The 57,671-nt window shown below is 36.6% G+C and carries 54 protein-coding genes (1 of these 54 cut by a window edge); 33 read left to right on the plus strand and 21 right to left on the minus strand.

The window, feature by feature from the left end; translation table 11 throughout:
- Nucleotides 1–88: 88 nt before the first annotated feature.
- Nucleotides 89–1,189, minus strand: a complete 1,101-nt coding sequence (locus tag EG849_RS05100) for a Glu/Leu/Phe/Val family dehydrogenase (protein WP_125012009.1) — start codon at nt 1,187–1,189, stop codon at nt 89–91.
- A gap of 201 nt (nt 1,190–1,390) precedes the next feature.
- On the opposite strand from EG849_RS05100, the gene EG849_RS05105 reads away from it, so the two are divergent.
- Both EG849_RS05105 and EG849_RS05110 read left to right on the plus strand, forming a co-directional pair.
- Nucleotides 1,391–3,139: an ABC transporter ATP-binding protein gene (locus EG849_RS05105; RefSeq protein ID WP_125012010.1), complete on the plus strand. Its 1,749-nt coding sequence runs from the start codon at nt 1,391–1,393 to the stop codon at nt 3,137–3,139.
- 75 nt (nt 3,140–3,214) lie between these two features.
- The gene (locus tag EG849_RS05110) at nt 3,215–3,604 is read left to right on the plus strand and encodes a PUR family DNA/RNA-binding protein (protein WP_125012011.1); all 390 of its coding nucleotides are present in this window, start codon (nt 3,215–3,217) and stop codon (nt 3,602–3,604) included.
- Between the two features lie 64 nt (nt 3,605–3,668).
- Here the strand turns inward: EG849_RS05110 and EG849_RS05115 are convergent, their stop codons facing one another.
- A complete protein-coding gene (locus EG849_RS05115) occupies nt 3,669–4,022 on the minus strand; it encodes a tRNA-binding protein (protein WP_125012012.1) in 354 nt (117 codons plus the stop codon).
- Nucleotides 4,023–4,104: 82 nt separating this feature from the next.
- On the opposite strand from EG849_RS05115, the gene EG849_RS05120 reads away from it, so the two are divergent.
- Entirely contained in the window at nt 4,105–4,659 is a 555-nt protein-coding gene (locus EG849_RS05120) for a thioredoxin family protein (protein ID WP_125012013.1), read from the plus strand.
- 2 nt (nt 4,660–4,661) lie between these two features.
- Here the strand turns inward: EG849_RS05120 and EG849_RS05125 are convergent, their stop codons facing one another.
- Together EG849_RS05125 and EG849_RS05130 are read right to left on the minus strand one after the other, a co-directional pair.
- Nucleotides 4,662–5,198 (minus strand): hypothetical protein, encoded by a 537-nt coding sequence (locus tag EG849_RS05125; RefSeq protein WP_125012014.1) that lies wholly within the window; start codon nt 5,196–5,198, stop codon nt 4,662–4,664.
- A 97-nt stretch (nt 5,199–5,295) separates the two neighbouring features.
- Nucleotides 5,296–6,228 (minus strand): peptidylprolyl isomerase, encoded by a 933-nt coding sequence (locus EG849_RS05130; protein ID WP_125012015.1) that lies wholly within the window; start codon nt 6,226–6,228, stop codon nt 5,296–5,298.
- Between the two features lie 158 nt (nt 6,229–6,386).
- On the opposite strand from EG849_RS05130, the gene EG849_RS05135 reads away from it, so the two are divergent.
- The 11 genes from EG849_RS05135 to uvrB all read left to right on the plus strand — a co-directional run bounded on the left by EG849_RS05135 (nt 6,387) and on the right by uvrB (nt 16,717).
- Entirely contained in the window at nt 6,387–6,836 is a 450-nt protein-coding gene (locus EG849_RS05135) for a DUF1569 domain-containing protein (RefSeq protein WP_125012016.1), read from the plus strand.
- A gap of 75 nt (nt 6,837–6,911) precedes the next feature.
- Nucleotides 6,912–7,589, plus strand: a complete 678-nt coding sequence (gene trmD / locus EG849_RS05140; RefSeq protein WP_125012017.1) for a tRNA (guanosine(37)-N1)-methyltransferase TrmD — start codon at nt 6,912–6,914, stop codon at nt 7,587–7,589.
- Between the two features lie 234 nt (nt 7,590–7,823).
- Entirely contained in the window at nt 7,824–8,105 is a 282-nt protein-coding gene (locus tag EG849_RS15700) for a hypothetical protein (protein WP_125012018.1), read from the plus strand.
- Nucleotides 8,106–8,290: 185 nt separating this feature from the next.
- Nucleotides 8,291–8,641 carry a 50S ribosomal protein L19 gene (gene rplS, locus EG849_RS05150; RefSeq protein ID WP_125012019.1) on the plus strand — a complete coding sequence of 117 codons (351 nt, stop codon included), beginning with the start codon at nt 8,291–8,293 and terminating at the stop codon, nt 8,639–8,641.
- Nucleotides 8,642–9,108: 467 nt separating this feature from the next.
- Complete coding sequence (locus EG849_RS05155; protein WP_125012020.1) at nt 9,109–11,331, plus strand: NADP-dependent isocitrate dehydrogenase; 2,223 nt, start codon at nt 9,109–9,111, stop codon at nt 11,329–11,331.
- A gap of 120 nt (nt 11,332–11,451) precedes the next feature.
- On the plus strand, nt 11,452–12,114 hold the full coding sequence (locus EG849_RS05160) for a thiamine diphosphokinase (RefSeq protein ID WP_125012021.1): 663 nt from the start codon (nt 11,452–11,454) through the stop codon (nt 12,112–12,114).
- A 36-nt stretch (nt 12,115–12,150) separates the two neighbouring features.
- Entirely contained in the window at nt 12,151–12,378 is a 228-nt protein-coding gene (locus EG849_RS05165) for a hypothetical protein (protein WP_125012022.1), read from the plus strand.
- On the plus strand, nt 12,363–12,665 hold the full coding sequence (locus EG849_RS05170) for a type II toxin-antitoxin system RelE/ParE family toxin (protein WP_125012023.1): 303 nt from the start codon (nt 12,363–12,365) through the stop codon (nt 12,663–12,665). The genes EG849_RS05165 and EG849_RS05170 overlap by 16 nt, the downstream gene beginning before the upstream one ends.
- Nucleotides 12,666–12,712: 47 nt before the next feature.
- Nucleotides 12,713–13,657, plus strand: a complete 945-nt coding sequence (gene rlmF, locus EG849_RS05175; protein ID WP_125012024.1) for a 23S rRNA (adenine(1618)-N(6))-methyltransferase RlmF — start codon at nt 12,713–12,715, stop codon at nt 13,655–13,657.
- 384 nt (nt 13,658–14,041) lie between these two features.
- Nucleotides 14,042–14,623 carry a GDP-mannose pyrophosphatase NudK gene (nudK, locus tag EG849_RS05180; RefSeq protein ID WP_125012025.1) on the plus strand — a complete coding sequence of 194 codons (582 nt, stop codon included), beginning with the start codon at nt 14,042–14,044 and terminating at the stop codon, nt 14,621–14,623.
- Between the two features lie 105 nt (nt 14,624–14,728).
- A complete protein-coding gene (uvrB, locus tag EG849_RS05185; RefSeq protein WP_125012026.1) occupies nt 14,729–16,717 on the plus strand; it encodes an excinuclease ABC subunit UvrB in 1,989 nt (662 codons plus the stop codon).
- 138 nt (nt 16,718–16,855) lie between these two features.
- On the opposite strand, the gene EG849_RS05190 is transcribed toward uvrB, so the two are convergent.
- Both EG849_RS05190 and EG849_RS05195 read right to left on the minus strand, forming a co-directional pair.
- Nucleotides 16,856–17,257: an excinuclease ABC subunit B gene (locus EG849_RS05190; RefSeq protein ID WP_125012027.1), complete on the minus strand. Its 402-nt coding sequence runs from the start codon at nt 17,255–17,257 to the stop codon at nt 16,856–16,858.
- 175 nt (nt 17,258–17,432) lie between these two features.
- Entirely contained in the window at nt 17,433–18,971 is a 1,539-nt protein-coding gene (locus EG849_RS05195) for a T9SS type A sorting domain-containing protein (protein WP_125012028.1), read from the minus strand.
- A 304-nt stretch (nt 18,972–19,275) separates the two neighbouring features.
- On the opposite strand from EG849_RS05195, the gene EG849_RS16030 reads away from it, so the two are divergent.
- The 5 genes from EG849_RS16030 to EG849_RS05215 all read left to right on the plus strand — a co-directional run bounded on the left by EG849_RS16030 (nt 19,276) and on the right by EG849_RS05215 (nt 21,996).
- Nucleotides 19,276–19,443, plus strand: coding sequence for a hypothetical protein (locus EG849_RS16030; RefSeq protein WP_317125185.1), 168 nt, complete (start codon nt 19,276–19,278; stop codon nt 19,441–19,443).
- A 19-nt stretch (nt 19,444–19,462) separates the two neighbouring features.
- Nucleotides 19,463–19,972 (plus strand): alpha/beta hydrolase, encoded by a 510-nt coding sequence (locus EG849_RS05200; protein ID WP_317125186.1) that lies wholly within the window; start codon nt 19,463–19,465, stop codon nt 19,970–19,972.
- Nucleotides 19,973–20,170: 198 nt separating this feature from the next.
- Nucleotides 20,171–20,596: a DUF1456 family protein gene (locus EG849_RS05205; protein ID WP_125012029.1), complete on the plus strand. Its 426-nt coding sequence runs from the start codon at nt 20,171–20,173 to the stop codon at nt 20,594–20,596.
- Nucleotides 20,597–20,599: 3 nt separating this feature from the next.
- Entirely contained in the window at nt 20,600–21,127 is a 528-nt protein-coding gene (locus EG849_RS05210; protein WP_125012030.1) for a DUF4269 domain-containing protein, read from the plus strand.
- Between the two features lie 56 nt (nt 21,128–21,183).
- Nucleotides 21,184–21,996 carry an alpha/beta hydrolase gene (locus tag EG849_RS05215; RefSeq protein ID WP_125012031.1) on the plus strand — a complete coding sequence of 271 codons (813 nt, stop codon included), beginning with the start codon at nt 21,184–21,186 and terminating at the stop codon, nt 21,994–21,996.
- A 59-nt stretch (nt 21,997–22,055) separates the two neighbouring features.
- On the opposite strand, the gene sucC is transcribed toward EG849_RS05215, so the two are convergent.
- Nucleotides 22,056–23,249, minus strand: coding sequence for an ADP-forming succinate--CoA ligase subunit beta (sucC, locus tag EG849_RS05220; RefSeq protein WP_125012032.1), 1,194 nt, complete (start codon nt 23,247–23,249; stop codon nt 22,056–22,058).
- Nucleotides 23,250–23,542: 293 nt separating this feature from the next.
- Here sucC and EG849_RS05225 point away from each other — a divergent pair, with 293 nt between their 5' ends.
- The 5 genes from EG849_RS05225 to EG849_RS05245 all read left to right on the plus strand — a co-directional run bounded on the left by EG849_RS05225 (nt 23,543) and on the right by EG849_RS05245 (nt 29,945).
- Complete coding sequence (locus tag EG849_RS05225) at nt 23,543–23,971, plus strand: hypothetical protein (RefSeq protein WP_125012033.1); 429 nt, start codon at nt 23,543–23,545, stop codon at nt 23,969–23,971.
- Between the two features lie 125 nt (nt 23,972–24,096).
- On the plus strand, nt 24,097–25,317 hold the full coding sequence (gene lysA, locus EG849_RS05230; RefSeq protein ID WP_125012034.1) for a diaminopimelate decarboxylase: 1,221 nt from the start codon (nt 24,097–24,099) through the stop codon (nt 25,315–25,317).
- A 706-nt stretch (nt 25,318–26,023) separates the two neighbouring features.
- Entirely contained in the window at nt 26,024–27,442 is a 1,419-nt protein-coding gene (locus EG849_RS05235; RefSeq protein WP_125012035.1) for an alkaline phosphatase, read from the plus strand.
- Nucleotides 27,443–27,556: 114 nt separating this feature from the next.
- A complete protein-coding gene (locus EG849_RS05240) occupies nt 27,557–29,164 on the plus strand; it encodes a Na+/H+ antiporter (protein WP_125012036.1) in 1,608 nt (535 codons plus the stop codon).
- A gap of 151 nt (nt 29,165–29,315) precedes the next feature.
- On the plus strand, nt 29,316–29,945 hold the full coding sequence (locus EG849_RS05245) for a carbonic anhydrase (RefSeq protein ID WP_125012037.1): 630 nt from the start codon (nt 29,316–29,318) through the stop codon (nt 29,943–29,945).
- A 115-nt stretch (nt 29,946–30,060) separates the two neighbouring features.
- Here EG849_RS05245 and EG849_RS05250 read toward each other — a convergent pair whose 3' ends face one another.
- On the minus strand, nt 30,061–30,999 hold the full coding sequence (locus EG849_RS05250) for an NAD(P)H-dependent flavin oxidoreductase (RefSeq protein ID WP_125012038.1): 939 nt from the start codon (nt 30,997–30,999) through the stop codon (nt 30,061–30,063).
- A 245-nt stretch (nt 31,000–31,244) separates the two neighbouring features.
- Nucleotides 31,245–32,852 carry a S8 family serine peptidase gene (locus EG849_RS05255; RefSeq protein ID WP_125012039.1) on the minus strand — a complete coding sequence of 536 codons (1,608 nt, stop codon included), beginning with the start codon at nt 32,850–32,852 and terminating at the stop codon, nt 31,245–31,247.
- Nucleotides 32,853–33,054: 202 nt separating this feature from the next.
- Here EG849_RS05255 and EG849_RS05260 point away from each other — a divergent pair, with 202 nt between their 5' ends.
- From EG849_RS05260 to EG849_RS05275, 4 genes are all read left to right on the plus strand, one after another.
- Nucleotides 33,055–33,933, plus strand: a complete 879-nt coding sequence (locus EG849_RS05260; protein WP_125012040.1) for a helix-turn-helix domain-containing protein — start codon at nt 33,055–33,057, stop codon at nt 33,931–33,933.
- 269 nt (nt 33,934–34,202) lie between these two features.
- Nucleotides 34,203–35,597 carry a TolC family protein gene (locus tag EG849_RS05265; RefSeq protein ID WP_148096053.1) on the plus strand — a complete coding sequence of 465 codons (1,395 nt, stop codon included), beginning with the start codon at nt 34,203–34,205 and terminating at the stop codon, nt 35,595–35,597.
- A 1-nt stretch (nt 35,598) separates the two neighbouring features.
- Entirely contained in the window at nt 35,599–36,630 is a 1,032-nt protein-coding gene (locus EG849_RS05270; protein ID WP_125012042.1) for an HlyD family secretion protein, read from the plus strand.
- Nucleotides 36,631–38,214 (plus strand): MFS transporter, encoded by a 1,584-nt coding sequence (locus EG849_RS05275; protein WP_125012043.1) that lies wholly within the window; start codon nt 36,631–36,633, stop codon nt 38,212–38,214. It abuts the gene before it with no gap.
- A gap of 354 nt (nt 38,215–38,568) precedes the next feature.
- Here EG849_RS05275 and mnmA read toward each other — a convergent pair whose 3' ends face one another.
- The 8 genes from mnmA to guaA form a co-directional block, all read right to left on the minus strand.
- Nucleotides 38,569–39,756, minus strand: a complete 1,188-nt coding sequence (gene mnmA / locus EG849_RS05280; RefSeq protein ID WP_125012044.1) for a tRNA 2-thiouridine(34) synthase MnmA — start codon at nt 39,754–39,756, stop codon at nt 38,569–38,571.
- A gap of 127 nt (nt 39,757–39,883) precedes the next feature.
- Nucleotides 39,884–40,624: a toxin-antitoxin system YwqK family antitoxin gene (locus EG849_RS05285; RefSeq protein ID WP_125012045.1), complete on the minus strand. Its 741-nt coding sequence runs from the start codon at nt 40,622–40,624 to the stop codon at nt 39,884–39,886.
- A gap of 295 nt (nt 40,625–40,919) precedes the next feature.
- Nucleotides 40,920–42,842: a membrane protein insertase YidC gene (gene yidC, locus EG849_RS05290; RefSeq protein ID WP_125012046.1), complete on the minus strand. Its 1,923-nt coding sequence runs from the start codon at nt 42,840–42,842 to the stop codon at nt 40,920–40,922.
- A 72-nt stretch (nt 42,843–42,914) separates the two neighbouring features.
- Nucleotides 42,915–44,528: a CTP synthase gene (locus EG849_RS05295; RefSeq protein ID WP_125012047.1), complete on the minus strand. Its 1,614-nt coding sequence runs from the start codon at nt 44,526–44,528 to the stop codon at nt 42,915–42,917.
- A 188-nt stretch (nt 44,529–44,716) separates the two neighbouring features.
- Complete coding sequence (locus tag EG849_RS05300; RefSeq protein ID WP_125012048.1) at nt 44,717–44,950, minus strand: DUF3820 family protein; 234 nt, start codon at nt 44,948–44,950, stop codon at nt 44,717–44,719.
- A gap of 85 nt (nt 44,951–45,035) precedes the next feature.
- Nucleotides 45,036–45,437: an OsmC family protein gene (locus EG849_RS05305; protein WP_125012049.1), complete on the minus strand. Its 402-nt coding sequence runs from the start codon at nt 45,435–45,437 to the stop codon at nt 45,036–45,038.
- Nucleotides 45,437–47,455, minus strand: a complete 2,019-nt coding sequence (locus EG849_RS05310) for an amino acid ABC transporter substrate-binding protein (RefSeq protein WP_125012050.1) — start codon at nt 47,453–47,455, stop codon at nt 45,437–45,439. The genes EG849_RS05305 and EG849_RS05310 overlap by 1 nt, the downstream gene beginning before the upstream one ends.
- A gap of 104 nt (nt 47,456–47,559) precedes the next feature.
- The gene (gene guaA, locus EG849_RS05315; RefSeq protein WP_125012051.1) at nt 47,560–49,089 is read right to left on the minus strand and encodes a glutamine-hydrolyzing GMP synthase; all 1,530 of its coding nucleotides are present in this window, start codon (nt 49,087–49,089) and stop codon (nt 47,560–47,562) included.
- Nucleotides 49,090–49,237: 148 nt separating this feature from the next.
- On the opposite strand from guaA, the gene crcB reads away from it, so the two are divergent.
- The 5 genes from crcB to EG849_RS05340 are packed head-to-tail and all read left to right on the plus strand — an operon-like array spanning nt 49,238 to nt 53,615.
- Nucleotides 49,238–49,609, plus strand: a complete 372-nt coding sequence (gene crcB, locus EG849_RS05320; RefSeq protein WP_125012052.1) for a fluoride efflux transporter CrcB — start codon at nt 49,238–49,240, stop codon at nt 49,607–49,609.
- Nucleotides 49,610–49,647: 38 nt separating this feature from the next.
- Nucleotides 49,648–50,658 (plus strand): DHH family phosphoesterase, encoded by a 1,011-nt coding sequence (locus EG849_RS05325; RefSeq protein ID WP_125012053.1) that lies wholly within the window; start codon nt 49,648–49,650, stop codon nt 50,656–50,658.
- Between the two features lie 4 nt (nt 50,659–50,662).
- Complete coding sequence (gldI, locus tag EG849_RS05330) at nt 50,663–51,298, plus strand: gliding motility-associated peptidyl-prolyl isomerase GldI (RefSeq protein ID WP_125012054.1); 636 nt, start codon at nt 50,663–50,665, stop codon at nt 51,296–51,298.
- Nucleotides 51,299–51,310: 12 nt separating this feature from the next.
- A complete protein-coding gene (locus EG849_RS05335; RefSeq protein WP_125012055.1) occupies nt 51,311–52,426 on the plus strand; it encodes a peptidylprolyl isomerase in 1,116 nt (371 codons plus the stop codon).
- Between the two features lie 22 nt (nt 52,427–52,448).
- Nucleotides 52,449–53,615, plus strand: coding sequence for a peptidylprolyl isomerase (locus EG849_RS05340; protein WP_125012056.1), 1,167 nt, complete (start codon nt 52,449–52,451; stop codon nt 53,613–53,615).
- Nucleotides 53,616–53,742: 127 nt separating this feature from the next.
- On the opposite strand, the gene EG849_RS05345 is transcribed toward EG849_RS05340, so the two are convergent.
- The 4 genes from EG849_RS05345 to EG849_RS05360 form a co-directional block, all read right to left on the minus strand.
- Entirely contained in the window at nt 53,743–54,180 is a 438-nt protein-coding gene (locus EG849_RS05345) for a hypothetical protein (RefSeq protein ID WP_125012057.1), read from the minus strand.
- Nucleotides 54,181–54,500: 320 nt separating this feature from the next.
- Entirely contained in the window at nt 54,501–55,679 is a 1,179-nt protein-coding gene (locus EG849_RS05350) for an AIR synthase related protein (RefSeq protein ID WP_125012058.1), read from the minus strand.
- A 141-nt stretch (nt 55,680–55,820) separates the two neighbouring features.
- Nucleotides 55,821–56,708: an OmpA family protein gene (locus EG849_RS05355; protein ID WP_125012059.1), complete on the minus strand. Its 888-nt coding sequence runs from the start codon at nt 56,706–56,708 to the stop codon at nt 55,821–55,823.
- A gap of 285 nt (nt 56,709–56,993) precedes the next feature.
- Nucleotides 56,994–57,671 carry the 3' portion of a carboxypeptidase regulatory-like domain-containing protein gene (locus tag EG849_RS05360; RefSeq protein ID WP_125012060.1) on the minus strand. Its footprint extends 807 nt past the window's final position, so only the last 678 of its 1,485 coding nucleotides appear in the window; the start codon falls outside the window, past its right edge; its stop codon occupies nt 56,994–56,996.

The raw sequence follows: 57,671 nt of genomic DNA on the forward strand, positions 1-57,671 counted from the left end.
CACCTGTAAGAACTTTTAAAAATTAACAAAGCGAAAGAGATTTTCTTTCGCTTTGCAAAAATAAGAATAATATTGAAACTCTAAATTATTATTTAGAGTTTTCTTTTTTTCTATCGTCAATACGTTTTTGCGCAATTGACAGCGCCGCTTGGTGCGTAGTAATATTGTTTTGTTCTGCAAAAGAGAAAATTTCTAAAGTAGTGTTGTAGATATTTTCAGTTCTTCTTAATGCTTCAGCACTGTCATAACCAACGATTTCAGCATAAACATTGATGATTCCACCCGCGTTGATCAAGAAGTCAGGCGCATAAGCAATACCTCTGTCTTTCAATATTTTTCCGTGGATTTCTTCAACAGCCAATTGGTTATTAGCCGCTCCAGCAATTACTTTTGCTTGAATTTTATTTACAGTCTCATCATTGATAGTCGCTCCAAGCGCACAAGGCGCATAAATATCAACATCAGCAGAATAAATGTCTCCTGTAAAAATTTGAGCGCCATATTTTGCATGAATTTCTTGCAGTCTTGCTTCGTTGATGTCAGTCATCTGGACCAAAGCACCTTCAGCAGTCAAATGTTTGATCAACGTTTCACCTACATTTCCAGTTCCTTGAACAAGCACTTTTTTACCGCTTAAATTATCTGTCCCGAATTGGTATTTTGCAGCAGCTTTCATTCCCATATAAACTCCATAAGCAGTCACAGGAGAAGGATTTCCAGAACCACCTCTTGACTGAGAAATTCCAGTTACATGAGGAGTAACATCTCTAATGAGGTCCATATCTGCAGTTGTCGTACCGACATCTTCAGCTGTAATATATTTTCCGCTTAATGAATTGATGAATTCACCAAACTTGATAATCATCTCTGGAGTTTTATCCGCTTTCGAATCACCGATGATTACTGCTTTTCCACCACCAAGGTTTAATCCAGAAATCGCTGATTTAAAAGTCATTCCGCGGGAAAGTCTTAAAACATCGTTTAAAGCTTCCCATTCGTTATTATATTTCCACATTCTTGTTCCACCCAAAGCTGGTCCCAAAACTGTGTTATGAATACCAATTATTGCTTTCAAACCAGTATCTTTGTCATTACAAAATACGATTTGCTCGTGGTTGTCAAATGATAATTGACCAAAAACAGGGTCAATTTTGTGAAGCTCATTTGAATTTACTACTTCTGTTATCATAGTATATTTGATTAGTGGTTATTTATGATTTTATCAAAAAGATAGCGCAAATTTAAGATATAAATCAAAACTTTGCAATCAAATTAACTTTAATTAATAATCCTATAATCAAAAGAGGTTTTTTAAAAATAAAACAAAAAAGCACTTTACGAAAAGAATTAACATTTTTACAGAATTATTTTCTAAATTTTCAAACATATAATGAAAGAACTTAAATATTTAAACAAATATTTCACAAAATATAAATATCATTTTTTATTAGGAATCGTTGCCACAATTATTGCCCAGATATTTTCTTTATATACGCCAAAATTAATTGGAGATTCTATAAACGCCTTGACAAATAAAAGTCTAGACAGCGAAAGTATTAAAGAGTTATTGCTTGAAAACATCATTTGGGTTTTAATCACCACGGTAATTGCGGGGATTTTGACTTTTGTAATGCGCCAGACTTTAATCGTCATGTCGCGTTATGTGGAGTTTGACCTAAAAAATGAAGTCTTCCGACAATATGAAAATTTATCCCAGAATTTTTACAAACGAAACCGGACCGGAGATTTGATGAACAGAATCAGCGAAGACGTGGGTCGCGTGAGAATGTATGTGGGTCCCGCCGTGATGTATTCTTTAAATACGTTCATCCGTTTTGCTGTCGTGATTGTTCAAATGTCAATTATATCGCCAGAACTTACCTTATATACCGTTCTTCCATTGCCGATTTTATCTTACCTTATCTTTAAATTAAGCACTGAAATCAACGTGAGAAGCGGTATTTTCCAAGCAAATCTTTCGCAACTTTCAAGTTATACCCAAGAAGTTTTTTCTGGAATCAGAGTCATAAAAGCCTATAGCCTAGAAAATAAATCGCAAAAAGAATTTTCAGAACTATCTGAAGAAAGCCGTGATAAAAGTATGGATTTGGCAAAAACCAACGCTTTATTTGGACCTCTGATGATTTTGCTGATCGGATTGAGCAACTTGGTTGTGATCTATGTGGGAGGAATGATGTACATCAACGGCTCTATTGCCAGCATTGGTGTCATTGCAGAATTTATTTTATATGTAAACATGCTGACTTGGCCGGTTGCTTCTTTAGGATGGGTTTCTTCCATGATCCAAGAGGCCGAAGCTTCTCAAAAAAGAATCAACGAATTCTTGAAAATCCAACCTGAGATCAAGAACAAGACTGAAGAGAGCTCTTTCATCGACGGAAAAATCACGTTCAATCATGTCAGCTTTACGTACGAAGACACCAACATTACAGCTTTAAATAATGTCAGTTTCACTATCAATAAAGGAGAAACACTGGCAATTTTAGGAAAGACTGGTTCTGGAAAATCCACCATCTTAAGCCTGATTTCAAGATTATATGATATTAAGGACGGCGTTATCACCATTGACGACCATAATATCAAGGATGTAAATCTGCACGATGTTCGAAACAGCATTGCATTTGTACCGCAGGACGCTTTCTTGTTTTCCGATTCCATTATGAACAATATCAAATTCGGGAAAGAAGACGCTACCAAAGAAGAAGTGATGGAAGCTGCCAAAAAAGCCGTGGTCCATAACAATATTATGGGCTTCAATAACCAATATGAAACGGTTATCGGCGAACGCGGCATCACGCTTTCTGGCGGACAAAAACAGCGCGTTTCCATTGCAAGGGCAATTATCAAGGATTCAAAGATTTTGCTCTTAGATGACTGCCTGTCTGCGGTGGATACCGAAACAGAAGAAGCGATCTTGAACAACCTTTTAGAGTTCTGCAAAGACAAAACCACAATTCTTGTCAGCCACAGGGTTTCTTCAGCGAAAAACGCCGATAAAATCATCATTCTTGACGATGGAAAAATAATACAACAAGGTTCTCATAATCAATTGGTAAACCAAGAAGGCTACTATAAAGAGCTTTATCTGAAACAACTTTCTGAAAAAGAAATACAGTAAATGTTGTTTAATTCAGCTATTTTTTAGATTTTTGGTTTCACAATAACACACACACTTAAAATTGAAAGAAGGATTATGAGAGAAAATGACCTATTAGAAAAAGAAGAAATTTTTTCTAAAGTATTAAGAGCGGGAAGAAGAACTTATTTCTTCGATGTTAGAGCTACCAAGGCAGATGATTATTATATCACCATCACCGAAAGCAAAAAATTCACGGAAGAAGACGGATCATTTCACTTCAAAAAACATAAAATTTATCTTTATAAAGAAGATTTCAGCGCATTTTCAGAAATTTTAGACGAAATGACTTCGTATGTCTTAAACCACAAAGGCGAGGAAGTAATCTCTGAAAGACACCAAAAAGATTTCAAAAAAGAATTTTACTCAGAAAAACCAGAAGTTGAACTAGCAACTGCAACAGCAACTACTGCAAGTTTTACTGATATTGATTTTGACGATATTTAATATTTTTTGCTTTAAGCAATACTTACGGAAGCCTGAAAGTCTTATGATTTTCAGGCTTTTTTTATTACCCAATCCTTAAACCATTTTCCACCTTAAAATCTGGCGCCAATAAAATCACGTCTCCTTCCTCACCTACTGCACCTAAAATCAAACATTCGCTCATAAATTTGCCAATTTGTTTTTTAGGAAAATTAACAACCGAAACAATTTGTCTTCCCACCAAATCGGACTTTTCATAACGTTTCGTGATTTGTGCAGACGTTTTCCTGATTCCAACTTCAGAACCAAAATCAATTGTCAATTGAAACGCCGGCTTTCTAGCTTCGGGAAAATCATTGGCTTCCAAGATAGTTCCCACTCGCATTTCTACTTTTTCAAATGCTTCCCAAGTCAAATTATTTTCAGTTTCTGGATTCATGGTAGAGTTTGATTAATGATAAATCCAAAGTTCGAGAATTTCTCTTTATATTTAAGACTTAAAAGCTATAATTCAGAAAAATATGTCAAAAACGCCTTCTAATAGGTTGCCCCTTAAAACAAAAGCGCCACAGTTTCGCCTGAAAGACACGAATTCAAATTTTCATTATTCGTTTGAAGATTTAAAAGGCAAAAAGGGAACTTTGGTTATTTTTACCAGCAATGATTGTCCGTATGTGATCCATGCGTTGCCCGAAATTTTGATGATTTCTGGAGATTACAAAGTGCAAGGCCTCGGAATCATTGCCATAAACAGTAATGACGCCGTTAAACAGCCACAAGACAGCGCTAAAATGATGGCCGAATTTGCTTTCAAGCACAATTTTGATTTCCCTTATCTATATGACGAAAGTCAAGAAGTCGCAAAAGCATTGGATGTTGCGTGCACGCCTGATTTTTATCTTTTTGACACAGAAGAAAAATTAGTTTATCGCGGACAGCTAGACGACTCCAGGCCTTCTAACGGAATCACTTTAAGCGGAAGCGATTTAAGAAACGCCATTGACGCTTTGATTTACAACCGCAGTTTTTCTGAAATGCAAAAACCAAGTTCGGGTTGCCCTATTAAGTGGAAATAAATTTATTTCCTTTCTAAAACAATATCAATCGGGCGATTCCCTTTTGGGCCAAATTGCACTTCGCGCGCTTTGCTTGAACACAAAACATACATATTATAAGGCGCTAATTTCACAAATTGCGTTTTAAAACTCCCATTTAAATCGCCGTCAACATCTTCAATTTTTACGCTAAAATCATCAGCCGGAAAAGTACTTTTAACCGAAAGCAAATAGTGATCCTTGGCAAAAGGAAAATTCCAGCGTTCTTTTGAAACCTTTGACCCTGCCGTAATTTTTTTGCCGTTATCGTCAACTTTATAATTAGATGTAAATAGCATCGGCTTTTCCGAATCGACCCAACTGAATTCATTTTTTGCGTTGACAATTTCGATTCCCAAAGCATTCACAATCGAAATTTTCAAGCCGTGGACCGATTCTATTTTACCAGATTCGTGAACGTTTAAAACAAAATACGAATTAAAATCATAACCGCAATGTACCGGAATTTGAGCTTTGGCGGAAAAAGAAAGCAGCAAAAAAAGAAAAAGTAAATAACGCATACGAATAATTTATAACAGCAAAAATACAAAAGCAAAATGATTCCAAATAAAAAAGCACCCTGAAATAGAGTGCTTTTAAATATAATTTAGAATGTGATTATTTCACGTCCATTAATTCTACGTCGAAAATCAAAGTAGCATTTGGCGGAATTGCGCCCCCAGCGCCACGAGATCCGTAACCCAAGTGTGATGGAATAACGAAACGCGCTTTGTCACCTACTTGCAACAATGCGATGCCTTCATCCCATCCTTCGATTACATTTCCTCTTCCTAATGGAAATTCAATTGGTTTTTTTCTTGGGTAGGAAGAATCAAACACTTTTCCGTCTTCCAATTGTCCGGTGTAGTGAACTGAAACCGTTTTACCGTTTTCTGCTTTTTTACCGTTTCCTTTTTGGATCATTTTATAACGAAGGCCGCTTTCTGTTTTATCAAAACCTGCAGCCAATTTTTCCATTTGCGCTTCTGCGTCTTCTTTTACTTTCGCTTCGCGTTTTGCACGAGAACCTTCAAAAGTTCTAAACGCTTCTACAGCATTCCAAGCTTTTGCTTCTTCCCCTTCGCGAACGATTTCAAGGCTTTCAATTTCGTCACCTTGCGCAATTGCATCAACAACATCCTGTCCTTCAACAACGTGGCCAAAAACAGTATGCTTGTTATCTAACCAGTCCGTTGGAATGTGCGTGATGAAAAACTGTGACCCGTTTGAACCTGGACCAGAGTTTGCCATAGACAAAACTCCCGGGCGGTTGTGTTTCAATTCTGGGTGAAATTCATCATCAAATTGGTAACCCGGACCGCCTGTTCCAGTTCCTTGTGGACAACCGCCTTGAACCATAAAATCAGGAATAACACGGTGGAATTTTAATCCGTCGTAAAACGGTTTTCCCTGTGGTCTTGATTTGTTTTCTAAATTTCCTTCTGCCAATGCAACAAAGTTTCCAACAGTTCCTGGCGTTTTATCATGCGTTAATTTCACTAAAATCGACCCCTTTGGAGTATTGAATTTTGCGTATATTCCGTTTTCCATTTTATTTGTTTTATTTTGAATAGGCAAAATTACGAATTAAAATGTAAAAATAAATACAAATTACACTTGTAAGTGAAACAAACAAACTTGATATTTGCTTAAATTTGCATCACAGAAAAATTAAATTATCTGTTTATAGAACCTAAACGTCCCACCTTATGAACAGTGTTTTTCATCCAGAAGGAAACCAAAAAATCATCGAGCGTATCAACAGCCTGACCGCGATAACCCACAACGAATGGGGAACCATGAATGTAAGCCAAATGCTGGTTCATTGCCAAATGCCCATTAAGGTTGCGTTTGGAGAAATGCAAATAAAAGTAGGTTTTTTAACCTCTTTCTTTGCTAAATTCATGAAAAAAAGTTTTACCGGTGAAACTCCTTTGAGACGAGATCTGCCCACTGCAAAAGAATTTATAGTAAAAGGGCATCCTGATTTTGAAAAATCAAAAAAGAGCCTGATTTTGATGATTGCTAAATTTTCAGAAGAAGGCCCAGCTTCTATAAAAAATAAAAAGCATCCTTTTTTTGGGGAGCTAAATGATGACGAATGGGGACATTTGCATTGGAAACATTTGGACCACCATTTAAAGCAATTTGGCGCTTAACAAAAATAATTTTATTTCGAATTTATGATTTCACGATAGCAAAAATCATAAATTTATAAATCACAAATTCTTCACATGAGGATCGATATTATCACGTTACTTCCCGACTTATTACGAAGCCCTTTTGAAGCTTCTATTATGAAAAGAGCCATTGATAAAGGCTTGGTGGAAGTTCATTTTCACAATTTAAGAGATTACACAACCAACAAGCAGAAAAGCGTTGACGACTATCAATTTGGCGGTGGCGCCGGAATGGTAATGAACATCCAGCCGATTGACGATTGCATTTCGTTTTTAAAAAGTGAGCGTTCTTATGACGAAATTATTTATATGACGCCTGACGGGGAAACGTTGAACCAAGGAATGGCCAACCAAATGTCGTCTCTTGAAAACATAATTATTCTTTGCGGTCATTATAAAGGCGTGGACCAGAGAGTGCGCGATCATTTTATTACCAAGGAAATTTCTATTGGAGATTATGTTTTATCTGGCGGAGAATTAGGCGCGATTGTTTTATCAGATGCTTTAATTCGTTTGATTCCTGGAGTTCTGACAGACGAAACTTCCGCTTTGACGGATAGTTTCCAAGATAATTTGCTTTCGCCACCAATTTACACAAGACCGGCAGAGTATAAAGGTTGGAAAGTTCCAGATGTTTTGCTAAGCGGTCACGCCAAAAAAATTGAGCAATGGCGCGAAGATATGGCATTTGAACACACTAAAAATAGAAGACCGGATTTGCTTGATAGATAATAATTACGAATTTGAAATTACGAATTACCACAGATGCAGATTTTAAGCCTTTCATTTTATTGGAATAATTCGTAATTAATTTCTTTAGAAGAAAAACTCATAATTATGAAATTTCCAATTATTAATATATCTGTTGAAAAATGGAATGACAACGAAGATATGTCAGAATATATATCTTATGACAAATTTATTTATACAAACGAAGATTCTGTATTTGATAAATAATATAAGAATATGTTATTTTGTGATAGTAACGGTGTATTATTTCTTGCCATTAGAAAATCTGAAATCAAAGAAAAATGGAGAATTTGGCTAAAGTTCATACCTAATGTTTGGAAATTTGAAGTCATTTTTAAACAAACTCCTAATGAAATGAATACAGAAGAATTAAGAGAATATTTTCTTGCTAGAATTTCTGAATTAAAAAAAACAAATTCTCGAGAAGAATGGATTCAAAGTGTAAAAAATGCTAAGAGTCATTTTGAAATTATTCACGGAACCGAAAAAAAATATTGATTGTTCTTTTTAAAGTTTGTTTTACATTTTTTCTTAATTCAAAAATCTTCTATCAAATTAAAGAAAAAAACTCATAATTCATAACTCATAATTCATAACTTTTTATACCTTTGCACCCACTTTGGACCAACCTCTGGCGAAATGCGCGTATGTTGCTCTAATGAAACACTTTAAATCAAACAAAAATGGCAGATTTGATGAAATTCGTTAATGACGAATTTGTTACAAGAAAAGATTTCCCAACTTTCGGAGCTGGAGACACAATCACAGTTTACTACGAAATTAAAGAGGGTGAAAAAACAAGAACTCAGTTCTTCAAAGGAGTTGTAATCCAAAGAAGAGGTGCTGGAGCAACTGAAACTTTTACAATCCGTAAAATGTCAGGAGCTGTAGGTGTTGAGCGTATCTTCCCAGTGAATATGCCAGCTTTGCAAAAAGTTGAAATCAACAAAACAGGTAAAGTTCGTAGAGCAAGAATTTTCTACTTCAGAGAACTTACTGGTAAAAAAGCAAAAATTAAAGACAGAAGAAGATAGTCAGCTATCTTTTTTTTATAAAAAATCCCGATGTATGTCGGGATTTTTTTTTGCATTAATATTTATCAGATTTTATTTTTGAACATTCATTCGGTGAATGTTTCGTTTCTCGCCATGAATTTCGGCAATTTATTCACGTCATGATTCGCAAGTTTCCAGAGATTCCAGAAACTTTCTCAAATAGCCCCGATTGAAGTAAAAATCCTTTTGTGGTGTTTTTCCGCACCGCAAAAGATTGCAACAAAAAGCGGGAATTGAGCCTCCCGAAAAAACCTAAAAGTTTGACTTCTAGTAAAAATTCTACGTTAAAATTAGAATGGTTTTTATCGATTTCTCAATTATTAAACTTTTAATTGTCAATTTCTTAAATCAAACGATTTCGAGGTATTGAAATTCTATAAATCGCGCTCATTTTCTTATCTTTGCAAACCTTACAAGTAAAAAATAAACAAACAAATTTTTCGAAAATGTCAGATAAAGCTAAGATTTTTTATACGATTACGGACGAAGCGCCGATGTTAGCCACCCACTCTTTTTTACCGATTGTACAATCCTTTACGGCTCCTGCGGGAATCACTGTGGAGACTAAAGATATTTCGTTGGCAGGAAGGATTATCGCAAACCTTGGCGAATATTTGACTCCAGAACAAAGAATTGAAAATGATTTGATTGAATTGGGAACTTTGGCAACGACTCCTGAAGCAAATATCATCAAATTACCCAATATTTCGGCTTCGGTTCCTCAGTTGAAAGAAGTGATTAAGGAATTGCAATCTTTGGGTTACAAACTTCCTGAATTTGTAGAAAATCCACAGACAGAAGAAGAAAAAGCGGCAAAAGCTAAATATGCAAAAGTTTTGGGATCGGCTGTAAATCCGGTTTTGCGCGAAGGAAACTCGGACAGAAGAGCTCCGAAAGCGGTTAAAAACTACGCAAAAAAACACCCGCATTCCATGGGTGCCTGGAGTCCAGATTCAAAAACTCACGTGGCTTCAATGAGCGAAGGTGATTTTTACGGAAGTGAAAAATCAGTAACTGTAAAAGACGCTGACACTTTTAAAATTGAATTCGTTGGAAACGACGGAACTTCAAAAGTATTAAAAGACAATTCTCCGTTGAAAGCGGGAGAAATTATTGATAGCGCTGTTTTGAGCGTAAAAGCGTTGAAAAGCTTCGTTTCTAAAGAAATTGAAGATGCAAAAGCAAAAGGTGTTTTGTTCTCAGTTCACTTGAAAGCAACGATGATGAAGGTTTCTGACCCGATTATCTTTGGTGCCATCGTGGACGTTTTCTATGCTCCAGTTTTTGAAAAATATGCTACGCTTTTCGCTGCATTGGGTGTAAATACTAAAAACGGTTTTGGCGATGTGTATGCAAAAATCGCAGGACACGAAAAACAAGCAGAAGTAGAAGCTGCAATTGAGGAAGTTTATGCGAATTCACCGGCTTTGGCAATGGTAAATTCAGATAAAGGAATCACGAATCTTCACGTTCCTTCTGACGTAATTGTTGATGCTTCAATGCCAGCTATGATCAGAACTTCTGGTCAAATGTGGAACAAAGAAGGAAAAGGGCAAGATACAAAAGCAATTATTCCAGACCGTTCTTATGCTGGAGTTTATGTAGCTACGATTGATTTCTGTAAAAAACACGGTGCTTTTGACCCGACAACAATGGGAAGTGTTCCAAACGTTGGTTTAATGGCTCAAGCTGCTGAAGAATATGGTTCTCACGACAAGACGTTCCAGATGGAAGCCGACGGAACTGTAAAAGTAATCAACTCAAAAGGAGAAACGCTGTTAGAGCAAAAAGTAGAAAAAGGCGATATCTTCAGAATGTGCCAAGTGAAAGACGCTCCGATTCAAGACTGGGTAAAACTGGCGGTAAACAGAGCAAGATTATCTGAAACACCAGCGGTTTTTTGGTTGGATGAAAACAGAGCGCACGACAGACAATTGATTGAAAAAGTAAATTTATACTTGAAAGACCACGATACAACTGGATTGGACATTCAAATCTTAAATCCTGTTGCGGCAACAAATTTCTCTTTGGAAAGAATCAAAGACGGAAAAGACACGATTTCTGTAACCGGAAACGTTTTGCGTGATTATTTAACGGACTTATTCCCTATTTTAGAATTAGGAACTTCTGCAAAAATGCTTTCTATCGTTCCATTGATGAACGGTGGCGGCTTGTTTGAAACAGGAGCTGGCGGTTCTGCACCAAAACACGTGGAGCAATTTATTGAAGAAGGATATTTGCGTTGGGATTCTCTTGGAGAGTTCTTGGCTTTAGGCGTTTCTTTGGAGCATTTAGGGCAATCTTTGAACAATTCTAAAGCGTTGGTTTTATCTGAAACGTTAGATCAAGCAACAGAAAAATTCTTAGAAAACGACAAATCTCCTGCCAGAAAAGTAGGTCAGATTGACAACAGAGGTTCTCATTTTTACATCGCTTTGTACTGGGCTCAAGCTTTGGCTACTCAAGATAAAGATGCTGAATTGAAAGCAACTTTTACTGAAATTGCTAAAGAGTTGACAGACAACGAAGCGAAAATCAACGAAGAATTAATTGGTTCTCAAGGAAAACACCAAGCAATTGGCGGTTACTACAAACCAGATTTCAAATTGACAGACAAAGCAATGCGACCAAGTGAAACGTTAAACAACGCTTTGGCTAAATTGGCATAAGCTAAATTTATATTTTATAGAAAAGACGACTTTAAACGGTCGTCTTTTTTTATATTTACATTTGAAAATAGTAAAAATCGAAAGCTCTGAACCTTTCACCCAAAACCTTAAACCCATAAAATGTCCTCACACCACATCGTTCGCGACGACCAAGAACCCGCTTTAATCATTGCCAATGGCGCTTCGTGCAACAATGAATTATTGGGACAATTATTAGAATGGTCGCCATTGGTGATCGTTTTAGATTCAGCAATCGAACGTGTTTTAGAATTAGGCATAAAAGTCGATGTTTTATTAGGCGATTTTGACCGCGGTTTTGACCCAGAATATTATCGTGAAAAACAATTTCCCCTAGAAATCGTGTACGCTCCAGACCAAGACAAAACCGACCTCGAAAAAGCTTTTGAGTATTTAATTGAAAAAGGCCATAAAGCGGCAAACGTGATTTGGGCAACCGGAAGAAGAGCCGACCACACGATCACCAATATGACCAATATCGTGCGTTTCCAAAACCAACTGAAAATCGTAATCTTAGATGATTATTCCAAGATTTTTCAATTGCCAAAACGTTATGAAAAATGGTACCCAAAAGGTTTTCCTATTTCAATAATCCCTGTCGGAACAGTAACCGGAATAACTTCTGCCAATTTAGATTATCCTCTAAGCAATGAAACGTTAACCATCGGGTACCGAACTGGAAGCAGTAATCAAGTTGCCAATGACGGCATTGTTACCATCGAACACACCAATGGAGATTTGCTGATGATGGAATGTTTTGATTGATTTTTTTCGTAAATTCGTATAAATTAAATGCCTGATATGGATACTCTAGAACTTAAAAATATTCTTATTTCTAAAATTTCCGAAATTGATGATATTCGATATTTGGAAGCCATTATGACTATTTTAGAAAGTAAAACTTCTTCAAAAAATTATTCTGAAAATTATAATGAGGAGCTTTTAAAAGCGGAAGAAGACATCACTGCCGGAAGATTATACACTCAAAGCCAAGCAAAAGATAAAATCGAAGAATGGAAAAAGAAATAATCTGGACAGAAACCGCACTAAATCAACTACAAGAAATTTACTTCTATTTGCTGGAAACTTCAAAAAGTGAATCAATAGCAAGTCGCGTTACAGATACTTTATTCGATTCTACAAAAATCCTTAAACACAGTTGGGAAACTTATGAAAGAGACGAAATGAAAATTCCTAAAAGCGATGAATATAGAGCTTATGAAATTTTCAGCTATCGAATTTCATATAAAATTGAAAACTTGAGTATCATAATATTAAGGGTAAGACACACTAGTCACAATCTTAAGCCATTATAGTCAATCCACAAAAACAGATTCACTATATTTGCCTTGAAATTTAAGCAATGAAATCCGATAAAAATAAAGAAAAGTCAGGCCTGCATCCCCGAAACCCGCATCGTTTTCGATATGATTTTGCGCAATTGGCAGAAAGCAACCCTGAACTTAAAAATTTTATTTTCACCAACCAGCACAATATTGAAACGGTAGATTTCAGCAATCCCGAAGCTGTAAAAGCGGTAAACAAAGCCATTCTGACTTCAGAATACGGCATTAAAAACTGGGATATTCCACAAAATTATCTTTGCCCTCCAATTCCCGGTCGCGCTGATTACATTCATTACATCGCCGATTTATTGGCTTCCACAAACGGGGAAATTCCGCACGGTGACGGCGTTTTAGGCCTAGACATTGGTATTGGCGCCAACTGCATTTATCCAATAATTGGCCACAGCACTTTTGGCTGGAATTTCGTCGGAACCGATATCGATGCCAATGCGCTTGAAAACTGCGTGAAAATCATCGAAGAAAATCCGTCATTGAACGGTGCCATCAGCTTGCAACAGCAACTCAACTCTCGCTTTATTTTCAAAGACATCATCCAGCCCGAAGACAAATTTGCGTTCACGCTCTGCAATCCGCCATTTCACTCTTCTCAAGAAGAAGCGAACAAAGGTACTTTGCGAAAAATAAATGCGCTTGAAAACACTAAAACGAAGAAAGTAGTGTTGAATTTCGGAGGCCAAAACGCCGAACTTTGGACGAAAGGAGGCGAACTTGCGTTCATCAACCAAATGATTTATGAAAGCGCCAAATACCCAATGCAGTGCCTTTGGTTTACCACTTTAGTTTCAAAAAGCTCCCATTTATCAAGCATTTACAAAACAATAGACAAAGTAAAAGCATCGTCAATCAAAACCATTGAAATGGCACAAGGACAAAAAACCAGCCGAATCGTTGCCTGGTCATTCCTATCTGAAAGCCAACAAAAAAGCTGGAAATTTCAGTAAAGTTTCGAAGTCCAAAAGACATTGCGCCAAAAGAAGCAATTACACCTCAATTATAAAAAAGTTTTTTGAAGCGAATTGTCAGTGCTTTACCAAAAATCCATTTTCCCGCTGGAGCCACTCGCTTCACTTTTGCGAATCGCAAAAGCAAGAGCTCAAACAATGGCACCATCGGGGCTATTTCTCAAACTTTCCACCTTCTTTAAACTTCCGGACAACTCTGAGTAGAAAAACTTTGCGTCTTCCCGACTTTGCGAGAATAAATCTGAAACGTATTCCCTTTCCAAAAAACTTTGAATCTTTGCGTCAATAAACTTCTAAAACAAATTTTTACGTCTTCGAGACTTTGCAGGAATAAACTTTTTACCTTTACGAAAAAGAAAAAAAATGCAAAACCCAACCATCAAAATAAAATTCACAGAATTACTTTCTGACAATCATTACACATTAAATAAAGTCACAATCGACTACACAAAAAACGACGGAACCACAGAAACCCAAATTCGCGAAGTGTACGACAGAGGAAACGGAGCCACAATCCTACTCTATAATAAAGATAAAAAAACGGTAATCTTAATCCGTCAATTCCGACTTCCAACCTATCTGAACGGCAACAAAACCGGAATGATCATCGAAGCCTGTGCCGGACTTTTAGAAGAAGAAAATCCCGAAGAATGTATCAAGCGCGAAACCGAAGAAGAAACAGGCTACACTTTGACCGAGGTCAGAAAAGTTTTTGAAGCTTATATGTCACCCGGTTCCGTAACCGAAATTATTCACTTTTTCGTAGGCGAATATTCAAAAGAAATGAAAACCAGCGATGGTGGCGGTTTAGATTCTGAACACGAAAACATCGATGTTCTGGAATTTCCTTTTGAAAAAGCATTAGAAATGATTGCAACTGGCGAAATCAAAGACGCTAAAACAATTATGCTTTTGCAATATGCGAAGATTCATAATTTGGTTTAAAAAAAAACGGGCAGTTTCAAAATACAAAGTATAAACTTTATAAAAAGTTAACACAATTTAAAACCCGCCACATATTTTTTATCTTTGTAAATCAACGCAAAACCTATGAAGTTTCAAGTAGTTTCTGATTACAAACCGACCGGCGACCAACCGCAAGCCATTGAAAAACTAAGCTCCGGAATTGAAAACGGCGACCGCTTTCAAACGCTTTTGGGCGTGACCGGTTCTGGAAAAACGTTTACGATGGCAAACGTCATCCAAGAAGTTCAAAAACCAACGCTTGTTTTGGCGCATAACAAAACGTTGGCGGCGCAACTGTACTCTGAATTCAAGCAGTTTTTCCCGAACAATGCGGTAGAATATTTTGTTTCGTACTACGATTATTACCAACCCGAAGCCTTTATTCCGGTAACGGGAACCTATATTGAGAAAGATTTATCTATCAATGAAGAGTTGGAGAAAATGCGTTTGAGCACGACTTCTTCCCTACTTTCTGGACGCCGTGATATTATCGTGGTTTCTTCGGTTTCGTGTTTGTACGGTATCGGAAATCCGGTTGAATTTCAGAAAAATGTGGTTACTGTCGCCAAAAATCAAGTGATTTCTAGAACAAAATTGCTTCATAAATTAGTACAAAGTTTGTACGCCAGAACGGAAGCTGAATTTACTCCGGGCACTTTTAGAATCAAAGGCGACACGGTGGAAGTTTTCCCTAGTTATGGCGACGAGCCTTTTAGAATTCACTTCTTCGGAGATGAAATTGAAGAGATCGAAGCTTTTGACGCCAAGACTTCAAAGGTTTTAGAAAAATACACTGACCTAAATATTTATCCGGCCAATATGTTCGTGACTTCGCCTGAAGTTTTGAACGGAGCGATTTGGGAAATCCAGCAAGATTTAGTCAAACAAGTCGATTATTTCAAGCAAATCGGCAAACATCTAGAAGCAAAACGTTTGGAAGAACGCACCAATTTTGACTTGGAAATGATCCGCGAATTAGGCTATTGTTCTGGAATTGAGAATTATTCGCGCTACCTCGACGGAAGATTGCCCGGAACGCGTCCCTTCTGTCTTTTGGATTATTTCCCGAAAGATTATTTGATGGTGATTGACGAAAGCCACGTGACGGTTTCACAAGTTCACGCGATGTATGGAGGCGACCGATCGCGTAAGGAAAACTTGGTTGAATATGGCTTTAGGCTCCCTGCGGCGATGGACAACCGTCCGTTGAAATTTGAGGAATTTGAAGGAATGCAGAACCAAGTGGTTTATGTTTCGGCGACTCCGGCGGATTATGAATTAGAGAAATCAGAAGGTGTTTTTGTGGAACAAATCATTCGCCCGACCGGATTGTTAGATCCGGTAATCGAAGTGCGACCTAGTTTGAACCAGATTGATGATTTGATTGAAGAAATTCAGTTGCGCGTGGAAGTGGATGAACGTGTTTTGGTTACCACATTAACCAAAAGAATGGCGGAAGAATTGACAAAATACTTGACAAAAGTTTCAATTCGCTGTCGTTATATCCACTCTGAAGTCGATACTTTAGAACGCGTGGAAATTATGCAAGATTTGAGAAAAGGACTTTTTGACGTTTTGATCGGAGTTAATCTTTTGAGAGAAGGTTTGGATTTGCCCGAAGTGTCGCTTGTGGCCATTTTAGATGCTGACAAAGAAGGTTTCTTGAGAAATAACCGTTCGCTGACACAAACTGTGGGCCGTGCGGCGAGAAACGTGAACGGAAAAGCAATTATGTATGCCGACAAAATCACGGCAAGCATGCAAAAAACGATTGACCAGACGAATTACCGCCGTGAAAAACAGATCAATTACAACACGTTACACGGAAAAGCACCCGTCGCTTTAAAGAAAAAAATCGACAGCACTTTGGCAAAAAATTCGGTTTCAACGCAGTATTTTGAAAATCAAGCCTTGAAAGCCGCTGAACCTGAAAGTTTGTATTTATCTAAAGCTGAAATTGAAAAGAAAATTCGTGATGCCCGAAAAGCAATGGAAAAAGCGGCAAAAGATCTAGATTTTATGCAAGCGGCTAAATTTCGTGATGAGATTAAGGCATTGCAGGAAAAGATCTAAAAGAAGCTTAAATTTTGAAAATAGCCCCGATGCTGCAATTGTTTGAGCTCTTAAACCTGCCAGCGAAGCAGGTTTAAAGCGAGCTGCTGCAGCGGGAATTTCATTTAAAAGAAGCCTAACGTTTGGCTCAAAATAAAACTAATTCAACTGTTCTTTAAAAATATTCAACAACATTTCTCCATCAATCATTCTGGTTGGAGAATCTTGCATCGCCTTTAGAATTCTTTTGATCGCAAAAGGATTCAGGCCCATATTCACGCCCATTTGTTTGATTGCAATTTCTTCTTTTTCGTGCAAAATGCCGTCGCAATGCATCAGCAAAGCCAATCGATAAAACTGCTGGATTCGCTGATTTTCAGATTTTATAGGAATTGCAGCCAATTCTTGATGAAAAAGATTCTTGAAATCTTCTTTCTTAATTTGCAATTCTTTCGCAACAATGCTTAAAAATTGGTATTCTCTATTGTGAAGATTTCCATCAACGACCGAAAAGGCAATCATTTCGGCAAGAAGGTTCAATTTTTCTTGGTAAGTATTCATAAGATATTTTTTCAATAAGGATAATATGCAAGATATTTATCTTAACGTTACTAATCAATAGTAGCTTCTTTTTTTATTTTTTCATTTTGTCAGAATAATAAAGATTTTATGGCTTACACAATTATATCCATAAAAAAACCTGCCCAATTGGGCAGGTTTTATAATTATTATTTTTTTAATTTTTTATCAGACGATTTACCTGAGTTCCTTTGTCTGTTTCAATTTTTACAATGTAAATGCCGCTTGAAAGTTGCTGTAAATCAATCGAATAATTATCTGAAGAAGAAGTTATTTTTTTAGAAAAAACCAGTTGTCCAGAAACTGAATATATATTAATTGAATTTATATCTGTTTGATTTTCAAATTTAACGTATACTATATCAGTAGTTGGATTTGGATACATTACAAATTTTGAAGTGTTAAATGCCGGTGTTGACAATACACCATCAATATCAACAGCGTAATCTTCCATCTCACCATAATTATTTTCTGCAGCTATAGGACCGCAAGAAAAAGTGGCATTAAAGCTTGTGCCTATAGTTGCTGAAACAACAACACGCATTCTTGTTATTCCGTCAAGAGCAGTCGCAGGAATAATGACGTTTGATGTCAAGACAGAACCAGAGCCAGTACCAACATACGTATATTCTGACGCTTCAAAAACCCCATTCTGATTGTAATCAATCCAAACACCAACAGATTCACTTGAAAATCCATTTCCTACGGTTACAGAAATTGGCACTGTAGCTCCAGCAACTACAGCAGCAGGAGTTATAGTTCCTGAATAATTTGTATACCCCGTTGTAGTATTACCACAAGCGGTTGTATTATTTATGGAACCAAATGTGACATTCGTCATTAAATCACCGTCTGTACAGTCAAAATTGAATGTATTTACACAATAGCAATTCGTTGGAATATTCTGTGCTACTGCAACTGGTGCCGAAGTCGTACTTTGTGAACTTGGCGTGCACGTTACTATTAATCTGTATGAAGTGGCTACGGTTTGATTTGCAACAGTGTATGATGCTGAAGTTTGAGCTGTTCCTAAATTAGTCCAAGTAACGCCTGCATCTGTTGATGACTGCCATTGGTAAGACAAACCACTTGCCGAAGGAACGGTTGCACTCAATGTAAATGGTACTGCCGCACATGCTGAAGTTACTGTAGAAGTTGCCGCACTAACAGTTGGTGCTCCAGTACAAGCAGCACCTGCAGTAACAGCAAGCGTATAATCTTCCGCTTGACCAAATCCTGCACCTGTTTGACAAGGTCCGGTTGGATAAGTATTAAATCTCTTCATAACTCTCATACGAGTACTTCCACCTAATGCAGTTAAAGGTACAGCAATATTTCCTGTTACAATGACAGCATCCACACCAGTACTCCCTACAATAGTACCGATATCATAAGATTCACCTGCATCGGTGAAGACATTATTTTGGTTCCAATCAATATAAACCCTAAAATAATTTGTGTACATCCCATCGGTATTTCCTTTTAATGTAATGGGATAAGAGACTCCAGCAGTTACATTTCCTATCATTGCAGTAAAGTCCTGAATTTCAGGCCCGCCGATTACAGCAGAAGAAGTGCTGTTGATGCCAGCAATTTGTACCAACGTGATTGGCTCAACGCCATTCGTAAAAGTAACAGTACAATATGGTGCAGGAAATTGCGCATAGGCTGAAAAGCCAGATGCCAATAATACCATTAATAAAGAAAATTTCTTTTTTAAAACTGATAAAGTAACTTTTTTCCATATATAATGATTTTAATTATTAATCTCAAATTTAGTTAAAAAAACATCAATTAACAACTAAAAAATAAAAAACAAACATCTCTTTAATTAAAAAAGCTTAAAATGTTGGAATTTGTTTTATTCAAAAATACCATATCCAATAATTAAAAAAACTAAAACAACATATCTTAGTTTTTTTGGAAACTAACTTATCTCTAAAAATTATTTTATAATTTAATACTTTTAACAAATACACTAACTTTTAAAACTAAATTCCTTGAGATATTTAATTTTACTTTTTTTATTCGGAATAATCTCCAATGTAAAAGCGCAAGAAAGTACAGCTTCAGCACACGTTTCTACTTTTGAATTGGGAGCGCCACAGTTGAAAACCACCAAAAAAATTTGGGTTTATTTACCGGAGAATTATAAAACTTCCGATTAAAAAATATCCTGTGATATATATGTACGATGCACAAAATTTATTTGATGCCAAAACCTCTTTTGCTGGCGAATGGAATATCGATGAAACTCTAGATAGTTTGAAAACAAAGGGAATCGTAATCGGGATTGAACACGGAAAGGAAAAGCGTTTAGAAGAATTGACGCCTTTTCCTAATGAAAAATATGGTGGCGGAAAAGCGGATGCTTATTTAGAGTTTATTGTAAAAACGCTAAAACCCTACGTAGATAAAAATTACAGAACGAAACCAAGTGCTAACAATACCGTGATTTTTGGAAGTTCGCTCGGCGGTTTGGTTTCCTATTATGCGGTTTTGAAATATCCTGAAGTTTTTGGAAAGGCGGGCGTTTTTTCTCCTTCGTTTTGGTTTTCAGACGAAATTTATACGATGACTGAAAATTCAGACAAAATAAAAGCGAAGATTTACTTTTTATACGGTGATTCAGAAAGTGATGCTATGATGAAAGATATTAGAAAAATGAAACATCTTTTAGATGACAACCGCTGTTAATGCTTGAAATTAGATAAAATTATGGAAGTCAAAGGCGGCCAGCATAATGAGAAATTATGGCGTGAAGGTTTTGCGAAAGCGGTTTTATGGTTGCTTTGATTTCATCTTTTGAGAATTTCAACCCTGTCAGAGTTTAAAACTCCGACAGGGTTATTATTTGCTATAAAATAAAATCTATCTTTGCAATAAATTAAGATTATGACAAACAACGATATATTCAAGAAACTTCGTGTGGCATTGCAGTTGCGTGACGACCAAATTGCAGAAATCCTTTTATTGGTAGATTTCAGGATTTCAACTGCCGAATTGGGCGCTTTTTTTAGAAAAGATGACCATCCCAATTATATGGAATGTGGCGACCAAGTGTTGCGCAATTTCTTAAACGGATTGATTATTCATCTTCGTGGCACAAAAGAAGATCCAAAAAATGCGATGGATGTGATTAACGCTAACGCAAAACAATTGCTTACAAAAGCGCCGTCAAAAGGAACTGCTCCAAAAGAAAACACGAAGAAACCTGCTCCAAAAGCGCCAGCAAAAAACTTCAAGGCAAAACGTCCTGAACCAAAAGTAAGCGTGGTGGAAAAAGTAAAATTCAACAACGGAAAGAATAAAAAAGCATAAATTTTGACTGATTTTAGAAATATAAATTATTTAAAATCGGGAACAGAAAGACAGCAAAAAGCTTTTGAAGTTTTAAATGAAAATTTGATTCTTCAGAAGCTTTCTGATTTTGATGCGACTTTGATTGGAACGATTCCGATTAACATTGACATTGCTTCAAGTGATTTGGATATTGCTTGTTATTGGAAAGACAAAAATCATTTTATTGAAATTGTAAATAAGAACTTTTCTGAAGAAAAAGATTTTCAGATTTATGAGAGAGAAATTAATGGCTCCGTATCGGTTATCGCTACTTTCTTTGTAAATGATTTTGAAATTGAAATCTTTGGGCAAAATCTTCCGGTTTCAGAGCAGTTTGGTTATCGCCATATGCTGATTGAAGCAGCAATCTTAAATAAATACGGAGAAGATTTCCGAAGAAAAATCATCGAATTAAAAGAATCGGGCGTTAAAACCGAGCCCGCTTTTGCGCAATTATTAGAATTAAAAGGCGATCCTTATCAAGCACTTTTAAACTTTAAGATAATTTAGAATCCATAAATTTCTGGGATTTTTTATATTTGGAAATAATCTACATCATTTCCAAAATGAAAAGAATCGCCTTACTTCTATTTTTAGTTTCGTCCTTTCTCTGTTTCTCACAAGAAAAATACACCACCGAATCTGATATTTATTATTACGAAGAAAAATCAATAGACGCGTATCAAAACGAAAGATGTGTTTTAGACATTTATTATCCCGAAAACAAAAAAGACTTCGCCACGATAGTTTGGTTTCACGGTGGCGGCATAACTGGTGGCAAAAAAGAACTTCCCGAAGCGCTGAAAAACAAAGGCTATGCAATTATCGGCGTAAATTATCGCTTGAGTCCAAAAGTGAAAGCACCAAAATTTATTGAAGACAGCGCTGCAGCCGTGGCTTGGGCGTTTAATAACATTTCAAAATATGGAGGCAATCCTTCTACCATTTTTGTTTCCGGGCATTCTGCCGGAGGTTATTTGGCGGCCATGATCGGCTTGGATAAAAAATATTTGAAAGCGCACAATATCGATGCGAATAAAATTGCAGGATTGATTCCGTTTAGTGCTCAAACCATCACGCATTTCACGGTAAGAGCTGAAAAAGGAATTCCTGAGAAACAACCAACGATTGATGAGTATGCGCCTTTATTTCACGTCAGAAACGATGCGCCACCGACGTTATTGATTACAGGCGACAGAGAATTAGAAATGTTAGGACGCTATGAAGAAAACGCCTATCTGATGCGAATGATGAAAGTTGTGGGCCACAAAGACACGAGATTATTAGAACTCGACGGCTACAACCACGGAATGGCCGAACCAGCATTTCCGTTATTATTGAACGAAGTCAGACGAATCTTAGATTTGAAAAAAGCATAAAAACAAAAATCCCGAGCGGCAAACTCGGGATTTTCTATAATATATAACTTAAAGTCTGATTAAGACAAAGCCGCTTGAACTTGGTCAGCAGCTTCTTGGAATTGAACAGCTGATAAAATCGGCATTCCAGAATTGTCAATCAATTCTTTAGCGATTTCAGCGTTAGTTCCTTGCAAACGAACGATGATTGGCACTTTAATAGCGTCTCCCATATTTTTGTAAGCATCAACAACACCTTGAGCAACACGGTCACAACGAACGATTCCTCCAAAGATATTGATCAAAATTGCTTTTACGTTTGGATCTTTCAAGATGATTCTGAAAGCCAATTCCACACGCTTCGCATCTGCAGTTCCACCAACGTCCAAGAAGTTAGCTGGTTCAAAACCTGCATATTTAATTAAGTCCATCGTTGCCATGGCAAGACCAGCACCGTTAACCATACAACCCACAGTTCCGTCAAGATCCACATAGTTCAAACCTGCAGCTTTCGCTTCAACTTCAATTGGGTTCTCTTCACGAACGTCTCTGTATTCCGCTAATTTTGCGTGTCTGTAAAGTGCATTGTCATCCAAATTCACTTTTGCATCAACAGCAATAATTTTGTTATCAGAAGTTTTTAAAACCGGGTTGATTTCAAACATAGAAGCATCAGAACCGATATACGCTTTGTATAAAGCATCAACGAACTGCACCATTTCTTTGAAAGCATTTCCAGAAAGACCTAAATTGAAAGCAATTCTTCTTGCTTGAAAACCTTGCAAACCAACATTAGGGTCAATTTCTTCCGTAAAAATTAAATGAGGCGTGTGCTCAGCAACTTCTTCAATATCCATTCCACCTTCAGTAGAATACATAATCATATTGCGGCCTTTTCCTCTGTTCAAAAGAACTGACATATAAAATTCAGAAGTCTCAGTTTCACCAGGATAATAAACATCCTCAGCAACTAAAACCTTGTGTACTTTTTTACCTTCAGCAGAAGTTTGAGGCGTAATCAATTGCATTCCAATGATTTGCTCAGCCAATTCCTCAACTTGTTGCAAGTTTTTAGCAAGCTTAACACCACCACCTTTTCCTCTTCCACCTGCGTGAACTTGAGCTTTGATTACGTGCCATCCAGTTCCAGTTTCAGCAGTCAATTGCTTTGCAGCAGCAACCGCTTCTTGTGGATTATTAGCAACATATCCACGTTGAACTTTTACGCCATAGCTGGCTAATATCTCTTTTCCTTGGTATTCGTGTATATCCATATTAAAGTTTTTTGACTTTTTTAAAGTGCCACAAAAATAGCAAAAATGATTCTAATCAACGAAAGATTTTTCTTTTTTATTTGAAGCCATTCCAGCTTTTCACTGCAAGCTTTTTTTAAAACTCCTTTTTTTGCCAAAAAGAAAAAGAAGCTTCCGTTGGGCGCTCTTGTTCTTTTGCAAAAAAGAGTCGTTTTTCAAAAAAGGCTTTCCGCTTCAATCTGGGCTATTGGTGCGGTTTGCCACTTATTCCAAAACAAAACCAAAAGACGCAACCTTTTAAAAATGAAGCATCTATGATTAAAAAAGAAACCTATGAAAACTATAAAATTACTTTCCTCATTCAGCTTAGCCATTTATTTAGCAGTTGCGTTGTAGACGACTATTCTGACGACCTTCCTTCCTATCTCGGAACTTGGAAACTCACCAAAACTTATGGAACCATCGCAGGCATGACAACTGAATTTGAACCCGGGCTGATAAAATGGACAATTACAGCGGACAGTATTTATGTGGTTAATAGCAATACAAATCCTGATCTTCTAGACGGCTTTGAAACCGGAACTTATGCTTATACTTTTCATGAAAACCTGATAACAACTGAAGATTGTTACCGCTGGCTTTCTTTTGGCAGTGGCGATCAAAAGTGTATCGGATATGGATTTGACTATTTATATCTTAATGAGAATATAACAGATGGCGTCAATTACCAATTTATTCGTTAGAATATTACTAAATTTAAGATTGTTTAGTTTTATTTATAACCATTTGTTTGTTTTTGTTATTTTTGTTTGATTATTTTGCACATCCCATTCTGTATCTTTAATTTTGCTGAAAAGAAATTAGAGTTATGCAAACCAAAGATTTACTGCAACTGGCAGACCAATTCGGAAGTCCGCTTTATGTTTATGACGCCGAAAAAATTCAATCGCAATACAAAAGATTAACGAACGCTTTTTCAAAAGTAGAAAGCGTACGCATAAATTATGCTGTCAAGGCACTATCAAACATATCAGTCCTAAAGCTTTTAAAAGAAGCCGGTTCAGGCCTGGATACCGTTTCCATACAAGAAGTCCAATTAGGATTAACAGCTGGCTTTTCACCAGAAAGAATTATTTATACGCCAAACGGAGTTTCGTTTGAAGAAATTGAAGAAGTGGCGCACCTTGGAGTGCAAATCAACATTGACAATTTATCAATTTTGGAACATTTTGGAGCTAAATATCCAGAAATACCAGTCTGCATCCGAATCAATCCGCACGTGATGGCGGGCGGAAACGCTAATATTTCGGTAGGACATATTGATAGCAAATTCGGGATTTCGGTACATCAGATGCCGCACATTTTGAGAATCGTTGCAAATACCGGAATGCACATCAACGGAATCCACATGCACACGGGTTCTGATATTTTAGACATTGAAGTGTTTTTATATGCGGCAGAAATTTTATTCGATGCTGCAAAAAATTTCAAAGAATTGGATTTCCTAGATTTTGGAAGCGGTTTCAAAGTGCCCTACAAAAAAGACGACATCGAAACAGACATTGAAGAACTTGGAAAAAAACTTTCAAAACGATTCAATGCTTTTACCAAAGAATATGGCCGTGATTTGACGCTGGCTTTTGAACCAGGAAAATTTTTGGTGAGCGAAGCTGGATTTTTCTTGGCAAAAGTAAATGTGGTCAAACAAACAACGTCCACTGTTTTTGCCGGAATCGACAGCGGTTTCAACCACTTGATCCGTCCGATGCTTTATGGCTCTTCACATTTGATTGAAAATATTTCAAATCCAAAAGGTAAGGAACGTTTTTATTCCGTTGTGGGATACATTTGCGAAACCGATACTTTTGCAAACAACAGGCGCATTGCTGAAATTAAGGAAGGCGACGTGCTGTGTTTTAGAAATGCCGGAGCGTACTGCTTTTCAATGGCATCCAATTACAATTCAAGGTACAAACCTGCAGAAGTTTTATGGTTCGAAGGACAAGGCCATTTGATCAGGGAAAGAGAAACTTTTGAAGATTTAATCAAGAATCAAATCATCTTAAATTTTGAGGCAGTTGCCCAATAAAAAAAAATTAAAAAAATCCGAAACAAACGTTTCGGATTTTTTTTATGTAAGATATTCGCATAAAAATTGTCTTTTATTTTTTTCCTACAAATAGTTTTATAATAAATTAATAACCAGTATTTTACTTAATTCTAAAGAAAGTAAAAATTTAACTTAAAGTATTTGTTTGATTTAATCTAAAAACGTGTTACGTAATTACTGTTTTTGGCTAAAGTTAATCAAGATTCATTGCTTTTTTGAGCGGGTTAAAACCACGCTTATTGATTTGATAACTTAAAAAATAAATAAACTTTAATTTTATAAATGCCTTTTTTCCTTGTTTGAAGAAGTAGAAATCTTTGAAATAAAATGGTTGTTTTTACCAACAAAATTTCAATAGGAACGGGTTTTAACCCGTTCAAAAAAACGAATAATACTAATTGGCTTTAGCCCAAATTTTGACACAATTTATTGTCAAAGATTGGAACTGACCTTTCCAAAAAATAAAATGGTTTCTAAAAATAGCCCCGATGGCGGAATTGTTTGAGCTCTTCTTCCAGCCTAAAAAGCGGGCAGAAAGCGAGTTCCTCCAGCGGGAAAATGGATAGCTGAAAATGCCAGAACATTCGCTTCAAATCAACTTTAAAAATCTTAAATAACAGTTTGGTAATACATCAAGACTTGAAGTTTCATTATCTTTGCGGCTCAAAACAATTTGAATATTAAAATGGATAGAAGGAAATTTTTCAAAAATGGTTCGCTTTTCACTATTGGAACTGCGGTTCTTAATCCTTTTGAGCTTTCGGCATCGACTTTTGATGACGGAATTATTGGCAAAAATAAGACTGCAAAAAATATTATTTTTTTGGTGAGCGACGGAATGAGCACGGGAACGCTGAATATGGCCGACCTGTTCATGAACCGAAAATATGGCAAAAGCTCTAATTGGCTTCAATTATACAAAGACAATAAAGTGAAACGTGCGTTAATGGACACGGCGTCAGCAAGCTCGATTGTGACTGATTCTGCGGCGGGAAGTTCTTCGTGGGGTGGCGGTGTTCGCGTGAATAACGGTTCGCTAAACGTTGGGCCAGACGGAAAACCGAATATGCCGATTTTACAAAAATTTAAAAAAGCAGGAAAAATGGCGGGATGCGTGACTACAGTTGCCATTACGCACGCAACTCCGGCTGGATTTTGTATCACTAGCGCAAAAAGAAGTGCGCAAGATGACATTGCAGAAATGTATCTTGACCTAGAATTTGATGTAATGATGGGTGGCGGAAACAACTATTTTGATGCTAAAGTCAGAAAAGATAAAAAAGATGTTTATGCTGGTTTTTATGCAAAAGGATATCAGATTGTCAGAAACAAACAAGAACTTTTGGCCGCAAAAAATGATAAGCCTATTTTGGGTATTTTTGACGAAGATGCCGTTCCATATAGCATTGACCGGATTAATTCCCCTGAACTGTCTGCAAAAATCCCTACGCTGGCTGAAATGGCTCAGAAAGCGATTGACCGAATGAAAGACCACAAAAAAGGGTTTGTCTTGCAAGTGGAATCAGGAAAAGTGGATTGGGCCGCACATGCGAACGACATTGCCGGACTGATCCACGAACAGCTTGCTTTTGACGAAGCGGTTAAAGTAGCTATGGATTTTGCTGAAAAAGACGGAAATACTCTGGTAATCATAACTACTGACCATGGAAATGCAAATCCAGGCGTGATTTATGGAAAAAATGCGAGTGATAATTTTGACAGCATCCAGAAATATACAAACACGAACGAAGTAATTTTGAATAGCTTCAACAGCACTACTACAGCGTCACAGATTCGTGAAAAGTTTGAAGCAACAAATGGAAAAGCAGTTTCTGACGACGAAGCAAAAGAAATTTTATCGTATTACAACGGACTTCACAAACAAGAAGATGGTTTATACAACTATAAAAAACTTCCGTTTAAAGCTTTGGCAGACATTCAGCAAAAGCACAATGCCGTGGGCTGGATCAGCATGGACCACTCTGCAGATTATGTGGAATTGGCGATGTATGGACCAGGAAGCGAACTTTTAAAACCTTTTGTCAAAAATACAGACTTGCACTATTTGATGCTTCAGGTCGCAGAGGTTGAAAATAAATTTTGAGAAGCGTGTTACATAAAAATAGAAGCGCGAAGATTTAACAATTCTTCGCGCTTTTTATTTTAAATGTAAAAAATAATATAATTTTACAGCCTCAATAAAATCGAATTCCGGCATATGTTCCACGAAAATCTACTGTTGATCATTTCCTTATTATTCGCCGTTTCCATGCTGGTGATGCTGGGACAAAAACTTAAGATATCTTACCCTATCTTTTTGGTCATTGGTGGATTGCTTATCAGTTTTATACCGGGAGTTCCCATGATCCAAATGGATCCTGATATAATATTGACGCTGTTTTTGCCACCGCTTTTATATGAAGCCGCTTGGTATACCTCATGGCGGCAATTCTGGAAATGGAAACGCCCGATTACTTTGTTAGCCTTTGGATTGGTCTTTTTCACATCCACTATAATCGCCTATCTAACGAGCTCCATCATTCCGGGATTTACATTGGCTTTGGGATTTTTATTGGGAGGGATTATTTCACCGCCAGATGCCGTAGCCGCGACTTCGGTTTTAAAAGGTTTGAAAATCCCTAAAAGATTAGTCACAATTTTGGAAGGCGAAAGCTTAATAAACGACGCTTCGAGTTTAATTGTTTTCAGGGTAGCTTTGGTTGCTGTGATTTCTGGACAATTTTCATTAGAAAAAACTATTAGCGACTTTTTTATCGTGGGCTCCATGGGGATTGTGATTGGCCTTGCAATTGCGCACATTTTATATGTTATCCATAGATTTTTTCCAACAACATCAAATATTGACACTGCTTTAACACTAATGTCGCCATATGTCATGTTTATCGTTGCAGAACATTATCATTTTTCTGGAGTGCTGGCTGTTGTTTCAGGAGGTCTTTTTCTTTCGTATCGATCCCACGAATTGCTGAGTTTCTCTTCACGCATTCAAACTACTAACGTTTGGTCAACCATCATTTTTATTTTAAACGGAATTGTTTTCATTTTGATTGGCTTAGAATTGCCAACCATTGTTGCCGGTCTTGATGATTCTTCTTTAGAAAAAGGCATTCAGTACGGACTGCTCATCAGCTTAATTACCATCGCAATTCGCTTTATCTGGGTTTTTCCGAGTGTGCACATTCCACGATTTTTGAGCAAAAAAATCAGAGATACGGAGCCTTCTCCGGGTTGGAAAGGTCCGCTGATCATGAGTTGGGCCGGAATGCGTGGCGTAGTATCGCTTGCCGCCGCACTTTCTATCCCGCTGACCATTGATGGCGTAGCATTTCCGCATAGAAATTTGATTTTATTAATCACCTTTATTGTAATCTTGATTACGTTAGTTGTCCAAGGACTTAGCCTTCCGCTGCTTATTAAGCTTATAAAGATTGAAGAAATTGACGATTTGATTCCAGAAGAAGAACAAACTGCAAATATCAAACTGCGATTGATGAGAGCTTCAGTTGAACACTTGGAAACCAATTTTCAAACTGAAATCAGGGAAAATGAATTGGTGGCCAACTTAAAGAAACGGCTGGAAAATACTGTAGCCTTAACTTCTGAAAGACTAGAATCATTGGAATGCCAAACCATGAAATTTGAAGAAGTACACGAATATAAAAGAGTTTATCTTGATATTATAAATGCGCAGCGCATCGAGCTTGGAAAAATCAGGAAAGAAAAAATTTTCGAATTAGAAGCCATACAAAAACAGCAAATGGAACTTGATTTTGACGAAAGCAAATTATCTCAAACAGGCCATTAAGTTTGGAATAAAAGCTTTTATAAAACCATAATTATTTAGAACACCTTAATTACTAATGGATCCATCAAAATAAAAAAGGAGTAAATTTAATCTCTAAATAGTATGAGTTTTTACCACAACACTACAATCAATAATTATAATACAAAATTCTATGAAAATTCAAAATGTATTTAAAAATAACGAAAGCTGGATTGCCGGAAAATTAGAGAAAGATCCCAATTATTTTACAGAACTTTCCAAAGGTCAAAATCCAGATGTTTTATATATCGGATGCTCTGATAGCCGCGTTACTGCTGAAGATTTGATGGGCGTGGCGCCGGGCGAAGTTTTTGTCCACCGAAACATTGCCAACATGGTGATCAGTATTGATTTAAACGTAATGTCAGTATTGAATTATGCCGTTGAACATCTGAAAGTAAATCATGTAGTGGTGTGCGGACATTATTTTTGTGGTGGCGTGAAAGCAGCCATGCAGTCAGAAGATATGGGCGTCCTAAATCCGTGGTTGAGAAATATTCGCGACGTGTATAGAATTCATAAAACGGAATTAAACGCTATCGCGGATGAATCTGAAAAATACAACCGCTTGGTAGAATTAAATGTACAAGAACAATGTGTCAATTTAATTAAAACTGCCGAAGTGCAAAAAGCAATTACAGAAAGAGGATTGCAAGTTCACGGCTGGGTTTTTGATATCCATTCCGGAAAATTAATTGATTTAAAGATTGATTTTGACCATGTTTTGAAAAACATCAGGGAGATTTATGATCTTGGCCATTAATATTACCGAAACGTCTTCGGACTCCAAAGAATATAAAAAAGACAAAATTCGCAAAGCTTCTAAAAATTGGCTTTGCGAACTTTGACAAATTACTTAGCGATCTTTACGGTTAAATTTAAAAGCTAACCATTGATTTTTTTGCGTCTTCAAACTCAGCAACCATTCCATCGACAATAGCTGCAACTGATTTAATGTCGTGGATCAATCCAGAAACCTGGCCGATTTCTAATTCGCCTTCAATCAAATCTCCTTCAAACATTCCTCTTTTGGCACGTGCCCTACCAAGCAGTATTTTTAAGTCGTCCACCGTTGGCGACTTGCTGTATAATTCCTGAATATCTTGATAAAATTTATTTTTGATCAGCCGAACCGGAGCCAGTTCTTTTAAAGTAACCTGTGTTCCTCCTTCTTCTAAATTCACAATGGTTTTTTTGAAATCATCGTGCGCCGAACTTTCAAACGAGGCCGCAAAACGCGAACCGACTTGAACGCCATCGGCACCCAGAACCATCGTGGCAAGCATTGCTTTTCCTGTTGCTATTCCTCCTGCAGCAATTAATGGAATCTGGATTTTTTCCCGCACCATCGGAATCAATGTCAGCGTAGTAGATTCTTCACGCCCGTTGTGCCCTCCCGCTTCAAAACCTTCGGCAACTACTGCATCAACTCCGGCTTCTTGTGCTTTTAAGGCGAATTTTGAACTGCTGACAACGTGTACCACCGTGATTCCTTTTTCTTTTAAAAATGCGGTCCACGTTTTTGGATTTCCTGCAGAAGTAAAAACAATTTTCACGCCTTCTTCCACAATGATATTCATAATTTCCTCGACGTTGGGATATAGCATCGGGACATTTACGCCGAAAGGCTTGTCTGTTGCCTTTTTACATTTTTGAATGTGTTCTCTCAAAACATCTGGATACATCGAACCGGCACCTATCAGGCCTAAACCGCCCGCATTGCTGACCGCACTAGCCAATTTGTAACCGCTGTTCCAGATCATGCCGCCTTGGATGATGGGATATTTTATATTAAAAAGTTGTGTGATTTTGTTCATTTAAGTCTGTTTTTGCAATTGCCCAAACTTACAAAAAAGCAAGAAGTTTTTTACCTTTTTTTGTGTCGATTGTGATAACTGCGTAATGGTCCTGCAGTTTACCGAAATTGAAAAAGATTTCTCAAATAGCCCTGATGGTGGCTTTGCTTGAGCTCGTTCTTCTGCAACCCAGCAGAAGAACAGCGAGTGCCTCCAGCGGGAATGGCGCTGGCTGAAAATACCAGACCTTTCGCTCCAAAATAATATTAGTTTTTTACCAGTTTCCCTGCTTGGGATCTGTTTCCAGAAGTGAGTTTATAAAAATAAATACCCGGTGCAAGGTTTTCAACTGAAAAAGAGATGTTGGAATTTTCAATGGGCGCACTCAGCACTTCCTGCCCTAAATTATTGTAAAGCAAAACTGTGGCGTTCTCTAAATCATTCGGCAGTAGCAGATTGACTTCTGAATTGGCCGGATTGGGGTACAAAACAAATTTTTCTGAAGAAAATGAAGCCGCATTTAAATTGAGCGCAAAGGCAAAATCTGGAATTCCATAACCAAATTGCGGGTTTGGATTGGTATATAAATGTGCCGATTGTTTGACCAACTGCATGATTTCAGCGTTGGTTTTATTTGGAAATGCCTGCCAAAAACTAGCTACCATTCCAGCCATAATTGGACCTGAGAAAGAAGTTCCGTTTGCTGTGCCGATGTTTCCTGAGGTATCAGAAATCACCGCACCTTGCCCTTGCGCCATGACATCTGGCTTAATCCTGCCATCAAAAGAAGGGCCGATTGAACTGAAAGCAGCATAATTTTCTGAAGCAGTAACCGCGCCAACAGTCAAAACATTGATTGCATCTGCCGGAGCGCCGATATGTGGGTTTCCTGAAGCTCCAGAGTTTCCGGCAGAAACTACACAGATCATGCCTCTGGAAAAAGCAATAGACGCGCCACGAGAAATAAAGGTCGTTGTGCCGTTCATGTCTTGATAGGTGTGGCTGTAGTTTGGATTATCAAAACTGAAATAGCCTAAAGAAGAATTGATGATGTCAACACCAAGGCTGTCAGCCATCTCAGCTGCTTCCACCCAATTGGATTCTTCCACCGGATTTTCACTGGCAACATCTTCTGTAATAAAAAGATAATAAGATGCGTCTGGAGCCGTCCCGACCAATTGGCCCGGAACATAGCCACCCATTGTGGAAAGCACCAAAGTTCCGTGATTGTTGCCGGTATAAAAATTTGAATTTCGGTTTACAAAGTTGTAGCCTCCGAGAATTTTATTGTTGTCCAAAAGCCTTTGGAAAGGCTGCGCGGTATTTACGCCAGGAAACCCTGCATCTAAAACAGCGATTATTTTTCCGTTTCCGGTGTAATCTTGCTGGTGCAGAAGATGTCCGTTGAGCATTTGGATCTGATTCGAGGAATTGCCATAATTAAAATTGATCTGGGTTTCCAAATTTTTATTTACGTTAGAAATCCTATTCTCAGAAGCCATTCTTCCGGCCGTATTAAAATTTGGATTGGCAAACTGAACACGATCGACAAAAGCCAGATTTTCAAGGTTTGCAATATTGGAAACAGATCCTCTGACGTGAAGCGCATTGAGCCATTTTGATTTTGCCTTAACCGTGATTCCGGTTGCGCCTGCAATCGAACTTATATAAGAAACCGAAATGGGAACATCGAGATTATCTAACGGAATATTTTGAGCGGTTCTTCTATCTAAAGCGCGTTGCGACAACATTTCTAACGGATTTGCTAAATAATAGGTTGCATCTGGTTTGTCTGTAAAATAAACCCAAGCGTCTTCTTGAGCCGAAGTTAAAAAACTTGAAAATATAAAAAGAAGAAAGGTAATTTTTTTCATAATAAATTAATTTCAATAATAGAAACCTTCCTATTTACGGAAATTTTAGCATTTGAGTTTTGAAATAGCTGATAACTGCTACCAAATTTACAAAAAAACTCCACAATTGCTTTTATCGAATTAAAGTAAAAAAATCAAGGTCAATTTTCAGCCAGAAAGAAGTAAATTTGTATTTCAAAAACTTTAGTTTTTCCCTTATTCCATGAAAAAAATAACCACCTATTCTATTCAGCACCACCAAAAGGTTTTTAACCTATCGAGTAGCAAAAAGGATTTTTTCTTTATCGAACTGGGAAAAAACAGTCTTTTCAATACCGAACCCAGACGTTCAGAGACTTATTCCATCAGTTTTTTAAAAGAAGGAGAAATAATTTCGCAAGCCGGTTTGGTCAAAACAAAGATAAAAGCACCCGCAATTATTGCCCTTGGGCCCAGCGTTGTGCGAACAGTAAAAGAAACGGAAAATAGTCCGAAGATGGAAATTATTTTTTTTACTGACGATTATCTTTTGGCGAATCGCGCCAATGTTTTTTACTTAATGGAATTTGATTTTTTTGAAAATGAAGAGTTGCACAGCTTCGGACTTACTGAAATCCAAGCCAAGAAAATCGAGCGCATTTTTGAAATGATGAAGGAAACCATATGTGAAAAAAGCTTTCACGAACAAGAAATCATCCGAAGCTGTATTTATATATTGATTCACGAAATCAACTCTTTTTTGCAAGAAACAAAAACTTCAGCACAGCACCAATTAGAAAAACTGCCTGCAATTGTTGTTAATTTTAAAAATCTATTAAAGAAAGAATACCACCAAAACCATACGGTTCAATTTTATGCAGATAAATTAAATATCACGCCGAAACATCTTTCAGAAATAGTAAAAAAGCAGACGGGCAAAACAGCGGGCGATTGGATCAACGAATCTGTTATTCTGGAAGCTAAAGTGTTACTGCAGAACCAAATTTATTCAGTGGCACAAATCAGCGAATTTTTAAATTTTTCGGACCAGTCAGTTTTTGGAAAATTTTTTAAATCAAACACTGGCCTGACGCCCTTAGAATACAAGAAATCGATTAAGTAGAAAAATCGACGAAAAATGCCGTGCAATCGACTTTTTTAACACCAGAAAGCAATAGAACTTTGCAGTGTTAAAACTCAACTATGAAATCTTCAAGCCAAATGTTTTTTTCTGCTGTAAAATCTTCTCAAGAACAGCCAAAACATTCCTGTTCCCGTTCTAATAAAGAAATTAGAATAAACAAATTTTATTTCATCATCCAGAGTTAGTTTCCCTAAAAAAAATAAAAAATCGACTATTTATTTTTATGATCCTACCATAAGAACAAATTAGTGATTTCTAAATTCAACGAAAAAACAATACAACTTGAAAATATCAATTCTCAAATGAACCCTTTTTTAAAAATCAAACCATTTTCTATTTTATTACTTGTGAGCATCCATCTTTACTGCACTCATGGTTTTGCACAACAAAAAGATCCGGAAACAATCATTTTAAGTCTGCAGGAAGCGGTCAACTTAGCAAAAGAAAATAATGACTGGATTGCCATGGCAAAATTAAGCAAGGATGTTGCTGAATCAGAACTTAAGGAGATAAAAAGCCACGCTCTGCCACACGTGGTAGCGCAGGCAAGTGGAAAAAAATTATCAAATGTAATCTTATATGAGCATGGCCTCCATGATTCAGAATCTTTGCCGCCGCCACCTTCAACCTATCAGGCCAATTTTGGCATTGAAGCTTCATTTAATTTATATTCAGGCGGAAAACACGAAGCGGCAATTGAGGAATCGGAGATTAGAACCAAGCTGTCTGAGATTAAAATTGAGCAACAGTCGGGTTCAATTTCGTTGCAGGTGATTCAGAATTATTTAGAAATCCTGCGGCTTTCAAAATTAGACAGCCTTCACAAAGAACAAATTAACAGGGAAGAAATTCGCTTAAAAAACATCAACTCCTTATACAAGAATGGAAAAGTCACCCGAAGCGATGTTTTGAGAGCCGAAATTAACCTTTCAAATGAACAATTTTCACGAAAGGAAAATCAAAGCGACATCCAGATTTTTCACAACAGGCTTACTGTGCTCTTAAAAATTCCTGAAGAAACAAATGTGATTTTAAAAGACACAGCCGTTGCCAGCCAAATTTCTGAATTAACCGCTTTTGAAAATCCAACAGCAAACAGAGCCTATTCTTTTTTAACTGCAAAAGAAAATACCGCACTTCAAGAAGCCAAGATAAAAGGTGCAAAAAGTAATTTTTATCCGTCAATTGAATTGATTTCTGCCTACGAATTTAATTATCCAAACTATTTAGTGTTTCCAAACCTCGACGAGGCCTATTCAATTGGTTTTATTGGTTTTAAGATGTCGTATTCTTTGTCTTCTCTGTATCAAAACAATCATAAAGTAAGAGCCGAAAAAGAACATTTGAAAGAACTAAAAATTAAAGAAAATGCAGTTCAAGATCATCTCAAATTAGAGCTTTCCTCTTTAAAAATAAAATTAAAAGACACCAAAGAAAAAATTGAAATCGCTAAAAAGAACATTGAGCAGTCTAATGTGAACTTGAATATTGTATCCACAAAATACTTCAACCAGCTTGCCTTGCTTACTGATTTATTAGAAGCAGACAATCTTTATCTGCAATCGAAATACAAATTAATCGAAGCCCAGACTTCACTTTTAAACTATTACTATCAAATTCTTTACAACACCGGAAAAATCTAACATGAAAACAAAAGGCAAAACTTTTACTATACTTTTTAATACTGCAGTTGGAGTCGTGATTGCGGTCACGATTTTTTTCTTGCTGCGCTATCTAATCCATTCCAGCAATTTTGAAGAAACCAATGATGCGCAAGTTGAATCGTACATCAACCCCATTTCATCACGTGTTGGCGGTTATATTGAGAAAATAAATTTTGATGAACACCAGCTAGTCAATGCCGGAGATACTTTGGTGATAATTGACAATCGAGAATATACCACAAAAGTGCTTGAAGCCGAAGCAGCTCTTGAAGACGCCAAAGCCAAACTGCAGGTGCTTAAAGCAGATATCAGCGCGGCAAAAACAGGAATTTCAGTCAATAATGATATGATTTCTGTAGCAAAAGCCAAATATATTCAGAAACAGCAGGATTTGAAACGGTATAAAAACCTGCTCAAGGAAGAAGCCGCAACACTGCAAGAATACGAACAAATGCAGGCAAAATATGATGTGTCATCCAGTGAATTCAGCGCTTCAAAAAACAACCTAAAAACTACAAATTCAAAAATAACAGCTTTAGAAGCTACAAATAACCTCTTGGAAGCTGCGGTAAAACAGAAAGAAGCACAATTGGAATTTGCAAAAATTAATTTAGAATATACCGTAATCACCGCGCCTTATTCTGGAAGATTGGGAAGAAAGACCATTCAGGAAGGCCAACAAATTCAGGCTGGGCAAAGTTTGGTTCCGATAATTAATGAAGATAAAAAATGGGTAACTGCCAATTTTAAGGAAACTCAAATTGAGGACATGAAAGTAGGCCAGGATGTACAAATCAAAATTGACGGCTTTGAAAATAAAACGTATAAGGGAAAAATCGAAGCAATCGCGGGTTCGACAGGTTCCAAATTTTCGTTGCTTCCGGCGGATAACTCGACGGGCAATTTTGTGAAAATCACGCAGAGAATACCAGTAAAAATACATTTTTTAGACACTGATATTAGTGCAATAAAAGCTGGAATGAACGTGATTGTTTCCGTTAAAAAGAACTAAATGGACAAGAATATTTATTTCAAAGAATGGATCCACAACTGGAATTGGGGAGTGCGAAGTGCACTTTTTCTGATCCTTTTGTTCACGATTGTGCAGTTTTCTCTGTTTTCGTTGACACAAAATTATGTGGTTTCTTACTTTGGAGCCCAACCTGAAGATGTGACCTTCTCCATTCAGGTTACTTATATTTCCTTGCTCTTGACACTTCCATTGCAACTTCGTTTTTTGAATTATTTCAATACCAAAAAGTATTTAATTTCAACTTCACTTTTCGGAATCATATTGAATTTAATCTCCATGAAAACTACTGAAATTGAAGTTTTTATTGTCATACGTTTCCTTCAAGGCATCGTAATCAGTTTTATTGCAGGAGGCATGCTGACCTTTATTTTCACAAGGCTCCACGACGAAAAAAAAATGGCGGTCGGTTATTCTGTTTTTTACGGCACCCTATTGGGAAGCAGTGTTGTTGCTGGCGCTCCATCGGCATGGGTTATTGACAATATGGATTGGAAAATGATTTATTATGTGGTGATTTTATTTCAAATTGCCTCTGTGATTATCATTTATCTAATCTTTAAACCCGAAAGAGAACACACAAAATACCCGCTGTACCAAATTGATTGGAAGGCGTATGTCATCCTTGGATCTGGAATGTTTTCTGTTGCTTATTTTATGGTTTATGGCCCAAAGCATTATTGGTTTGACGATAAATTGATTGTCTTCAGTTTTTTTTCGGGCATTTTCCTATTAGCGCTATTTGTCTTAAGACAGATTAACAGCAAGCGCCCGATTATTGATTTCAGCATCTTTAAATCCAGAAAATTTATTGCCGGATTGATTTTTCTGGCTCTTTTTTATGGCTTAAAAGACACGTTGAATTTGGTCTATAGCTACGTCAGCACGATCAACAATTGGTCAAATTACGACTATATTGAGTTGGCATGCATCAATATTTTAGGAATGGCTTTGACCATGTACATGGCATCGCAATTGGTTGCTAAAAAGAAATTTCCATTACATTTTTTTCTGATTACAGGATTTGGATTAATGTTATCTTTCAACTTTTGGATGTACTGCATTATTTCACCAGGATTAAATCTAAATGATCTAATGATCCCTGTATTCTTGCAAGGTGCCTCTTCGGGAATGTTATTTGTACCCATTGCCACATTTATACTGTCATCTGTTCCAGTAAAAACAGGAATTTCTGGAAGCTTAATTGCCGGAAATATGCGTTTTTTTGCAACATTAAACTCTTTTGCAGGTTATTATACGTTGCAATTATTTTACAACCAGCATTATAAAGAACAATTCCTAAGCCATTTAACGCCGTATGATGTAACATATACCGAAAGAAACTCCAGTGCTATTCAAACGTATCTTTCTAAAGGTTTTACTTCTCAAGAAGCAATTTCTTTAGCCAATTCGACCAATATGAAATCGGTCACCACACAAGCGCAATTGCTGACTTCCCAAACCATCTTTTTAGGAGCAAGTTATGCTTTAATCGTGATCATTATAATAATTTTAAGTCATGTCTTTTACAGAAAATTTTATAAAAGAAAAAAAAGAGAAGCTTAAAACTAAGTAAGCTATTCCGTAGTATAAGCCCTCAATCTTCCATCAAAATCCTCAAAGGATTTCATCCACATCTACCGCGCGAAGTAACCTAAGCACGATTTCTAAACCTGAGTACAATTACAATTAGGCCTATATTTAACAGAGATCGGGTTTCGAATATTATTTTGGAAAACAGAATAGTTAGAAGCAAACTTAAAAATGAACTAGATCAGTGTTGTTGCTGTCTTTAATCACTTGATTGCGAATAACGCTTTTTTTGCTAAGTGATGGTGTTTGTTTTTTTTTTGATAAATAAAAACCCCGACAATTTTGTTTGCCGGGGTTTGTTTTATTTCAAATATATAGCTACTGATTTTAAGCAATAACTCCTGAACCAATCAATTCTTCGCCTTGGTGCCAAGAAACGAATTGGCCTTCTGTAATTGCCGATTGCTGTTCTTCAAAAGACACATACATTCCGTTTTCAAATTGGTGCAGTGTCGCTTTTTGCAAAGGCTGGCGATAGCGAATTCGCGCCATGACTTCCATTGTTTCTCCTGATTTTAATTGCAGGTCAGGACGAATCCAATGCACTTCTGATTTTTCAATAAACAATGCTTTTTTGAATAATCCAGGATGCTGGTCCCCTTGGCCTGTATAGATTATATTGCTTTCAACATCGGTCTCAATGATATAAAGTGGCTCTGCTGTGCCACCAACATTTAACCCTTTTCGCTGTCCTTTTGTAAAATAATGGGCGCCTTGGTGTTTACCGACAACTTTTCCCATTTCTGGAACATACGGAATTGCCGTTGCTTTAAAAGCTAATTCTTCTTCTAAGGACGCAAATTCTTTTTCTTCTTTATTGTAAATATCTTGATTCGAATTGATTTCGAAAATTAATCCTTCTTTTGGTTGCAATTTTTGCTGTAAAAATTCAGGCAGCCTTACTTTTCCGATAAAACATAAACCCTGTGAATCTTTCTTTTCAGCAGTAACCAACTCCATTTGAGAAGCGATTTCACGAACTTCTGGCTTGGTCAATTCGCCAATGGGGAATAACGATTTTGCCAATTGTTCTTGTGAAAGCTGGCATAAAAAATAAGACTGGTCTTTGTTGCCGTCCACTCCTGCCAATAATTGGTACATCGGTTTTCCGTCGACATCAATTTCTCCTTTTCTGCAATAATGTCCCGTTGCCACGTAATCTGCTCCAAGACTCAAGGCAATCTTCATAAAAACGTCAAACTTAATTTCGCGGTTGCACAAAACATCAGGATTGGGCGTTCTTCCTTTTTCATATTCGCGGAACATATAGTCCACTATTTTTTCTTGATATTGTTCGCTTAAATCAACCGTTTGAAATGGAATACCAAGTTTTTCTGCAACTAAAAGCGCATCATTACTGTCTTCCAACCACGGACATTCATTGGAAATGGTTACCGAATCATCGTGCCAGTTTTTCATAAAAAGCCCGATAACCTCATAGCCTTGCTCCTTTAAAAGATAAGCAGCAACACTTGAATCAACACCTCCGGAAAGTCCAACAACGACACGTTTCATTTTTTTTATTTTGCGATTCTAAGAATCTGTTTAATCGTGCAAAAGTACGCCAAAATAAAAGATATTTTTGCGGTTTGCATTTGAATATTTGATTTGAGTATTTGGGAAATTTATTATGGAAAAAATATTAACCTCTTGGTTGATTTTTCGGCTGTTTTCTGGCGTCCTTATCTTTACTGTCAATTTTAAATTTTTCTTTTTTGGCTTTGTTTGGATTTTCTTCCTTGGTCAATTTTCCATTGGTGTAATATTTCCAGATGCCTGATTTTTTACCGTCTTTAAATTGCCCTTTGATTGTTTTTCCAGCACCATCGTTGTAAACTACCGGGCCTTCAAATTGGTCATTTTTATAAATGGCATCCTCAAAAACATCTCCTTTTTCAGAATATTTTTTATAAACTCCGTTTTTGACGCCGTTAACGTACGTGGTTTCTTCAGCAATTTTTCCATTTTTGTAGAATACTTTTTTAATGCCGTGTAATTTTCCCTTAGCATAATTTTCAGTAGCCATTATCTCTTTTGATTCGAAGTGGAAATATTTCCATTCGCCTTCATAAAGTTTGTTTACTTCTTTTCCTTCACTGACTTTATTGCCTTTCTGGTCAAAAAAAGTAGTATATGTACTTCCGTCTTTTGCAGAAAAATCTCTAGTCGCAATAACTTTTACTTCTTTAGTGTCATCAAAGAATTTGAATGTTCCTGTTTCTTTTCCGTGGTCAAAAGTTCCTTCGTAACGCGGTCTTTTTGAGGCTTCGTAAGTTCCTTTCCAAAGTCCGTGTCGTTGGCCTTTCTCGTCCATTTTATTGATTTCTTGGGCGAATGTCTGTAAGGATAAAAATGCAAGTAATGTGAAGAGTATTGATTTCATGTTTTTATTAATGCAAGGATTGTACCGATTAATTTGTAATTGATTTTATAACTTAAAATAATGCATTTTATTGCAGGTTTATTCTGAAGTTTAAAAGGAAGCGAATGGTTTCTCACATAGCCCCGATTGCAGGGGAAATCCTTTTTTAGTGATTTTCTTCACAAAAAAAGAGTGTACCGGAAAACGGGAATTACCTTTCCTGAAAATGCCACACCTTTCGCTTCAAATGAGATTGCCTCGTTTCTCGCAAAGACCGATTAAAAAAAAGCACCCGTTTTACAGAGTGCTTTTGGTTTTATCTTTTTCTATTTGCTTTCTTTTCTTCGATAGATTTTTTATTTTGCTTTTGTTGCTCTTGGGCTTGTTCCATCATGTCTGCCATTTTTTGTTGGAACTTGCTTTTTGGCTTGTCTTTCGTTTTGTTCTCTTGAATTCTTGCGTGAATTTTTTCGTCGCTGATGATGTAGTTTTTGATCACTAACATAATTCCGATCGTAATGGTATTCGACACAAAATAGTATAATGAAAGTCCTGAAGCGTTATTATTGAAGAAAATCATCATCATCAAGGGCGAAATGTAAATCATGATTTTCATGATTTTGCCCATATCTGGCATTCCTTCTTGTTGTGGCGCTGACATCTGCTGGTCACCTGTTGTCATTTTCATGTAAAAGAAAATGGCGATCGCTGCCAAAATTGGGAACAGACTCACGTGGTTTCCGTAGAAAGAGGAGATCACCGGAATGTGTTGTTTCCAAGAAAGAACGGCGTCAAATGAGGACAAATCTTCTGCCCAAAGGAAGTTTTTCTGTCTTAACTCAATTGCCGAAGGGAAAAACTGAAACAAGGCGTAGAAAACTGGAATTTGCATCAAAGCTGGAAGACAACCAGCCATTGGGTTTACACCCGCTTTGCCGTAAAGCTTCATTGTTTCTTGTTGTTTCTTCATCGGATCTTTCTTGAATTTTTCATTCAATTCATTGATTTCCGGACGAAGCACTTTCATTTTTGCTTGTGACAAATATGACTTGTAAGTGATTGGCGACATGACCAAACGTACTAAAATTGTGAAAACGATAATGGCAATACCGTGTGCCATAAACTGGCTCAAGAATACATAAACCGGAATGAAAATCCAACGGTTGATCCATCCGAAAATTCCCCAACCTAATGGAATTACTTCGTCAAGATTTTTCTCATATCCGTTTAAGATTTTATAATCTGCCGGACCGTAGTACCAGTTCATGTTGTAATTCACTTCGCCACCTTTAAAGGCCAATGGCAAAATCGCTTTGTACGATTTTGTAAAAATGGTATCTTTTTCAATATCGTGAACTAAATTTTCAGATTTTAATTCAGCCGTTTTAAACGGTGTGTCAGTCAAAAGAATTGAAGTGAAAAAGTGCTGTTTGAATGCTACATACGTTACGTCTTTTGCTTCTTTGCTTTCTGAAGACTGTCCGAGATAATTATCTTTTCCATCTTCATATTCATACACCAATTCTGTATAACGATTTTCGTAAGAAACACTTTTTTCATTACGGAACGTTTTCATATTCCACTCTAAAGGAAGCGGGTTTGAAGTCTGTAACACCTTGCTCAAGCCTTGCGTTCTCACAGAGAAGTCAAGCATGTATTCGCGTGGTTTTAATACATAACGGTATTCTAAAAATTGCTCTGGGCCTGCTTTCAAACGCATTGTCACCACTTGGTTTTCACCTTCTTTGGCAACTGTAGGTTCAAAATAAAGATCTTTTGTATTCAGCACAAGATTTCCTTGTGTTTTCAACTCGATATTTAAGTTGGCATTGTTCTCCTTGATTATTTTAACTAAATTTCCAGAACCTTTTTTAATCGATTCGAAATTTTTCATTTCAGCATCAATAATGTAACCTCCTTTGTTTGAAAACGTCAATTTTACCAAATCGTTTTCTATAGTGCTGGTTGCTTCTTTTGCTGATGGAAGTGTCGCACCATAGGCAAAACTGCCTAATGTTGCTTTCAATTTTTCATTCTGTAGTGCATTATCAGCAATAGTATCAGTAATTACAGGCTGTTCAATAACAGGATTTTGGTTTACCAATTTTTCTGACTGCTCTTTTTTGTCTTTGCTTTGAATTTCTCCAGATGGCTTGTTCACGAACATGATGCCCAGCAAGATTAAAAAAATCAATGCAAAGCCAATAATCGAGTTACGGTCAAACTTTTTTTCTTCCATTTTATTCTAAAATAATTAATTTAAATACGCCTAAATCGCGTTGTGCTCGTTCTTGAAGAATTTCTCCAAATACTATTTATTCTTATAGTCTACAGTTGCTTTCACGAAACTCACAAAAAGTGGGTGCGGATTGGCAACGGTACTTTTATATTCTGGATGGTATTGAACGCCGATGAAAAACGGATGCTTTTCAATTTCAATGATTTCTACTAATTTCGTATCCGGATTTACTCCCGAAGCTATTAATCCAGCTTTTTCCAAGGCTTCTAAATACTCGCCGTTGAATTCATATCTGTGACGGTGACGTTCCTCAATTTGGGCTTTTCCATAAATTTTTGAGGCCAAAGAATTTTCTTTGATGTCACATTTCCAAGCTCCCAAACGCATTGTTCCACCTTTATCTGTTATGGTTTTCTGCTCTTCCATCAAATTAATTACCGGATGTGCAGTGCCAGAATTCATTTCCGTTGAATTGGCATCTTTATGGCCCAAAACATTTCTTGAATACTCAATCACTGCCATTTGCATTCCAAGACAGATTCCGAAAAACGGAATGTTGTTTTCTCTCGCATAACGAACCGTTTCGATTTTTCCTTCAATTCCTCTTTCTCCAAAACCTGGAGCTACTAGAATTCCGTCTAAATCTCTTAATTTTTCTTTTGCATTTTTTTCATCCAAATATTCTGAATGAATACTCACCACGTTTACTCTAGTTTCATTTGTTGCACCTGCGTGGATGAATGCTTCTAAAATTGATTTATAAGAATCTTGCAATTCAACGTATTTTCCAACCAAACCAATGTTCACGGTATGCTTTGGATTTTTATGCTTTTGCAAGAATTCATTCCAGTTTTTTAAATCTGGAGTTGCTTTTTCTGGCAAGTCTAATTTTTTCAAGGCTACTTTGTCAAGACCTTCTTCCAACATTAAATTTGGAACGTCATAAATCGTTGACGCATCGATGGATTCAATTACCGCTTCTCTTTTCACGTTGCAGAACAACGCTAACTTTTGGCGCAATTCATCAGAGAGGTGGTGCTCTGTTCTGCACACCAAGATATCCGCTTTGATACCGCTTTCCATCAACGTTTTCACAGAATGCTGAGTCGGTTTTGTTTTCAATTCTCCAGCTGCGGCCAAAAATGGAATCAACGTCAAATGGATCACTATTCCGTTATTCTCACCTAATTCCCAAACTAATTGGCGAACCGATTCAATGTAAGGAAGCGATTCAATATCACCGACCGTTCCTCCTATTTCAGTAATGACGATATCATAATCACCTGATTTTCCAAGCAACTGCATTCTTTCCTTGATCTCATTCGTGATATGAGGAACCACCTGCACCGTTTTACCTAAAAATTCGCCTCTTCTTTCTTTTTCAATAACAGAAAGATATACTCTTCCGGTAGTTACGTTATTGGCTTGCGAAGTGGGAACATTCAAAAAACGTTCGTAGTGGCCTAAATCTAAATCTGTTTCTGCTCCATCGTCTGTCACAAAACATTCTCCGTGCTCGTAAGGATTCAATGTTCCCGGATCCACGTTAAGATATGGGTCAAATTTTTGGATCGTTGTCCTGTAACCTCTGGCTTGCAATAATTTTGCTAGCGAAGCCGCGATAATTCCTTTCCCTAAGGAAGAAGTCACACCGCCTGTAACAAAAATATATTTCGTCTGATTCATTATGTTGTTGTTTGTAGTTGTGTTGCGTAAAAAAACGTGGCAAAAGTACGAATTAATTAATCAATAAGATAATTAGCGAATTAGATAATTAGATAATTAGTGAAATCGGTAATTTGGCGCTCTTTTAAAACCAGCAAATTTAGGCTCCCCATTCGCATTTTCTAATCATCCAATTGCAAATCTTCTAATTAAATAGGCTTCGGATATTGTTTTTTGATATTTTTGATCAGCTCTTCCAATCCGTTTAATTTTAGTTCGTACACCAATTGAAGCTGTAATCCTAATTCCCCTTTCGGGAAACCTTTGTTGCTGTACCAAACCACATAATATTCGGGTAAGTCAATCAGGTGCCAGCCTTGGTATTTGCCGAAAGGCATTTTTGTGTGCGCGAGTTTGATGAGCTGTTTTTTATGGTCGTCCATGGAAGAATTTAGAAAATGGGGCAATTAGAAAATCAGATACGGTTGCATTCACACAATTTCTGATTGCAACCGTATCTGATTAATTTTATTTCCAGTTAAATGTTATTGCCTTTTCAATATCTGGATGCAAACTCAAATAAACCGGACACGTATTTGCAGTCCTTTCTAAAATAGTTTTTGTTTTTTCATCGACAGCTGCTGCCATTTCAAAAGCCACCTCTATTTTAGAAATCCTTCTTGGTTCAGCCTGCATGTGCTTGGTCACGGCAGCTGTTGAACCAGTCAAATCTACGTTTAAATCTCTGGCTTTAATACCCATCACGGTCATCATGCAGCTTGCCAAACCATTGGCAACAGTATCTGTTGGAGAAAACGCTTCGCCCTTGCCGTTATTATCTGTTGGCGCATCAGAAATTATTTCTGAACCCGACTGAATATGAATGGAAGAGGTCCTTAAATGCCCTAAATATGTTACTTTTGATGTCATTATTTTGCTTCTTTTACAGACAAGCTTTCATCATAATAAAGAATGTAAACACCTCTATTTGAATAACCGCCTGCTGGATTTTTAGTGTAATTAAATTTATTTTCAACCTGCTCTGTCGCATTGTCAAAAATCGTTTCTTCAAAACTCTTCTCTTGCGACAGACGAAGCATGGCATCAAAAGTGACGTCAAAACCTCTTGTGGCATATTGGTTCGGGAAGATATTGTTTTTCTTTTTATAAACTTTTGAAAATATTGCCGCCTCCGGAGTTTCATTTTCGCGCGTCACAGAAGCATAAAGCAAGTTTAATTTCGCCAAATTGCTGATTGAAATTTCATCAGATTCCAGCTTGTCGTTTGGCTCTAAAATCACCAATTGAACTTGGTAAGACGCTTTTGCGGAAACCAGAGCCGTGATGATGTTTTTGATCATAAACGTGTTTTCTGTTTCCATGATCACATAATTCATTCGGTCTTTTGCCAGCAAACCTTTCATACTTTCCACCGTGTAATCCGCCATTTTCACATTTGGATGGTTGCTTGAAATGTATTTTTTGATCGACCCCTTTTTCGGATCTACAATCGCAATTAGATTGGCGTTTTTTTGGTTCAAGTAATCAAACATCGCTCCTTTCAGCGTCTCTGAAGTCGGCATGGTTTGGTATAAATTACTATACACCATGCTGTTATCTTTTGACAATGGAGAAATTACCGGAATATTTCTTTGATTTAAAAACTGTGCAGTTTTTTCAGCGTGCGATTGGTAAAATGGACCAACAACCACGTCTGCTTTTGACAAATTAGATTCCACGAAAGCACTTGAAATTGCCGAAGAAGCCTTATTTTCTTGCGAATCAAAGATTTTTACATCGATGTTTAATCCTAACGTCTTGGCAGAATCGATCGCCACCAAAGCACCTGAATAAAAATCAAGCGTCATGTTCAGGAAATTATCTTTTTTCAGACGCGTCTGAATATTTGAAGTCGTATCGTTTGTAATTTTTGAAACATTAAAAGGCAAAAGCAAAACCAATTCTTTTCTGTCTTTCTTAGAAATTGATTTTGTCAAATCTGTAAAATTTTTATCTGAAGAAGAAGCAATCGCCACTGTTTTAGGCACTTTTAACGTCATTCCTTCTCGAACTCCTGTTTCTAACTCAGGATTTAAAGCCACTAATCCGTTTTGGCTCAAGCCAAATTGTCTCGAAAGACTATACAACGTTTCTTTCGGTTTTACTAAATAGGTCGTGTAATCTCCGTTTGGCGTTTCTTGCTTCGGAGTTTCTTTTGCCGTTTCTTGTTTTTGAACAGGATCTGCTTTTGCGGTACTTGATTTGATGACCAGTTTTTGTCCAATCTTTAAGCTGTCTGTTTTAATCGAAGGATTTGTTTTTTCCAATTCTTCAATAGAAATTCCGTATCTTTTTGAAATAGAATACTTTGTATCTTTTGGAACCACTTCATAAACTAAGTTTGTTTCCGCCGTTTTTACTTCCGCTTTGTCTTCTTTTTTAGCTTCCTTTTCTGCTTTCTTCTCTTCTCTTTCGGCTTTTCGTTCTTCTTTTTTAGTCACTTCTTTTGGAGCTTCCACTTTTCCATTTTTAGATCCAGGAATTACTAAAGTCTGTCCGATTTTCAAACCAACTTCTTTTATTTCGGGATTTGCATTCTCTAAATCAGCAAGCGTGATTCCGTATTGTTTTGCCAAACCATAAGGCGTTTCTTTGGGCAGAACAACATGAGATTTCGTCTCTCTTGTCGCTACAACAGTTGATTTTGTTTCCTTATTTGGAATTTTGACTATCTTATTTTTTGAAGGAATCAATAAAACAGTTTTCTCCTTTACGCCATTTCTGGCATCCGGATTTAAAGTATAAATATCTAACGGAGTTACATTGTATTTCTGAGCGATTTGAGTAATCGTCTCTCCTTTAGCCACGATGTGCTTGACATTTTCTTGGGCTTGGCCCGAAAAAGAAATTAGAAATACGGATAAAAATACAATAAAATACTGCTTCATTTTGTGTTTATTTTAAAAGCTATCAAGCTTTATATTAAGCTATTAAGTCGTTACTAATTTACAAAAAGCAACGACTTAATTATTATAATCTATTCAATTTAAATTTATTCCCACTCAATAGTTGCAGGCGGTTTTGAGCTGATGTCGTATACAACTCTATTTACACCTTTCACTTTATTGATAATTTCGTTTGAAATCAGCATTAAAAATTCATACGGAAGGTGAACCCAATCCGCGGTCATTCCGTCTGTTGATTCCACGGCTCTCAAGGCAACGACTTTTTCATACGTTCTCTCGTCACCCATCACACCAACGCTGTTTACCGGAAGCAAGATTGCTCCTGCTTGCCAAACTTTGTCATATAAACCGTGCGTTTTCAAACCTTCAATAAAAATATAATCTACTTCTTGAAGAATTCTCACTTTCTCAGGCGTAATATCACCCAAAATTCTGATTGACAATCCTGGTCCTGGGAACGGGTGTCTTCCTAATAATGCTGGCGAAATTCCCAAAGTTGCCCCGACTCTTCTTACTTCGTCTTTGAAAAGCATACGCAAAGGTTCCACAATTTTCAGTTTCATAAAATCAGGCAATCCACCCACATTGTGATGTGATTTGATGGTGGCCGAAGGTCCTTTTACAGAAACGGATTCGATAACGTCTGGATAAATTGTGCCTTGTGCCAAGAATTTCACGCCTTCTAAAAGATGTGATTCTGAATCAAAAACTTCGATAAAAACGCGACCGATTGTTTTTCTTTTTGTTTCTGGATCACTAATTCCTGCAAGCTCATCCAAAAAACGTGCCGAAGCATCAACGCCTTTTACATTTAAGCCCATTCCTTTATATTGTTCCAAAACGCTGTCAAATTCATTCTTGCGAAGCAATCCGTTGTTTACAAAAATACAGTACAGGTTTTTACCAATGGCTTTGTGCAATAAAACGGCCGCAACCGTTGAATCAACACCGCCAGAAAGCCCAAGAACCACTTTGTCGTTCCCTATTTTTTCTTGCATTTCTGCTACAATTTCTTCCACGAAAGCATTCGGAGTAAAATTTTGGGGAACTTCAGCAATTTTCACCAAGAAATTCTCTAAAATCTGTTTTCCGTCAGTAGAGTGATATACTTCTGGATGAAATTGGATAGCATATGTAGTTTCACCATCAATTCGATACGCTGCGTTTTCCACATCTTTGGTACTTGCCAAACGCACGCCGTTTGTTGGCAATGATTTGATCGTATCGCTGTGGCTCATCCACACTTGGCTGTTTAAATTCACGCCATCAAAAAATGCTTCTTCTCCTTTAATGAATGAAAGATTCGCACGCCCATACTCGCGGATGTTTGACGGAGCGACTTCGCCACCGGCAAAATGTGCCAAATATTGGGCTCCATAACACACGGCAAGCATCGGCATTTTGCCTCTAATTTGAGACAAATCAGGATGTGGCGCATCTTCAGCTCTTACTGAAAAAGGACTTCCAGATAAAATTACGGCTTTATAACTTGATAAATCACTCGGAAAATGATTGTAAGGGAAAATTTCGCAGAAGATATTTAATTCGCGAACCCTTCTCGCAATCAGTTGTGTGTATTGCGATCCGAAATCTAAGATTAGTACGTTGTGTTGCATGCGCAAAAATAGTCATATTATTTAGAATTGAAAATGGGATATTAGAAATTTTACATAAAAATTCGCAACTCTTTTAACAGAAGCATTTTTCATAAAATCTGCAAGAATAAATCGATTTTCAGTAAGTTTGTTTTTTAAACTAGAAGAAATGCTCAAATCATTATTATTTGTTGGTCTTGGCGGAGGAATCGGAAGCATCTTTAGGTATTTGACATCCTTTTATATTGCGAGATACGTACCTGCAAAATTTCCATTAGCGACTTTTACTGCCAATATCTTAGGTTGTTTTTTAATCGGCCTGCTTTTTGGTTATTTCGAGAAAAACAATGTGGTCAACTCTGATATGAAACTGCTTTTTGTAACCGGATTTTGCGGAGGCTACACGACTTTCTCCACATTTGGGTATGAAAATATCAGCCTTTTTCAAAGCAACAATTCGCTTTTGGCATTCGCATACATTGGCGCAAGCCTGATATTTGGGCTATTAGCCGTTTGGCTGGGTCTATTTCTTGCCAAATAATTTAAGTTTAAGCCTAAAAAAATGTAATTTCGCAATCTATGAAAGAAGAAGAAATAAAAGGAATATGGGAGTTATTGGCAACACCAAAAAAGATTGCCATCATTCCGCACAGAAGCCCAGATGGTGACGCAATGGGTTCCACATTAGGATTATATCATTTTTTAAAAAAATTAAATCACGAAGCAATTGTTATTGCTCCCAATGAATTTCCAGAATTTCTGGCTTGGCTTCCGGGTTCTGAAAAGGTCTTGATTTTTGAAAAAGACAAAGAAAATGTAGCCAAAGTTCTTCAAGGCGCCGAAGTGATTTTTACTTTAGATTTTAATGCTTTGCACCGAACTGGCGAGATGGAAAACGTGTTGAATAAGTTGACAGCGCCTTTTATCATGATCGACCATCACCAAAAACCGGACGATTATGCAGCTTTTACGTATTCCAACACAAAATTTGGTTCCACTTGTGAGATGGTTTACAATTTCATCACTTACTTAGAAAAAAAAGAACTGCTTGACGAAACCATTGCCAGCTGTCTTTACACTGGAATTGTTACGGATTCGGGCTCTTTCCGATTCCCAACAACCACCAGCGAAACGCACCGAGTTGCAGCTGCTTTGCTAGATCTAGGAGCACGAAATGGCGACATCCACAATTCTCTCTTTGATAATAATTCGTACCACCGTTTGCAATTATTAGGCAGGGCTTTGCAAAACATGAAGGTTTTTCCAGAATTTAAAACGTCTTACATTCGCTTGACGCAACAAGAATTAGACGAATTTAAATATGTAAAAGGAGATACCGAAGGAATTGTAAATTATGGACTTACCATAAAAGGCATTATTTTTGCCGCTATATTCATTGAAAACAAAGAGGAAGGAATCGTGAAAATATCGTTCCGTTCGCAAGGTAATTTTGACGTGAATCAGTTTGCCCGCCAGTATTTTAACGGCGGTGGCCACATCAATGCAGCTGGAGGAAAATCGAACAAATCATTAGACGAAACGATTAAAGATTTCGAATCTATTTTATCACAACAAAATTTTAATGTGTAAAGCTATGAAAGTTACCCAATTGTTAGCGTGTGTTTTTGCTACTGCGCTTTTGCTTTCGAGTTGTAATAATCAGCAGGCAAGAAAACCTGTCTCCTATTCGTCTGGAACTTTTATGAAAGAGTCTGTGGCACGAAATAAAAAATTAATTGCTGGTGAAGAATCAAAAATTGATGCGATCATAAAAAGCGATAGTGGTTCGCAATATATTGCTTCGCCAAAAGGATATTGGTACAAATATGACGTAAAAAGCACTTCAAAAGATACTCTTTTTCCTAAAAAAGGAGACGTTGCTTACTATAACTATGAAGTAAAAGATTTAGACGGAAATATGATTTATACCGAATTTGAACTTAAACCTCAAGTATATTTAGTCGACAAGCAAAACATTATGATGGGAATGCGCGACGGAATTAAATTGATGAAAAAAGGCGAAAAAATCACTTTTCTTTTTCCATCACACATGGGGTATGGCTATCACGGTGACAACAGAAGAATTGGTCACAACCAACCTTTGATGACATCAATTTTTTTAAGAGATATCAAATCTGAAGCGGAAGCAAGAACTAACGCTAAAACTTCCTTAAAAACAATACCAACTCCAACAAAACCCACAGAACCAACAGAAGAATCAAAACAATAATTTAAATTTAAAATGAAAAAATTAACTAGCCTTTTTTTAGGTCTTACTGCTTTTTTTATGTCTTGCGATAGCAAAACAAACAATCTTAAGGACGGAATGTATGCCGAAATTGAAACTTCAAAAGGAACAATTTTAGTAGAACTAGAATACAAAAAAACACCAGTAACCGTAGCTAACTTTGTGTCTTTGGCAGAAGGTAAAAACACGATGGTGGATGAAAAATATAAAGGAAAACCTTTTTATGATGGTTTAAAATTTCATAGAGTTGAAGCAGATTTCATGATTCAAGGTGGGGATCCTGAAGGAAACGGAATGGGCGGTCCTGGTTATAAATTTAAAGATGAAATAGTTGCCGATCTAGCACTTGACAAAGGAGGGATTTTGGCAATGGCAAATGGTGGAAAAGGTACAAATGGTAGCCAATTTTTTATTACACATACCGCTACACCTTGGTTAACAGGAATTCATACTGTATTTGGTCATGTTTTAGAAAACGGAATGGAAGTGGTGAATGCCATCCAACAAGATGATGTAATCAACAAAATTACAATTATCCGAAAAGGTGAAGACGCTAAAAAGTTTGATGCTCCAAAAATCTTCAAAGATAATTTTGCCGATGAAATTGCAAATCAAAAGAAAATTGAAGAAGAAAAATTAAAAATGAGAGCCCAATATGCTGAAATCATTAAAGAAAAAGAAGCTTTTTTCACAACAGAAAAAGCAACTTCCACTAAAACGCAATCAGGTTTGCAATTCAAAATAATTAAAAAAGGAAACGGCAAAAAACCAGTTGCAGGAACACAAGTTTTCTTAAACTATGCCGGTTATTTTGAAAACGGAGATTTATTTGATTCTAATATTGAAAGCATTGCAACTGCTTATGGAACGGTAGATCCAAATCGTGCTGCCCAAAGAGGTTACCAACCAATTCCTTTTATGGCGGGTGCAAAAGAAGGAATGATACCTGGATTTATTGAAGGAATCGAGCAGCTTTCTTTTGGAGATAAAGCGGTAATTTTCATTCCTGCTTATTTAGGATATGGAGAACGAGGTGCTGGCGGCGTTATTCCTCCAAATGCCAATATTATTTTTGAACTTGAACTGTTAGAAAACGCTCCAGCAAATTAATATTAATAATAAATATTTCACAATGAAACTAAAATTTATATGTGTATTGCTTCTTGCGATTTCAGTTGGAAGTTATGCCCAAAAAGGAAAAAGCAAAACTACTGCTAAAAAAGCGACAACAGCTCAAAAAGCAACTGATCCAGAAGGAATTTTTGCTGTAATGGAAACTAATAAAGGTAGAATTACAATTCAATTAGAATATCAAAAAACGCCAATTACAGTTGCCAATTTCATCTCTTTAGCAGAAGGAACAAACAATGCAGTTAGCCCTAAATACAAAGGAAAACCTTTTTATACCGGATTAAAATTTCATAGAGTGATACCTGATTTTATGATTCAAGGTGGTGATCCACTTGGAACGGGAGCGGGTGATCCGGGTTATAAATTTAAAGATGAATTTCACCCGGATTTAAAGCATAATTCAGGCGGAATTTTGTCAATGGCCAATTCTGGCCCTACAACAAATGGTTCGCAATTTTTTATTACTCATAAAGAAACACCGTGGTTGAATAACAAATATACCGTTTTTGGAAAAGTAACTTCAGGAATGGATATTGTCAACATAATTACTCAAAATGATGTGATCATGGAAGTAAAAATTGTTAGAAAAGGTTCAGAAGCTAAAAAATTTGACGCAGCAAAAATTTTCAATGACTATTTTGAAAACAAAGATGCTTATGCTAAAAAAGAAGCCGACGCTTTGCTAGCTAAGAAAAAAGAGGCGGAAGCAAAAATTGCTCCTGTAAAAGCTGCAAAAGTAGCTGAATTGGCGAAGGCTAGAATAACTGCTACAAAAACGGAGTCTGGATTAGAATATGTAGTTACTAAAAAAGGAAGTAACGTAAAACCTGCTCCTGGAACGCAAGTCTATGTTCACTATTCTGGATTTTTAGAAGATGGAACTTTATTTGACAGCAGTAACGGTGAAGTAAATAAATTATTTGGAAAATTTGACGAAAATAGAGCGGCTCAAAATGGTTACCAACCTTTACCTGCAACTGCCGGGAGCTACAATTTTGTACCTGGATTTTCTGAAGGTTTAAATCAATTGTCAATTGGTGATAAAGCTACACTTTTCATCCCATCGGCTTTGGGTTATGGGGAAAGAGGCGCTGGCGGAGTGATTCCTCCAAATGCAAACATTATTTTTGAAGTAGAGCTTTTGGACGCACTTCCGGCGAAGCAGTAATGGGTATGGAACAATTAAAAAGCTTGGTTTTCAGTTTAAAATGAAAGCATAAAAACATAAAAAAGGGATTTTCAATTAAGAAAATCCCTTTTTTATTTACGGATCATTGAAATCCTATTTTGGTAAACTACTTTTTAAATTTCCAGTCGAATTCATCTTTATTATTGATGATGGCGCCCACTTCAACTTTTACGACATCATTAAATTCTGTTTGAAAAATCATCCAATTTGATTCGTTGAAATAATTTTCTAGCGTATCAAATTCTTCTTTTTCCCAAGTTGCATAATCTTTCGTATTCAGTTCTTTTTGAACATCTGAAACATTTCTTCCGATTATTTTTTTATCAAATAAAACTAAATCTTGGCTTGAACCAACGATATATCCTAATTTGAAATCTTCATCTTTATAAAAGGTCAAGCGCAATTTTTGGTCATTATATAGATAAACCGTGTTTTCATCTTCGTCTTTAAAACTTTTGCTCGGTTTACCATAAAGCGCTTCCACGTCTTTTTGCAACATCCCGAAGATTAATTTATCTATTCCTGTTTTTGGATTTATTTTCATAATTGTCAATTATTATTTTTTGCAAAGATAGGCGTAATTTTTACTTCCGAAGAAACTAAATCAATCTAACTATTTAGAAAGTTTATTTTCCAATTCTTGACCAAGTCTTTCTTCTCATTCTTCTTTTAAAATACTCAAAATAACACTGTTTCTTCCATAACCAGATGGAACTAAACTCTCTTTTCTCTCAATGCATCGCACTTACAAATTCAGCATCCAAAAATATTTTTGATTAAAAGCAACCTGTGTTTATAGAAATTGCAGATCAAAAAAAACTCTCGAATGTATCGAGAGTTTCTTTTATATTTTATTTGGAATTTTTAATATTCAAAAGTTCCAAATTCGCTATTTATAGTTAACTTTTTAGTTTCTGAAGCTTCCACTCTACCTACAATTTGTGCGTCTACGTTAAACGATTTTGAAATAGCAATAATGTCTTCCGCTAATTCTTGGGGAACATAAATTTCCATTCTGTGACCGCAATTGAAAACTTGGTACATCTCTTTCCAATCTGTTTTTGACTGCTCTTGAATCAATTTAAAAAGTGGCGGAATCGGGAAAAGATTGTCTTTAACCACGTGAACATTATCTACAAAATGAAGCACTTTTGTCTGTGCACCGCCACTGCAATGCACCATTCCGTGAATTTCTTTTGGAGAATATTTGTCTAAAATGGTCTTGATAATTGGAGCGTAAGTTCTTGTTGGCGAAAGTACTAATTTTCCAGCATCAATGGGAGAATTTTCAACGGCGTCTGTCAATTTTACATTTCCAGAATACACCAGGTCAGCCGGAACCGACGCATCAAAACTTTCTGGGTATTTTTGTGCCAAATAATTATGAAAAACATCGTGGCGCGCCGACGTTAATCCGTTGCTTCCCATTCCTCCGTTGTATGATTTTTCATAAGAGGCTTGACCAAAAGAGGCCAAACCAACGATCACGTCACCTGCTTTTATATTAGCGTTATCAACCACTTTATCTCTTCTAATTCTTGCCGTAACAGTTGAATCTACAATGATTGTGCGAACTAAATCACCCACATCAGCCGTTTCTCCGCCAGTAGAATTGATGGTAACGCCAAAAGATTTTAGCTCTTCAATCAATTCTTCGGTTCCGTTTATAATTGCTGAAATAACATCTGCCGGAATCAAATTTTTATTTCTTCCGATAGTTGACGAAAGCAAAATATTGTCAGTCGCGCCAACACACAATAAATCGTCAATATTCATAATCAAAGCATCTTGAGAAATGCCTTTCCAAACAGACAAATCGCCTGTTTCTTTCCAATATAAATAGGCCAAAGACGATTTTGTTCCTGCACCATCAGCGTGCATGATTAAACAATAATCTTTGTCGTTGGTCAAATAATCTGGAACAATTTTACAGAAAGCTTTTGGAAATAATCCTTTGTCGATGTTTTTAATTGCGTTGTGAACATCTTCTTTTGAGGCAGAAACACCTCGCAAATTATAGCGTTTGCTAGTATCGGAACTCATAAAAATCGGTTGTGTTGTTGTGGCGTAAAGATAGTCAGATTTTTTCAGACTTCTTGGATTTTTAGATTTTTAGATTTTAGACTTCTTAGAAAACTTTGACACTTTGTTACTTTTAAACTTTGCTACTTTAAAACTCAGAATCTAATTTTCACGAATTTCAATTTCTACTCTGCGGTTTCCAGCTCTTTCAACTTCAGAGGTTTCTGGAATTTTGAACATCGGCTGTGTTACTCCAAAACCTTTAAAAGTGACTCTTTCATCAGCGATCCCATTGAATTCAAGAAATTTGGCGATTGCTTTTGCACGTTTTGCAGAAAGATCTTGCTTGTCATTTTGCATACAGCAAATATGGCCCTGAACTTCGATTTTCATCTGCGGATTTTGTTTCATAATTTCCAGAAGTTCGTACATTTTTGAGCGTGATTCTGGCATAATTGCAAAAGTATTCAACTGAAAATTCAGATTTTCTAATTTGAATTTTTCACCAGCCTTTGCCACAGTTACTTTATCCATAAAAGCGGTATCAAACTTTAATTCAGATGAAGTCCCATTAGGATTTTTAACCGTTATTGCGGTAGGATATTTGGGCAATTCTCTGGGTTTTACAACCGGGATTTCTTTTTTTATTCCGAGAATCTCATCTTCGCGAGCTAAATCTTTTTCTAATAAAAAGTAGATTGTTACTTTTCTATTTTCTGATTTAACTTTTGAATGTTTATGCCTTTCTCCGAAGCTTCTAGTTTTAAAATCTTCCCTGATTTTGACTTTGTTTTTTACTAAATTAAAAATTTGATTGACCCTTTTTTGAGCCAAAGTATCATTAAATCCAGAAGTTCCGTCTTCATCAGTGTATCCGTTTATGGCAACGATTTTTACTTCTTTATTTGAATTTATCCAAGAATCAAGTTTGGTACTTTCTGTCTTTTTTAAGTCAAATTTATTGCTGTCAAAATAGATGGAAAATTCTTCTTGGGCTTGAACCAACATTGGAAAAAGAAATAATAAAATATAATAAATCTTGGTTTTCATAAAATTCACTTTAGAATAAAACGAAATAACGATTTATATATTACAAAAAAAAGCTTTTATCAAAACGATTATTAATTTTCAAGAATCATTATTTCCCCTCTCCTATTTTCATCTTTTACAAATTCGTTTTTTCCTTGTTTAATCACTTTTAACTTTATTGCCATAACACGAACCTCAACAATTTACTACAAAAAAAAATGAGACGGAAAAATACCGCCTCATTTAAGATTCACTTTTTGGGGGGAAATACAATGAATCAATTGCTATACGCTGATAATTGAAATTTTATTCCCAATCAGGCATAGTGCCGTTTGTAAATAATGTCACTCTGGAAGTTGTTGTTCCTACAACATATTTTTGAATGTTTCGCACACTCATAAAATCATTTGATGTATTGACAAATATAAGCTCGGCTTCACTTGGCGAATACCGTACATCTAAATCAACTGTTCCAGCTGGCTTTTCCGTATTGATTTGAGTGGTTATATTTGTAGAAAAATTATGCTCAAAAACTCGTGAATCAAGCTGTCTGTAATCTTGATTTTCAAAACCAGAAATATCTCTAGTGAAAATCAATTTAGTTCCGGTTACAGAAAAATTCAATCCACCAATTGCTCCTGGTACACCTGAAATTACCTGATCCTGAATTACTCCGTTCATACCAATAACATAAATTTCAGCATTATATCCGTTGGCGCTATTTACTTTTAAAGCAATTTTTGAATTGTCATAACTCCAGTCGCATTCTGAAATAAATTTACCGTCAGGGGTTTGGAAAATTTGAACTAGTCCGCTTCCATTAGCATTTATCTTGTATAATTTATCAAAATTGGCATATATGATTTCATTTCCCGAGTTATTCCAAGAAAAATTTAAATATTCTGAATTGAAACCTGCAATTGGCACTGAATTAGTCACCTTAAAAACTGCTGAACCATCTGGATTCATTGTATAAATATGATT

Source organism: Flavobacterium macacae, from assembly GCF_003865365.1.
GTDB lineage: Bacteria > Bacteroidota > Bacteroidia > Flavobacteriales > Flavobacteriaceae > Flavobacterium > Flavobacterium macacae.

Bases quoted from the DNA above. Each gene is read 5' to 3' on its own strand.
- EG849_RS05340 (WP_125012056.1), top strand. From the start codon at position 52,449: ATGAAACTAAAATTTATATGTGTATTGCTTCTTGCGATTTCAGTTGGA.
- EG849_RS05120 (WP_125012013.1), top strand. From the start codon at position 4,105: ATGTCAAAAACGCCTTCTAATAGGTTGCCCCTTAAAACAAAAGCGCCA.
- EG849_RS05295 (WP_125012047.1), bottom strand. From the start codon at position 44,528: ATGAATCAGACGAAATATATTTTTGTTACAGGCGGTGTGACTTCTTCC.
- EG849_RS05110 (WP_125012011.1), top strand. From the start codon at position 3,215: ATGAGAGAAAATGACCTATTAGAAAAAGAAGAAATTTTTTCTAAAGTA.
- EG849_RS05325 (WP_125012053.1), top strand. From the start codon at position 49,648: ATGAAAGAAGAAGAAATAAAAGGAATATGGGAGTTATTGGCAACACCA.
- guaA (WP_125012051.1), bottom strand. From the start codon at position 49,089: ATGCAACACAACGTACTAATCTTAGATTTCGGATCGCAATACACACAA.
- EG849_RS05165 (WP_125012022.1), top strand. From the start codon at position 12,151: ATGGATACTCTAGAACTTAAAAATATTCTTATTTCTAAAATTTCCGAA.
- rlmF (WP_125012024.1), top strand. From the start codon at position 12,713: ATGAAATCCGATAAAAATAAAGAAAAGTCAGGCCTGCATCCCCGAAAC.
- nudK (WP_125012025.1), top strand. From the start codon at position 14,042: ATGCAAAACCCAACCATCAAAATAAAATTCACAGAATTACTTTCTGAC.
- EG849_RS05245 (WP_125012037.1), top strand. From the start codon at position 29,316: ATGAAAATTCAAAATGTATTTAAAAATAACGAAAGCTGGATTGCCGGA.
- EG849_RS05345 (WP_125012057.1), bottom strand. From the start codon at position 54,180: ATGAAAATAAATCCAAAAACAGGAATAGATAAATTAATCTTCGGGATG.
- EG849_RS05350 (WP_125012058.1), bottom strand. From the start codon at position 55,679: ATGAGTTCCGATACTAGCAAACGCTATAATTTGCGAGGTGTTTCTGCC.
- EG849_RS05135 (WP_125012016.1), top strand. From the start codon at position 6,387: ATGAACAGTGTTTTTCATCCAGAAGGAAACCAAAAAATCATCGAGCGT.
- EG849_RS15700 (WP_125012018.1), top strand. From the start codon at position 7,824: ATGTTATTTTGTGATAGTAACGGTGTATTATTTCTTGCCATTAGAAAA.
- EG849_RS05170 (WP_125012023.1), top strand. From the start codon at position 12,363: ATGGAAAAAGAAATAATCTGGACAGAAACCGCACTAAATCAACTACAA.
- EG849_RS05215 (WP_125012031.1), top strand. From the start codon at position 21,184: ATGAAAAGAATCGCCTTACTTCTATTTTTAGTTTCGTCCTTTCTCTGT.
- EG849_RS05190 (WP_125012027.1), bottom strand. From the start codon at position 17,257: ATGAATACTTACCAAGAAAAATTGAACCTTCTTGCCGAAATGATTGCC.
- EG849_RS05105 (WP_125012010.1), top strand. From the start codon at position 1,391: ATGAAAGAACTTAAATATTTAAACAAATATTTCACAAAATATAAATAT.
- EG849_RS05240 (WP_125012036.1), top strand. From the start codon at position 27,557: ATGTTCCACGAAAATCTACTGTTGATCATTTCCTTATTATTCGCCGTT.
- EG849_RS05225 (WP_125012033.1), top strand. From the start codon at position 23,543: ATGATTAAAAAAGAAACCTATGAAAACTATAAAATTACTTTCCTCATT.
- EG849_RS05355 (WP_125012059.1), bottom strand. From the start codon at position 56,708: ATGAAAACCAAGATTTATTATATTTTATTATTTCTTTTTCCAATGTTG.
- sucC (WP_125012032.1), bottom strand. From the start codon at position 23,249: ATGGATATACACGAATACCAAGGAAAAGAGATATTAGCCAGCTATGGC.
- yidC (WP_125012046.1), bottom strand. From the start codon at position 42,842: ATGGAAGAAAAAAAGTTTGACCGTAACTCGATTATTGGCTTTGCATTG.
- EG849_RS05160 (WP_125012021.1), top strand. From the start codon at position 11,452: ATGTCCTCACACCACATCGTTCGCGACGACCAAGAACCCGCTTTAATC.
- mnmA (WP_125012044.1), bottom strand. From the start codon at position 39,756: ATGAAACGTGTCGTTGTTGGACTTTCCGGAGGTGTTGATTCAAGTGTT.
- EG849_RS05250 (WP_125012038.1), bottom strand. From the start codon at position 30,999: ATGAACAAAATCACACAACTTTTTAATATAAAATATCCCATCATCCAA.
- EG849_RS05300 (WP_125012048.1), bottom strand. From the start codon at position 44,950: ATGGACGACCATAAAAAACAGCTCATCAAACTCGCGCACACAAAAATG.
- trmD (WP_125012017.1), top strand. From the start codon at position 6,912: ATGAGGATCGATATTATCACGTTACTTCCCGACTTATTACGAAGCCCT.
- EG849_RS05130 (WP_125012015.1), bottom strand. From the start codon at position 6,228: ATGGAAAACGGAATATACGCAAAATTCAATACTCCAAAGGGGTCGATT.
- rplS (WP_125012019.1), top strand. From the start codon at position 8,291: ATGGCAGATTTGATGAAATTCGTTAATGACGAATTTGTTACAAGAAAA.
- EG849_RS05270 (WP_125012042.1), top strand. From the start codon at position 35,599: ATGAAAACAAAAGGCAAAACTTTTACTATACTTTTTAATACTGCAGTT.
- EG849_RS05200 (WP_317125186.1), top strand. From the start codon at position 19,463: ATGTACGATGCACAAAATTTATTTGATGCCAAAACCTCTTTTGCTGGC.
- EG849_RS05235 (WP_125012035.1), top strand. From the start codon at position 26,024: ATGGATAGAAGGAAATTTTTCAAAAATGGTTCGCTTTTCACTATTGGA.
- EG849_RS05310 (WP_125012050.1), bottom strand. From the start codon at position 47,455: ATGAAGCAGTATTTTATTGTATTTTTATCCGTATTTCTAATTTCTTTT.
- EG849_RS05195 (WP_125012028.1), bottom strand. From the start codon at position 18,971: ATGGTATTATTGGCATCTGGCTTTTCAGCCTATGCGCAATTTCCTGCA.
- crcB (WP_125012052.1), top strand. From the start codon at position 49,238: ATGCTCAAATCATTATTATTTGTTGGTCTTGGCGGAGGAATCGGAAGC.
- EG849_RS05155 (WP_125012020.1), top strand. From the start codon at position 9,109: ATGTCAGATAAAGCTAAGATTTTTTATACGATTACGGACGAAGCGCCG.
- EG849_RS05305 (WP_125012049.1), bottom strand. From the start codon at position 45,437: ATGACATCAAAAGTAACATATTTAGGGCATTTAAGGACCTCTTCCATT.
- uvrB (WP_125012026.1), top strand. From the start codon at position 14,729: ATGAAGTTTCAAGTAGTTTCTGATTACAAACCGACCGGCGACCAACCG.
- EG849_RS05335 (WP_125012055.1), top strand. From the start codon at position 51,311: ATGAAAAAATTAACTAGCCTTTTTTTAGGTCTTACTGCTTTTTTTATG.
- EG849_RS05125 (WP_125012014.1), bottom strand. From the start codon at position 5,198: ATGCGTTATTTACTTTTTCTTTTTTTGCTGCTTTCTTTTTCCGCCAAA.
- EG849_RS05115 (WP_125012012.1), bottom strand. From the start codon at position 4,022: ATGAATCCAGAAACTGAAAATAATTTGACTTGGGAAGCATTTGAAAAA.
- EG849_RS05255 (WP_125012039.1), bottom strand. From the start codon at position 32,852: ATGAAAAAAATTACCTTTCTTCTTTTTATATTTTCAAGTTTTTTAACT.
- EG849_RS05100 (WP_125012009.1), bottom strand. From the start codon at position 1,189: ATGATAACAGAAGTAGTAAATTCAAATGAGCTTCACAAAATTGACCCT.
- EG849_RS05205 (WP_125012029.1), top strand. From the start codon at position 20,171: ATGACAAACAACGATATATTCAAGAAACTTCGTGTGGCATTGCAGTTG.
- EG849_RS05285 (WP_125012045.1), bottom strand. From the start codon at position 40,624: ATGAAATCAATACTCTTCACATTACTTGCATTTTTATCCTTACAGACA.
- EG849_RS05275 (WP_125012043.1), top strand. From the start codon at position 36,631: ATGGACAAGAATATTTATTTCAAAGAATGGATCCACAACTGGAATTGG.
- gldI (WP_125012054.1), top strand. From the start codon at position 50,663: ATGAAAGTTACCCAATTGTTAGCGTGTGTTTTTGCTACTGCGCTTTTG.
- EG849_RS05260 (WP_125012040.1), top strand. From the start codon at position 33,055: ATGAAAAAAATAACCACCTATTCTATTCAGCACCACCAAAAGGTTTTT.
- lysA (WP_125012034.1), top strand. From the start codon at position 24,097: ATGCAAACCAAAGATTTACTGCAACTGGCAGACCAATTCGGAAGTCCG.